Consider the following 57,671-nt stretch of genomic DNA (forward strand, 5'->3'; position numbering starts at 1 on the left):
CTCCTTGATGGATTGTTTGTATTTGCCCATCCCGTACAGCCGACAAGAAAAGGTATGCACAATCGCCAATAAATCCTCGACCATTTCCTGCTCGGGCGAGAGCGATTCCTGGTTGACCACCACGATCTTGCAGCCGTTTTCATCCGCCAGGTGCGCAAAGAGATCAAGGCCAAAGCGCATCAACCGATCTTTGTGCGCCACGAGCAGCAGGCGCACTTCACCACGCTGAATCCGATCAACCAAGCCAAGAAACCGCTGGCGCTTGAAGTTCATTCCGCCACCGATCTCTTGAATCCATTCATCCACCGCAATCCCCGCGCCCAGGCAGTAGGTTTCCATCGCTTGTACCTGCGAAGCGAGATCGTCTTTCTGTCCGGCACTAGAAACCCGGCAATAGACCACGACATCCCGCTCACGGGGCGCCCCACCAAGCATCAAGCGCACATCCGCTGCGTCAAAATAGCGATGTCCGGAAGGATGGCGCTTTGCGACGAGCTTCCCCTCGCGCTCCCAGCGCCGAATTGTCGAGGGTGCTTTTCCGATCCGTTTCGCAAACTCGTTAATGCGATATATCTTGCTCATATAAGCGATTATAGATATTTGCAGAAAAAAATCAAGCAACAGTTTTTAGCTCCTCTCATCATCAAGGGCGGGTATCTTTCAGATCCTGCCCTTGATCACTCAGGCCATCACCCAGTATGCAATAAGGCAAAAAGCCTTTATGCCGATCTTTATCGAGCAGTTCATAGGGGTGTTGCCAGTTGATTTGATGATGTATCTCCGGAAAAAACAAAAGAATAAAGTCGTGTAGCCCGTATTCAATGGCTTATTTCCAGGGGGTGTCAAAATCTGTGGTCGCGGGGGGTCATGAGGCTGAGATGAGCATGGGGCCAGGATGGGCTGGAACGGTGCCTATATCGGCGGGGGCGTGCTTGGGAGCGGTCCGCAAAGGTAAGACTCCCAAGCAATGAGGAATTTGGCGCAGTTGTCAGTAGTGGCGTTTCACGGAGAACTGAGCGAGTGCTGTGAGCGCGTCACGGGCTGGACTAGGGGGAAGGACATCCAGGCTGCTGATGGCCAGATGGGCTTCTCGGATGGCGATTTCGCGGCTGTATTCAAAAGAGCCGCAGCGGCGTAGTACCTCCAGTACGGCGTCTGCATGTTCGCGTCCGCCTTCTTCGATGGCCCGGCGTACAATCCCGGCACCTGTCGCATCGGCATGACGGATGGCATGAATCAGCGGCAGGGTGGGTTTGCCTTCGGCGAGGTCATCACCCATGTTTTTGCCCATTTCCTCCGGGGTGGCGTTGTAGTCCAGCACATCGTCAATGAGCTGGAAGGCCGTGCCCAGATGCAAACCATACAGCGCCATGGCTTGCTCAACCTCGCGGGGACGTTCCGCCAGCACCGCGCCCAGACGGCTGGAGGCCTCAAACAGTTTGGCGGTTTTGAACTGGATGACGTCCATGTAACGCGCCTCGGTGGTGTCGGCGTCATGGCAGTTAAGCAGCTGCATGACTTCGCCCTCGGCGATGGTGGTGGTGGCATTGGCAAGGATCTGCATGGCGCGGATGCTGCCAAGCTCCACCATCATTTCAAAGGCGCGGGTATAAAGGAAATCGCCCACCAGGACGCTGGCTTCATTGCCAAAAATGGCATTGGCGGTTTCGCGCCCTCGGCGCATTTCCGAGGCATCCACCACGTCATCGTGCAATAAGGTCGCGGTGTGAATGAATTCAATGATGGTGGCAAACTGGATATGCTCGCGTCCCGGATAACCGCAGGCTGCAGATGACAGGAGCAGTAACATGGGGCGCAGCCGCTTGCCGCCACTGTGAACAATGTAATGACCAAGTTGGTTGATCAGCACAACCGGGGATTGCAGACGCTGCAAAATACAGTCATTGACTGCCTGCATGTCATCGGCAATAAGATCACGTATCTGGGTTAGTTCCATGGGTCAATAAACAGGCACATAGGAAATCGGAATCCTAGAATGGCCCCCGAACGTGTCAAGGTCTGAGGGGCGCATGTATTCAGGGGCTGCGTAACAGTGTGCAACAACCGCTGCCCATCGAGGATCAGCGCTTGCCTTTAGGGTGCCATGCGTTGGCGTTTGCGACGCCAGCGAATGACAGACAGCACCGGTCCGGACAGGGCATACAGCAAAAATCCGGCAAACAAGATCTTGGGCGGGTCCAGGGCCGTCAACATAATAGCAGCTAACATGGCGAACACGACAAAAAAAGGCACACGATGGCGAAAATCCATATCCTTGAAGCTGAAGTAGGTGAGGTTGCTGACCATCAAGGCCCCTGCAAAAACGGTGATCACCAAGGCCGGGATCATCAGCTGCGTGCCGCTGACTTCCAGATCATGCCAGACCCACACCATCCCCATCATCAGGGCCGCCGCCGCCGGGCTGGGTAAGCCCTGGAAAAAACGCTTATCGGCACTGCCGAGCTTGGTATTAAACCGGGCCAGGCGCAAGGCGGTGGTGGCGGTATAAAAAAATGCGGCAATCCAGCCGATTTGCCCCAGTCCAGACAAGGCCCATTGATACATCACCAAGGCCGGGGCCAACCCAAACGACACCATATCAGACAGCGAGTCGTATTCGGCACCAAAGGCGCTTTGCGTGTTGGTCATGCGGGCGACACGCCCGTCAATGCCATCCAGCGCCATGGCGACATAGACCGCAATGGCGGCCTCGGTAAACTGCCCATTGCCGGCCGCAATAATCGCATAAAAACCCGCAAAAAGCGCGGCCGTCGTGAACAGATTGGGCAGTAGATAGATGCCACGATTTTTTTTGAGTTGCTCGACCTGCTCGTGTGTTACGGGTTTATCAGAATCAGTCATGCGGGCGGGCTATCCGTGTGGCAATGAGATCCAGCCCGGCTTTAACGGCGCGACCTGGGCGCACCTCGCTGCGGCAGTCGGGCGGCAGATAAAGTTCGACCTGACGACCGCCTAACCCCAAAAAACCGCAACGCCGCCCTTGCCCGACACGTTCCCCGGTTTGTACGGAGCTGCGCAGGAGATGGAATCCTGCCGTATCCAGGGCGCAGACGATATCTTCCTGCTCATCGGTATGTAGCCACAGGGCGAAGCGATCCGCCGGTGTGGGTCGGTCTTTGTGCTGGCTCCCTTTGATCCAGCGGGCCTTGACCTTGCCTTCAACCGGGTAGCGTAGATTAAACGGGCCAAGGCGCGCTTGCCTAATGATGATGCGAAGGCTGGGCCGCTGCAGGTAGGGGTCTTCGTGTTCAGTAATTTCTTGCACCACGCCATCAACCGGGCTGAGCACCCCTTGTAAGGGGCGTTGGCTTTCACTGCGCCGAGGTTCACGAAAGATAAATAAAACCGCTGCCATCAGCACCCAGCTTGGCCAGGCCAACGCAGGCGATAACAGGATGTGGCTGACCGCCAGAATCAGCGCGGCCAGGGTGACAAACACGCGGCCTTCAGGAGCAATCGGTAGCATAGCCTTGAGGGATGTTAACGCACTAACTCAGGCCCCCTTGATCGAACGCGGCCAAGGGGGTTGATCCAGACACGGCGCGAGAGATGTAACGCTACAGCGTTTAGCCCTCGCGCCGAAATGGTTTAGTTTTTGTCTTTATCGACAATTTTATTGGCTTTGATCCAGGGCATCATATCACGCAGCCCCTGACCGACGATCTCAATCGGATGCTCGCGACTGATGCGGCGGCTGGCTTTGAGCTTGGGCGCACCGGCCTGATTTTCCAGAATGAATTCACGGGCAAACTCGCCGGTCTGGATCTCTTTGAGGATTTTTTTCATCTCCGCCTTGGTCTGCTCATTGACCACCCGTGGCCCGCGTGAGATGTCGCCATATTCTGCGGTATTGGAGATCGAATAGCGCATGTCGGCAATACCACCTTCATACATCAGATCCACAATCAGCTTAAGCTCGTGCAGGCATTCAAAATAGGCCATTTCCGGCGGATAACCGGCCTCAACCAGGGTTTCAAACCCGGCCTGCACCAGCGCGGTAGCACCGCCACACAGCACCGCCTGCTCACCAAATAAATCGGTTTCCGTTTCGTCTTTAAAGGTGGTTTCAATGATGCCGGCGCGGCCACCGCCGTTGGCGCTGGCATAGGACAGGGCGATATCGCGGGCACGTCCGGAGGCGTTTTGATAAATCGCAATCAGACTGGGAACGCCACCGCCCTGGGTGTAGGTCGAACGCACCAGATGCCCCGGCCCTTTGGGCGCAATCATGATCACGTCCATATCCGGGCGTGGCTGAATCTGCTCAAAGTGGATATTGAAGCCATGCGCAAACGCCAGGGCAGCGCCTTGTTTCATGTTCGGTGCAATCTGCTCACGATACAGCGAGGCCTGATGCTCATCCGGGGCCAATACCATCACCACATCCGCACTTGCCACCGCAGCGGCAATGTCTTTGACCGGCAACCCTGCCTGCTCGGCCTTCTTGGCCGAGGCCGACCCCGGACGCAACGCCACGGTGACGTCAACGCCAGAGTCTTTCAGATTATTGGCATGGGCATGCCCTTGTGAACCATAGCCCACAATGGCGACCTTCATGCCACGAATGATAGAAAGATCGGCGTCTTTGTCGTAAAAAACCTGCATATTCAAAATCCCCAAATGAAAAAACGGCGCTCCAGGTCAGATCATTCGCCTGCAGCGCCAGACGGTTAAAGCCGCTAAGGCAGCACACACCCACCTGCCTGCGCCGCGTGCGTCGCGGCAGGCAGGCAGACTACATTTTTAAGGCAATATCGCCACGGGCAATGCCCATCACCCCGGAACGCACCACCTCCAGCACCTCAAACGGCGAGGCCATGCCCAAAAAGGCATCCAGCTTGGCACTATCGCCGGTAAGCTCAATGACATACGAATCAATGCTGACATCAATGATGCGCCCCCGGAAAATATCGGTCAGACGCATCACATCATCTTTGGCCGCACTGTTTGCCACCTTGATCTTCACCAGCATCATCTCACGCTCGATATGGGCATATTCGGTAAGATCCATCAGCTTGACCACATCAATGAGCTTGTTCAGCTGCTTGGTGATCTGCTCAATGATCTCATCAGACCCCCGTGTCACCAGCGTCATGCGCGATAGTGTGGGATCATCCGTCGGCGCGACGGTCAGTGATTCGATATTGTAACCGCGTGCGGAAAATAGTCCCGCCACACGCGACAGGGCACCGGATTCGTTTTCCATGAGAATGGATATGATATGTCGCATGCTTGCCTCGCCTTACAGCAGAATCATTTCGTTTTGGCCCGCACCCGCCGGAACCATCGGATAGACATTTTCGGTTTGATCGGTGAGGAAGTTCATAAACACCAGACGATCCTTCATCGCCAGGGCCTCCTTGATCGCCCCTTCCACGTCTGCGGGTTTTTCGATACGCATTCCGACATGCCCATAGGCCTCAGCCAGCATTTGGAAATCCGGCAAGGCGTCCATATACGACATCGAATAGCGCCCCTGATAGAAAAATTCCTGCCACTGACGCACCATCCCCATGAAGCGATTATTAAGGGTAATCACCTTGATCGGCAAGCCGTATTGCAAACAGGTGGATAACTCCTGAATGCACATCTGAATGCTGGATTCCCCGGTGACACAGACCACCGTCTCGCCAGGATGCGCCAGTTGTACCCCCATCGCGGCGGGCAAACCAAAGCCCATCGTGCCAAGCCCGCCGGAATTGATCCAGCGGTTTGGTTTGTCAAAGCGATAAAACTGCGCCGCCCACATCTGATGCTGTCCCACATCCGAGGTCACAAAGGCATCGCCCTGAGTTTCGCGCCACAGTGTTTCAAGCACATACTGGGGTTTGATCAGCTCGCTGTTGCGATCATATTTCAGGCAATCCATCGCCCGCCATTCGTTAATCTGCGCCCACCATGCCTTCAAGGCCTCCTGATCCGGCTTGGCCTTAGCATGTTCAAGCTCTTTGATCATCGCCTTGAGCACATGATCCACCCCGCCCACAATGGGAATATCGACCTTGACATTCTTGGAAATCGAAGCCGGATCGACATCCACATGGACAATGCGCGCCGTTGGACAAAATTTATCCACATTCCCGGTCACCCGGTCATCAAAGCGCGCCCCGATGGCGATCAACACATCGGCATGATGCATCGCCATATTGGCCTCATAGGTGCCATGCATCCCCAGCATCCCAACAAACTGCTGATCTGATGCCGGATACGCGCCCAAGCCCATCAAGGTATTGGTCACCGGCGCCCCCAGCAAACGGGCAAATTCCGTCAAAGACTTCGACGCATTGGCCAAAATGACCCCGCCACCGGAATAAATCACCGGTTGTCTGGCCTGCAAAATCAGCTCAACCGCCTTGCGGATTTGCCCGGTATGCCCCTTGACGGTGGGGTTGTATGAGCGAATCTTGATGCTTTTCGGGTAATCAAAGACGCAGCGGGCCGCCGTCACATCTTTGGGAATATCCACCACCACCGGCCCGGGCCGTCCGGTCGTTGCAATATAGAAGGCCTTTTTGATGGTCATCGCCAAATCCCGGACATCCTTGACCAGAAAATTGTGTTTAACACACGGGCGGGTAATCCCCACCGTATCGACTTCCTGAAACGCATCATTGCCGATCAGGCTGGTGGGCACCTGCCCGGTAAACACCACCAACGGCACCGAATCCATATACGCATCAGCAATCCCGGTAATGGCATTGGTGGCCCCCGGTCCGGAGGTCACCAGCGCAACCCCCGGTCGCTGCGTTGATTTAGCGTAACCCTCGGCGGCGTGTACAGCGGCTTGCTCATGACGTACCAGGATGTGATTAACCTTATCCTGTTTGTAAAGTGCATCATAGATATGCAAAACAGCGCCGCCAGGATACCCAAAGATGAGATCCACGCCCTCTTCTTGTAAACAGCGAACAAAGATCTCAGCACCGGTCATTTCCACGGTTTTGTCTCCTGCTGGCGAGAATAGCTAGGCAGCGGACATGCAATCATGCCCGCTGAATGAATGCGATTGCGCACAACGCTCAAACCTCAGGCCCAGGGCCAACACCGCACCCACAGTACCCAAAATTATCGTACACGGTACCCACCTGCCTGCGCCGCGTGCGTCGCGGCAGGCAGGCCGCGCACCCCAAGCGAAACGGCAACCCGGTAATTTTTATTAAAGACCACCGATTCTAATATGAATGTCAGTGAATTTCATCCCGTCAGACCTAACTTTCATCAGTTTCTCCGCGAGAAACCCCGGCCGCAAGGCCAAGGAGGGATAGCGCACGGCGCGGGAATCTCCCTTGTGGAGATTCGCATAGCGCCGCTATACTGGTCATGTTCTATGAACCTACGGTCGGGCGGACCGAAAGTGACGCCTGTCAGAGACGAGAATGTGAGTCCTGGGGAGCACCTGCCTGCGCCGCGCCTGCCTGCCGCGACGCGCGCGGCGCAGGCAGGTGGGTTGGTTCGCCACCGTAAAAGCTCCCGCGTGGAGCTTAGCGGCGATAACCAAGCCTTCTCCTTGGGCGGTCTCGGGGCAGGAACCCACCGAAGCGTGTGTTGTATGTGCATTGTGCAACCTCGCCGTAGGAATCCTCTTCCTTCAGGGAGAGGAGGACGTCAAGTATGAAGGACCCAAGCCCCACTGATTATGAAGGGGGTTACGCCTGTTTGGTGGTGAGTTGCTCCAATAGTTCATTTTGCGCGCAGCGTGGCGCGGCATCTTCTTGCGGCTGGATGCGCACATACGCGCCGTCGCTTTGCAGCACCCATGCCTGGGTGTTATCCGCACCATAGGCCAGCAAGGATTCCTGCACCACGCGCTCGCGCAATTCGGGTTGCTCGATGGGAAAGGCAACCTCCAGACGGCGAAAGAAGTTGCGCGGCATCCAGTCGGCGCTGGACAGGTAAACCTCTGGCTGATCGTGGTTCTGAAAATAAAAGACTCGCGAATGCTCCAGAAAGCGCCCCATCACTGAGCGCACTTCGATCGTTTCCGAAACCCCAGGGACTCCGGGGCGCAGCGAACAAATCCCGCGCACAATCAGCACAATCTTCACACCGGCCTGGGAGGCGCGATACAGTGCCTGTATCAAGACCGGCTCAATCAGCGAGTTCATGCGCGCCATGATCAGGCCCGGCAAGCCGTTGCGGGCATGTTCGCGCTCGCGCTCGATCTTTTCAAGCATACTGCTGTGCAGGGTAAACGGCGCCTGCAGCAGTTTTTTAAGCTTTGATACCTTGCCCAAGCCGGTGAGCTGCTGAAAGACTTTATGTACATCTTCGCCAATGGTGCGATCAGCGGTGAGCAGACCATAATCGGTGTAGGCGCGGGCGGTGCCGGCGTGATAATTGCCGGTGCCCAGATGCACATAGCGCAACAATTCGCCGCGCTCACGGCGCACGACCATCGCCAGCTTGGCATGGGTTTTATAGCCGACCACGCCATAGGTGACATGCGCCCCGGCATCTTGCAGACGATTGGCCAGCTGAATATTGGCTTCCTCATCAAAACGGGCACGCAGCTCGATCACCACCGTGACCTCCTTGCCTTTGCGCGCGGCCTCTATCAAAATTTCCACCAGTTGTGAGCGCAAGCCGGTACGATACAGGGTCTGCTTAATCGCCAGCACATCGGGGTCGCGGGCGGCCTGACGCAAAAATTCCACCACCGGAACAAAAGACTGATAGGGGTGGTGCAATAAAACATCGTGATGCCGGATGGTCTGAAACAGGTCGGCGGTATTGGATAAAGACGGCAACACCGTGGGCACAAAGGCCGGGAATTTCAGATCAATGCGATCCACCAGCTCATGCACCGCCACCAGACGATTGAGATTGACCAGACCATTGACCTGATACAAATCATCCGACCCCAGATCAAACTGATGCAGCAAGAAATCTGCCGCCTTGCGCGGGCAGTTATCCGCCACCTCCAGACGTACCGCCTCCCCATAATTGCGGGAAGGCAACTCCCCCTCCAGCGCCATCAATAAATCATCAATCTCCTCTTCACGCACAAACAAATCGCTGTTGCGGGTCAGGCGAAACTGATAACAGCCAGTGACCTTCATCCCCTGAAACAGCTCGCCCACATGCGCATGCAGCATGGAAGACAAAAAGATGAAATCATGATCGCCCTGCGCCAGTTCTCTGGGCAGTCGGATAAGACGCGGCAGCGAACGCGGCGCCTGCACGATGGCCATGCGGCTTTCCCGCCCAAAAGCATCCTTCCCCTCCAGCGTGACAATAAAATTCAAACTTTTATTGAGAATGCGCGGGAAGGGGTGCGCCGGGTCCAGGCCCAGGGGGCTGAGCACCGGCAATAATTCCCGATCAAAAAACTCCTTGACCCACGCGGCCTGCTCGGTATTCCAGTGCGTGCGGCGCAGAAAATGAATGCCCTGCATCGCCATCGCCGGAATCAGGATTTCATTGAGCGTATGGTATTGATCCTCCACCAAATCATGCGCCCGACGTGCGATCCGGCTTAATTGCTCCGGGGCACTCAAGCCATCCTGACCGGGTGAATTAACCCCCAGCTGAATCTGTTGTTTGAGCCCGGCAACCCGTACCTCAAAAAATTCATCCAGATTGGTACACGAAATACACAAAAAACGCAGCCGCTCCAGCAAAGGCATCGCATCATCTTTGGCCAGATCCAATACACGCTGATTAAAGGCTAAAAGACTCAATTCCCGGTTGAGGTATAACTCGGGATGGCTTAAATCAATCTCATTCATCGTCATCTATCAAAGGCAGGCCAATAATGGCAAGGTATCAGTATAACGCCACTTGATGGCAAACAGGTTTATCCCGCATAGAAGCCCAGCGCGAGCGTGTATAAATTTTTTCAAATATAAGCAGTTATCGTCATCGGTTTAGGAAATAGGCATTCATTGGCATCCCTTGCAGGGGGCTTGCTTGTTTTCAATTAGCAAGTATAATGATAATTATTATTATTTTCTTTTCTTGAGGGTGAATGATGATGAGCCAGTATGTTCATTTTGTCCCAGGCCGGGTACGCATTCGTTCCAGACAGCTTCGCGCTCACCGGCAAAGCGTGCCGCAGCTAAAACGCCAGTTAAGCGCCTCCATAGACGGCATACAGGATATACGCCTGAATCCACATGCCGGCAGTATGACCATTTATTACGACACCACCAAACACAGCCGTGAATCCATTTTTGCCCGCTTGCAGCATGCAGGCTATCTGTCAACAACGCCTGATCTGGAGCGCTCGCCGCCGCACTATCACGAACAGATCAAACCGCTCGGGATGTTGATCAGTCGGGTGCTGGTCAAGCAATTGATGCAGCGGGTGGGCGGTGAAAATGTGTCGCTGCTCAAAGACGTCATCCAGCATCTGGGCAAGTCCAGCCCGCTACCGAGCAGTCTGCGCTAGATGCCCATCGGGGAACCACCGTCAGGGCAAACATCCGCCCTGACGGTGATTTACTGCGAATTTAGCGGCCTTTTTGCAAGGCGCTGAGCAGGATGCCGACGGTGGTGCCGTTGTGCATGATCGCGCTGGCTACGGGCGATAGTCGTCCGCTCATGGCGGCCAGGAACAGGGCGGTATTAACGCCGATGGCAAGATTGAAGTTGCGTTTAATCAAACGCATGGTCTGGACAGATACCTCGCGTGCTTCATTGAGCGCGCTGAGTTGATCATCCAGCAACACAATATCAGCACTGGCACGGGCGATATCTGCGCCCTTGGGCAGGGCGATACCAACATCGGCCGCCGTCAAGGCCGGGCCATCATTGATGCCATCGCCCACGAAAGCCACCCGATGCCCAGCCTGTTGCAGGGCGTGAATCACCTCCGCTTTGGCGGTTGGCTCCATCTGTGCATACACCGCATCAAAGCCCAAAATATCCCCCAATGCTTGCGCTTTTTGCTGCTGATCCCCGCTGATCATCACTAAATGTTTAATGCCTTGAGTGCGTAAGCGGGTCAATACCTCGGCGGCCTCAGCGCGCAGGGTGTCACGCAGGGCAATCAGACCAATCGGTTCATGCGCATTGGCGACAAAGAGCAAACTTTTGCCCTCGGTGTGCAGCTGTGCAATCTCGGCCTCATACTCATGAAAGCTAAGGTGCATGTGCTCTTCCAGATAATGACGGCTCCCAATGAGGATGCGCCCGCCTTTGATTTCGGCAGACAGTCCGTGAGCCACCATATAGTCCACTTCGCCGTGTGAAATATGCTCCAGGGCACGCGCCTTGGCGGCTTCAACCACCGCATGGGCGACCGGATGATTGGCGTGTTCTTCAATGGAGGCAACCAGCGCCAATAAATCGCTTTCCGTGTATTGATGCGCGGTTGGCAATAACACCACATCGGTCACCATGAGCTCGCTGTGGGTCAGGGTGCCGGTTTTATCGAATACAAAGGTATCCACCTGACTCAGTTGCTCAATGGCATCCCCGCCTTTCATCAGGATGCCGTGACAGGCGGCTCGATGCATCGCCGATTTAAAAGCCACCGGCGGCCCCAGTTTTAAGGCGCAGGAATAATCCACCAAAAACACCGATTGCAGGCGGCGGAGATCGCGGGTCAGGGCATACACCAGCGCCCCTGTCGCCAGAGTGATATACACCCGTTGATCGGCAAGCTGTTGTGCCAGGCGCTGGGTGTGAGAGCGCTTGGTCAGGGCTTCTTGAATAAAGCGGGCAATGCGGGCGGTGGTGGTCTGCTCGCCCACCCAGATGGCTTCCACACGCAGACGCCCTTCCAAAATGACCGAGCCAGAAAGCACCCGCGAGGGCGATTCCTTACGCACCGCCACATCTTCGCCGGTCACCACGCCCTGATTCACCAGCGCGACCCCTTCGATCACCCAGCCATCAATCGGAATGGTTTCGCCCGGACCAATCTGGATGATTTCACCGGCTTTGATTTCGTGCTCTTTGACCTGCACCAGTTCGCCATCACGCTCGACCCAGGTGTTTTGCGGCGTGGGATGCAGGAGCTTGCGCAGCAGACGATCTGACTGACGCTGGGTGCGCTGTTCCAGAAACTCCCCCAGACGCAGAAAAAAATGCGTGATGTTCGCGGTATACAGCTTGCCGCTGGCGGTCGCCAGACCTAGGGCAATGGCATCCAGTACCTCGACTTTGACGCCTTCATGCACCAGGGTGTCCACCCCTTTGAGCAGCGGCGAGGACAGATTAAACAGTGTCAAACCCAGACGCAGCGGCGGCGGCAAAAAGGGCATGAGTGCCAGTGCGCCCACATGCGCAATCAGCGATGCCTGATCTGCCGGGCGAGACCGTCGTTCAAGATCGCTGGGCACATGTGAAGGCTGAAAGCGGATCAGATGCTCCTGCACCGCCGTTATATGCAGCTGCTGGGCATCATAATGCACCGTCAAACTGCGTGCCCCACGGTTACAGTGTGCCTCATGTACCCCGGCCAGGGTTTCCATCCAGGACTCAAGCAACCAGGGTGTATAGCCCACCCGCCCGATGGCGGCGACGCGAAAGCGGACCCGACCGGGCAGTGCGTGGATGCGTTCAATCTGCAATTCATCCAAGGCGGCAATCTCTCACACTGCCGTTGTATAGGGCTTATTTTTCTGCGGTTTCGACATGCAGCTCGGCCTCAGCATCACGAAAACGCTCTTTAATTTCCTCCATATTTCCTTGCACCGAACTCCACAGATTGACCGCGCCTTTGATGGCGCTGCGCTGCACCGCCTCGTTATGCAATAAATAGGCAGCGGCAGCGCCAATCATCAGCCCCTTCATAAAGCGGTCATTGCCAAAATTAAAAAAGGCATTAGAGGCCGCTTTGGCCGGTGGCGGTGCCGACATCGCCCCAGGATAGCCGGGTGTCGCCGGAGGAACGCCATAAGCGGGGTCCTGGGGTGGTGCGTAATACGCACCATAATGCGGATGATGATAAGGGTAATAGGGATAAGGAGGATAAGACATACTCACTGCTCCGCTGGGTTATGATCTTTGTTTGTTGTGGGCTTTTTTGCCGTGACGATGACGCTGACCCTGGCAGCCTTTCTTCTTGGTCGTCGTGGCGAGGTGCTTGCTATCACTGCTCTGCGGTTTTTCGCTACACATCAGTTTTTTGCTCCGTATTTAAACGTTTTTCAATGCCATACATCAGCGCCGTACCGGCGAGGAATAACACCCCTAAACGGGCCAAACCATGATGTCCCACCGCATTCGCCGCCGCTCCGGCAATCGCCGTGGTCGTGGCCGCCGTCAAGGCCGCCCGTGCAGTGTGGGCCAGGGCTTGCTGTGTGTCTATTTCGCCTTGTTGTATCTGGCCAATAGCCTTGGCCGCCGCCGTGGAGGCACCGACCACCGCGCCCAGCGTCGCCAATTGCACCAGATTGGCGCAGGTATCACCGCCGGGGACATGATATGAAACAGGGCGGGTACCGGAGGGATACACCACCGGATAATGATGAATGCTCATGAATGCGCCTCTCGTAGATATTCAGATTTACTCAGTAACCATCCGTCGGGGATTTAACCGCGTCTTTTGCCTTGGTTCCGTTTTTAAACATCATCTCCTGCACGGTTTCGTTGGTTAACAACAGCACCGCTCCCGCGCCGATCAGCGCCCCTTTCCAAAACTCCGAATCCTCCAGATTCAGCATTTTGCTTAAGCCCGATAGCTGCGTATTGCCTTGCGAAAGATCCTGAATCCACTGGCCAATGCCGGCCTGTGGCGGCGCAACGGCGGAATTGTTCTGTGGGTAGGCGGCTTGCGCAGCATAGGCCCCAGGATGGGGATGCGGTGCATACGGTGGATGCGGATAGCCCGGATGATACGGTGGCGGATAAGGTGCATATGCCGCCGTGTGCGGATGGTAGGCCGGATGTACATGCGGCGGCATATGAGGATGCCCTGGGTGGGCCGCATAATGCGGATAAGGTGGTGGCGGTGCGTAAGCTGGCCCTGCCGCCCCATAAGGCGCCGAGGCATACGCACGCGGATCATGCGCCTGATGCATCGCTTCCGCCTGCGCTTTTGTTTCTTGATCCGCCGAGTTCTCGCTGTATTTTTCGCTCATGGAAATCCTTGTTTATTTCGTTTGCTGAATAAGAAGCCAATAAGCCATAAAGAAACATTAAAAACGATGACATTATTACGAATAATTATCATTAAAGTCAACGCTTGCAAAAAGTCTCTAAATATCCGAAAGCTCTGGGGTGCCCGCAGGGTGCCTCAAAAAAACGCTCAGGGCGCCGAGGCGATGGGTAAGTCCCAAAAGCCGATTGAGCATCAAGATACATGCCCCTGTCGATGCCTTGGATAACCCTGTGCGGCTGGTGATCACCCCAGACCACGCCCTCTGTGTAGGGGACTGCCCCGGCATAGTAATTTGCCGTCATCTGTCACTACATCGGCTGCTGTCATTAAGCAGAAATAGATAGCAAATACAATTCAGCCTTTGTTTTATCTCGACAGGAGGGGTGTGATGCTTAAGAAGCTGTTTGGAAACTACCGCCTCAAGCCAAGCGGTTAGCCATCAGTCGACTCATTGCGAGATAAATCCAGGCTTCGCTGCTCGACATCAAGCGCTCGTAGTCCTTGCTCAGACGGCGTGAGTGGTTCAGCCAGCCAAAGGTCCGCTCAACAACCCAGCGTCGCGGCAACAAAACAAACCCTCGGCGCTCCTTGGGACGCAAGACCCCCGTCAAGACGAAACGAAAGCGCTGGGCAACCCAGTCAACCAGGCGTCCACTGTAGCCGCCGTCAACCCAGATTTTGCGCAGCTTTTTGCAATGACCGGGGAGATGGCGCAGGAGTTGGCGCGCCCCATCACGGTCTTGCACGCTGGCGGCAAAGTCCGTTGATCTCATCACGCAGCGCGCCCGCCAGGCCATGGCGTTGGAGCCGGTGACGGAACTTGCACATGGTACTGCTCCTAAAAACCTAAACAAAGTTGCTGATGCGATTTTTAGGCACTTCGCTCTCCGTTGATAACACCCTTGCGGGCGAGCAACTGGAGTCCTGGTTGAGCAGTCCCAACCGAATGGCCGGTCAACACCGGCAACCATGGGCGGTTTCAGCCGTCGAAACCCAGCTTGCGCCATAAAACGTGGACCTCGGCGTTCATCCCGAACAGAGAACAACTTTTGCGATCCGACTTCGAACCCCGAACATGGGAACGCGAAACCTTCCCGCCTTTGTAATAACCTATCTACAATAGAGAATTCTTATAAACAATGAAGAAAAAATCAAGAACTGTTTTTTGCTCTCCTCGGGGATGGCCTCCACCGGGGCGTCCCGGCCCGCGAACTCGCGCCGCAGCGGGATATCGTGCAGCGCTTCTTCCATGGCCGGGTCTGCGTAGGCGAACCACTGCGGCATGACGTGGATGCGCCGCATCCTCTCAAGCCCGATCGGGCGGCGTCCATTGCCTGCCTTGGGAGAGTCGGGATCGATCAAGGCCACCCGCCCGGACCGGGCACCACCTCGTTCATCTCGGCCAGAAACGGTGCCTTGCGGGTCTTCTTGGCGTGCTTTACAAAGCCCGAATCGTTCAAGCCCAACTGTTTCATCGTGTGCTCTGTTGCTCCGTGAGGTGGGTTCAGTGTTTATCCCAGGCGGCGGGACTTAATCAGAGGTTCCTTAGAGGATACAATCGGTTGCGCTCCACCCGTGGATCGCGAAGGCCGGCAAAGCACTCTGTCAAACTGGCAGCCATGAGAAACTCCTGAGGTTGTTTCTCGATAGATTGCCGCAACTGCATCTATTTGCAAATTTTTATACGCGCTCGCCCTGCTTCACCACCGAAGCCCAACGCGTCGGCTTCCTCTTCCAACGCTACCAAAGCCTTGCATAACCCACCGGCACCTTGGAGCGCCGAGTTGCACTCGGCAGGTCAGGCAGCCCAGATATGGATTTAAAACCAGCCGACTACAAGTCGGCGCTCCAGATAACCACCCCGGCGCTACGCGCCACCCCTCCTTGAAAAGGAAGGGAGTTTTTTAATGCACAGCCGGTGCTCCGCGCTCCCAGAGGTGGTGATCCAAAGTGTTTGGCTTTTGGGTATACTGCAGCGATAGAATTAACTCGGCTGGAGGTTTGCATGTTTCAGGGTAGTATGGTGGCGATGGTGACGCCGATGTATGAGGATGGCTCGCTGGCGTATGCTGAGCTGGATGCGCTGCTTGAGTGGCATATCGCGCAGGGCACGGATGCCATTGTCGCTGTGGGTACTACGGGTGAGTCGGCTACGCTGGATTTTGATGAGCATTGTGCGGTCATTGCGCATGTGGTCAGACAGGTCGCGGGTCGTATTCCGGTGATTGCCGGGACGGGGGCCAATTCAACGAGTGAGGCGATAGCCTTGACATGCTGTGCGCAGGAGGCCGGGGCGGATGCCTGTCTATTGGTGACACCTTATTATAACAAGCCCACGCAGGAGGGCTTGTATCGCCATTTTCGGGCAGTGGCGGAGGCGGTGGCGATCCCGCAGTTGTTGTATAACGTGCCAGGGCGCACGGCGGTGGATTTAAAGCCTGCAACCGTGGCCCGTTTGGCCGAGATCGATAATATTGTGGGCCTGAAAGAGGCGACTGGTGATCTGGAGCGCGCCAAAAGCCTGCTGGATCTTTGCGGGGAGCGCATCACCTTATTGAGCGGCGATGATGCCACGGCGATGGAATTCATCCTGTTGGGTGGCAAGGGGAATATCTCGGTGACGGCAAATATCGCCCCGCAGGCGATGCATGAACTCTGCGCAGCGGCGTTGCAAGGCGATCGGGAATGTGCCCAGCGTTTGAATCAGCCCTTGGCTCCTTTGCATCAGGCTCTGTTTGTTGAATCCAATCCTATTCCGGTGAAATGGGCCTTGCATGAGATGGGGCGCATTTCTGCGGGCATCCGTTTACCCCTGACCCCGCTGTCTGAGCCGCTGCGTGCAGGGCTGTGTGAGGCGATGCGTCAGGCGGGCATCCTTTGAGCCTTCGTATAGTAACCAAACGATCTAAGGCAATCGCCGGGTCGAGTGTGACTTGGCCATTCCGGGGTATTATTTTTCAATGAGAGTCAACGTGCTAAAGCCTGTGTTATTGGCCTGGTTACCCGCTGGCCGCATGGCCCATGCGGTGGTGTTGGGGTCTGCGCTGGGGTTATTGAGCGCCTGTAGTGTATTGCCGGATTTGTCGGATAACAGTTATCTGCAAAGCCGTGAAACCGCCGCGCTGGAGGTTCCGCCGGGTCTGATTGCCCCGGATCAGGACAGTCAGTATCAAATCCCTGAGCGGGCGGATGGGCGCGTTAGCGCCCGCGATACCGAACGCAGTTTGCAGACAGCGGCGCCGGTCATGGGGGTGGGCGGCGTGGGGGTGCAGACGGCGCTGACCGGCGATGTGCCGGGGGTGCGTTTGCGCCGTGAGGGGATGGTGCGCTGGCTTGAAGTTGAGGCTGAGCCTGCGGCGTTGTGGCCGCGTTTGCGCGAGTTTTTCCGGGTGCAGGAGCTGAGCCTGCGCCGTGATGAGCCGCAATTAGGCATTCTGGAGACGGAATGGTTTGAGCGTCCGGCGAATATTCCGCTGGGTACCGGTATCCGGGCAACATTGGCGCGGGTGTTGGGGAATGTCTACGATGCGGGTACGCGTGATCAATTCCGGGTGCGCCTTGAGCCGGAAGGCCAGGGTTTGACGGCGGTTTTTGTCAGTCATCGGGGTGCTGAAGAAGTGGCCGATGGCGACACCTTCCGCTGGCAGGTGCGACCTTCGGATCCGGAGCTGGAGGCTGAGTTGATGTTGCAACTGATGGTCCATCTGGGGCAGGATGCGCGCACCGGACGGGCCGGTTTCGAGGCAAGTCCGGCGGAGAGTTCGCTGGCACGCCTGCATACCTTAAACGGTGAAACCGCCCTGAGTGTAGATGGGCATTTCCTCTCACTGTGGCGTCACTTAGGCATCTCGCTGGATCGGGCGGGGTTGCTGGTGGATGATCAGAACCGCAGCGAGGCTGTGTATTATGTAACTTACCGCCCGGAGCAGGAAGGACGGCGCGGCTTTTTAGGGCGTTTTTTAGGGCGTGATACCCCTGAGCCTTCCCTGGGGGATCAATATCAGGTGCGTTTGCAGCCCGTGGCGGCAACCGAGGCCGAGCGTTTTGTCATCCTGATACGCGATCAGGCCGGAGAGGCCTTGAGCGAAAGCCGGGCGCGTACCTTATTGACCCGTCTGCAAGCGGCACTGGAGCGTTAATCTATACGCGACTGATCCGCAAACGTTGATCCCATGTGCTGATAGGTCGGAGGCGATGGTCCCATGCTTGAAATCAGAATCCACGGTCGCGGGGGGCAAGGCAATGTGGTTGCGGCCTACTTGCTGGCCACGGCGGCCATTGAGCAAGGCCGTTATGCACAGGCCTTTCCGGCATTTGGGGCCGAGCGGCGCGGGGCGCCTGTGGCGGCCTTTGTGCGCATGGACAGCCAGGTCATCCGGCGGCGTTGTCAGGTCAAAACGCCGGATTTTCTGATCATTCAGGACCCGGCCTTGTTGAGCGTGACAGGTACACTGGATGGACTGCGGCCAGATGGGGGGATTTTGGTGAATGCGCAAGATCATCCGCTGTTGGAGACGCTGGGGCATCAATCCCTGATGGCACTGCCCGCCACCGAGCTGGCCCTGGAGCACATCGGCAAGCCGCTGCCCAATACCGCCCTGCTGGCGGCTTTTTTATGCCTGACCGGAATTTTGCCGCTGTCCGCCCTGCAAACGGCCTTGGCAGAACGCTTCAAGGGGGCGGTGCTGAAACGCAATCTGGCGTTGCTTGAGGCGGCCGCCGACACGGTCCAGGCCGGTGCCTGGCAGGAAAAGGTGATACATGCAAGCACTTGAAGGCTCTCAGGCGATTGCCCGCACTGTGGCGCTATGCCGTCCACAGGTCGTGGCGGCCTATCCCATCACTCCGCAAACCCATATCGTTGAAGGCATCGCGTCCCTGGTGGCCGAGGGGCAGCTTGACTGCGAGATGGTCAGCGTGGAAAGTGAGCACTCGGCAGCCTCGGTAGCGCTGGGGGCTGCGGTGGCCGGGGCGCGGGCCTATACGGCCAGTGCCTCGCAAGGCATTTTGCTGATGTCTGAGGTGCTGTATACCATTGCCGGGATGCGGGTACCGCTGGTGATGACCTGCGCCAACCGGGCAGTGTCGGCCCCGCTGAATATCTGGAATGATCATCAAGACTCCATGGCGATGCGCGATGCCGGCTGGATACAGCTCTATTGCGCCAGTAATCAGGAGGCCATTGATACCACCGTACAGGCTTTTTATCTGGCGGAACGCTGTGAATTGCCGGTGATGGTCTGTGTGGATGGTTTTACCCTGACGCATACCCTTGAACCGCTGGCATTGCCCACCCAGGCACAGGTTGATGCCTTCCTGCCGCCCTATCAGTTCGCCCATGCCTTAAACCCGATGAACCCCTGGAGTCTGGGAACCCTGGTGGGACCAGAACATTTTACCGAGGCCCGGCTGGCGCATCATCAGGCCCTGCTGGATGCCCAGGCGCAGATCATCGCGGCGGATCAGGCGTGGGCCGCTGTGTCAGGGCGTCATTGCGGGGGGCTGCTGGAAGTCCGTGGCCGCAGGGATGCGCGCATCGGCATTCTCACCCTGGGGGCGGTACTGGGTACGCTGGAAGATGCGCTGCTGGCTGCCGCCCCTGAAGATCAGGTGCGCTTGCTCAAGCTGCGCAGCTACCGCCCTTTCCCGGCCCAGGCCCTGGCGCAAGCCTGCGCAGATCTGGATACCCTGGTGGTGCTGGAGCGCGCCCTGTCCCCTGGTGCTGGCGGCATTATCGGCCCCGAGGTGCAAGGCGCCCTGGCGGATCTGCCCACCCCGCCCCGCGTACTCAATGTGGCCGCCGGTCTGGGCGGACGCGATATGCCTTTGACGCTCTATGAGCGCCTGCTGCAATGGGCCCGGCAACCGGGACATCCGCCATTTTGCCTGCTGGATGCAGCGGACTGTTGATTCACTACCAACGCCACTCAGGATACGCTTATGCAAGCAACCATGCACACGCTGGCGACGCTGCGCCAACAACAGCCGCGTTTTCGGGGTCTGGAAGCCGGCCATCGCGCCTGTCAGGGCTGTGGCGAGGCGCTCGCCGCCCGCCTGGTCACAGAGGCTGCCGGACCGGATGTGATGATTGCCAATGCCACTGGCTGTCTGGAGGTGTTTACCACGCCCTATCCGCACTCGGCCTGGCGTCTGCCCTGGGTACATGCGGTTTTTGGCAATGCCGCCGCCGTGGCTGCCGGGATTGAGGCGGCGCTTAAACAGCAGCAGCGGGCGACCAAGGTATTGGCTTTTGCCGGTGATGGCGGCACCTTTGATATCGGCTTTCAGGCGCTGTCGGGCATGATGGAGCGCGGCCATGATGTGCTCTTTGTCTGCTATGATAATGAGGCTTATATGAACACCGGGGTGCAGCGTTCCGGCTCAACCCCGCATGCGGCGATGACCACCACCTCGCCCTCCGGCAAGGCTCGCATGGGCAAGCGCCACATGAAAAAAGACATCCTCTCGATCATCAGCGCCCATCACATCCCCTACGCCGCCACCGCTTCAGTCGCCTACCCTTCTGATCTGCGCAAAAAAGTGCGCAGGGGTCTGCTCACGGAAGGCCCCAGCTTTTTGCAGGTGCATGTGCCCTGCCCTCTGGGATGGGGGCATAGCGGCGCGCTGACGGTGGAAATCGCCCGTCTGGCAGTGCAAAGCGGCCTGTTTCCGCTGCTGGAAATGGAGCGCGGTGAGGTCGTCGGAACAATGCCGATTCGCACCCCGCGTCCGGTGGCGGATTATCTGCGCCTGCAGGGACGTTTTGGGCACCTGTTTGGCGAAGATCACCGTGCCCGCAAAGAGCTTGAACACCTACAAGCCTTGGCCAATCGCAATATCGAACGCTTTGCCCTGCGCGGCAGCACCCCTGAGCGTTATGACACCGAGGGTGCTGACACCGTACACCGTGGAGGGGATCGCTGGGCATGAGCCGGGTGTGGCCCAAGGTCACGCGCAGTGTCTTTGCCGGATTGGCGGCCAGCCTGCTGGCGCTTGGCCTGTGGGCCAGCGGCGTGCTGGAAAGCTGGGAGGCCCGCGCCTGGGATATGCGGGTAAGCTGGCTAGCCCAGCCCAGCGCCGCCACCGCAGAGATTGTGCTGGTCTTGCTGGATCAGGCCAGCCTCGACTGGGCCTCCCACAACAGCGGCCTGAGCTGGCCGTGGCCCCGCGAGGTCTATGCCGCGTTGCTGGATTTTTTCCAGGCCGCCGGGGCCAAAGCCATAGCCCTTGACGTATTGTTCCTAGAGCCTTCTGTCTATGGTGTGGCAGACGATCTGCGCCTTGCCCAGGCCCTGGCGCGCTCGCCTAATACGGTGCTGGCCGCCTTTGTGCGTCCGGCTGCAGAGCACACCGCAACGCCCCTCTGGCCAGATCCAGATCGCCCGCTGGCGCAGTCTTTGGCAGATGCCGCAAGCCTTACCCAGGCAACCCCTCAAAATGCCCGCCTGCATCTTCCCATTGCGGAGCTGTTACCCGCCGCCCGTCTGGGCAACGTACAGGTGCGCCCGGATGCCGATGGGATTTATCGGCGGATGCGTCCTTTTGAATCTCTGGAGGCTCACTGGATGCCGAATCTGGCGTTGGCGACCTTTCTGGCCGCCTCCCCGGATCACGCAGAACAGCTGCTGCATCGGCCCATTCCGCTGAGTGTAGAAGGTAGTGCCCTGCTAAATTTTCGCGGCCCTGCGGATACCCATATCGCCTACAGCGCAGCAGCCATTTTGCAAGCCGAACTAGAACGCCGCGCCGGTCAAACCCCAAGCATTGATCCCGCCGTACTGCGCGACAAATACATCCTGTTTGGCTTTTCTGCCCCCGGTCTGCTGGATCTGCGCCCTGTCCCGGTGGGCGGGATTTTCCCGGGTGTTGCGATTCAGGCCACCTTTCTGGATAACCTGCTGGCCAATGATTTCATGCAGCTTAGCCCGCCGGGCGTGAATTATCTGCTGGTGTTGCTGTTAAGCGTCGTGACCGCCGCCCTGGTGAGCCATTTTTCCCAGCCCATCCCCAGCATCCTGCTGGCCCTGTGCGCGCTGCTTAGTCCCGTGTTGTTGGCGTGGTGGTTTTACACACAGGGCTACTGGCTGCCGTGGTTATTATTGACGCTGGCCAGCGGGGGGGCGGTATTTTTTGCCCTGCTGGGCAATTACATTCACGAAGGACGGCAAAAACGCTTCATTCGTCGCGCCTTTCATCAATATCTAAGCCCGCAGGTGATCGAGCAACTCGTGCGCCACCCCGAACGCCTTAAACTCGGTGGCGAGCGGCGTATCCTCAGCATCTTCTTTGCCGACCTGCAAGGCTTTACCACCTTATCCGAGCGCATGGACCCGGAAGCGCTCACCGAGCTGCTCAACGACTACCTCAGCCGCATGACCGACATCATTCAAGGCTATGGCGGCACCGTGGACAAATACGAAGGCGATGCCATCATTGCCTTCTGGAATGCACCGCTGGCGGTGACCGATCACGCCCGCCGCGCCATTCAGGCGGCGCTGGACTGCCAGCGAGCCTTGCAACAGGAACGCCCGCGCTACCAGCAATGGACTGGTCTGGCGCTGCACATGCGCATCGGCATTCATACCGGCCCGGCGGTGGTCGGCAATCTGGGCTCACGCACCCGCTTTGATTACACCATGCTCGGCGATGCCGTCAATCTGGCCTCACGCCTTGAAGGCGTCAACAAGGTTTTTGGTACCGGCATCCTGATTTCACAAGAAAGCTTTGTCGCCGCTGGCGGCGAGATTACCGCCCGCGAGATCGGCAGAGTGCAGGTCATCGGCCGCAAACAGGCCGTGACCATCCTGGAACCCCTTAACGAGACCACCGCCGAACCCCTCCAAACCGCCTTTAGCGCCGCCCTGAAGGCATTCTATGCCGGGGCATTCAGCGAGGCATTAAGCCAGTTCAGCGCTCTGGCAGCCACCGACCCCGTGGCCCGCGCGTATGTGCAACATCTGCAAAGCGTGGTCGCTGCCCCGCCCGCGCACTGGGATGGCGTCTGGGTCATGGCAGGAAAATAGCGATGGCTCCGGGCTTGAGCGGCAATGGTATAAGTTGCCTGCGCCGCGCCTGCCTGCCGCGACGCACGCGGCGCAGGCAGGTGTGTCGCGGTAGCAGTATCGTAGTGCTGCTATGGGTATATCTGGGACTGAGCGGCTGCACCCCGGTGCGCATCCATCCGCCCACGGAGCTTACCCAGCCGCGCAGTGTATTTTTGCTGGATCATGGCCGCCACAGCTCACTGGTTTTGCCCAAACCCGACGGCGGTCTGGTGCGCTATGCCTATGGCGACCGCCATTACTACGCCTATGGTGAAACCACCTGGCGCACCGCCATCGCTGCATTATTCCAGGAAACCCCCGCCGTACTGGGTCGCCGCGACCTGCCCGGCCCGGCAGATGTCCAGCTGCTGGCCTCACAGGTCAAGGTACCGATTGCTGACATCTTCGAGATTTATGTCGAAAACGCCCGCATCGCCGCCCTGTATGCCGAACTGGAGCAACACTTTCAGCGCGCCGCGTCCACCCACTATCGCGCCGCTGTTGACCTGGAATTTGTCCCCCACCCCACCCCCTATCGCCTCACGCACAACTCCAACCAAGTCATCGCCGACTGGCTGACCTACCTGGGCTGTCGCATCGAAGGCCGCCCCATCACCGCCCACTGGCATGTACACCCTGCTCAATAAACACGCCAGATAACCACTGGCCGCTCTGGTCAATGGCGTTTCTGATGGATGCCATGCCCTGCGCTTGGCCGTTGTGCACATTTTTTGCTAAGATCAGCGACCTTTTGAGGTTTTGCAGGCGACATCCAGGGTATCGCATTCACTGAAATCGCGGTTTTCACGCCCTGATGGTCGCCACTTTGGTGCGTCCCTGCCCATTCAGCGGGCGGTATGCATCCCTTCCGTTGAGCAGATTTGCACGCCTGCGGGATCTGCTCATTCATCGCATTTTCCATCACTACAGTCTCTCCAGATAGCACAGCGGAGATTCGGAGGCCTTAATGAACTCAGTTCTTAAGTTTCAATATCCTGCGCATTCACACCGTGAAAGCGCGCCCCCTTTTAAGGTATATACCGAACGTACCTTGCACAAAATTCCGGCACTGGCACGCCTGCCGGAGGCCTTGCGTTTTGAGATTCAGGTGGTTGCCAGCGTGCTGCCCTTTCGGGTCAATGAGTATGTCCTCAATGAGCTGATTGATTGGGATGATCCATACCATGATCCGATGTTTCGCCTGGTATTTCCGCAACGGGAGATGTTAGAGCCCGCAGATTTTGCGCAGATGGCTGCGCTGCATCAGCAACAGGCCAGCCGTGAAGCGATCAATGCGCTGGCCAGCCGTTTGCGCCAGCATCTTAATCCGCACCCCGCCGGTCAGTTAGCACTTAATCGCCCGCAACTGGAAGGCGATACCCTGGAAGGGGTGCAACACAAATACCGCGAAACCGTGCTGTTTTTCCCCACGCAGGGGCAAACCTGCCATAGTTATTGCACCTTTTGCTTTCGCTGGGCGCAATTTATCGGCGATAAAACTCTAAGAATTGCCTCCAATCAGGTGGATAGCCTGCTCGCCTATCTGCGCCAGCATCCCGAGGTGAGCGATGTGCTGATCACCGGTGGCGATCCTTTGGTGATGAAGACCAAGACCCTGGCGCAATATCTGGAACCGTTGCTGCATCCTGAATTTGCGCATATTCAAAGCATTCGCATCGGCACCAAGGCGCTAACATTTTGGCCACAGCGCTTTGTCAGCGATGCCGATGGCCCGGCCTTGCGCGCCTTGCTGGAGCGTCTGGTGCGAGGCGGCAAGCATGTGGCGCTGATGGCGCATTATAATCACTGGCGCGAGATGGAAACGCCGATGGCCGAACAGGCGATTAAGGCGGTGCGCGAGACCGGCGTAGAGATTCGTACCCAAGGGCCATTGCTCGCGCATATCAATGATGATCCTGCGACCTGGGCCCGATTGTGGCGCCGTCAGGTGCATCTGGGTATGATTCCCTATTATTGCTTTGTGCAGCGCGACACCGGGGCACGGCGCTACTTTGAGGTACCGCTGGCGCGTGCTGCCGAGATCTATCGTGAAGCCATGCAACAGGTCTCCGGGCTGGCGCGCACCGCACGCGGTCCGTCGATGAGTGCTGAACCGGGTAAGGTGGAAGTGCAGGGTGTGGCGGAGATTCATGGCGAACGGGTGTTTGTGCTGCGCTTTTTACAGGCGCGCAACCCCGCATGGGTACAGCGTCCGTTTTTTGCCCGCTACGATCCACACGCCACCTGGCTGTCTGATCTCAAGCCTGCCTTTGGGGAAGCGCGCTTTTTCTTTGAGCAGGAATAGCCACGCATCTCGGTGTCTGAGAGGAAAACGCGGCGGCGGCTTCTGGCCGTCGCCACTTATTGCGATTCGCTAAGCAGGCGTTCCAGGACTGCTGGAATCAGTGCATCGCTGGCCTGGCGGGCTTTTAATTCTGCGACGTTGGCTTGCAGGGTGTCGAAGGTGCGCTGGGTTGAACGCGATGGGACCGGAACTGGGACTGCCATCAACTCTGGAGCTTTTAGCGTCTTGTTTCGGGCAGCCGTACCGGGCGCTGCGGCGTCAATCTTTGCAAACCCCTCCGCAGTGGTAAAGCAGTAATCGATGAAGCGGGCAACTGCTTTATCGGCGTTAATCTCACAGGTCAACATTCGATAATGACCAACGCAACCATCATCTTCAGGTTGTGCAATGATAATGGCTTGCCCCAAGCCATTAGTCCAGATAGCGATACATCAGGTCATGGTAGGCATCAATGCGCCGGTCGCGCAGATAAGGCCAGATGCGACGGACTTTTTCGGTCTGGGCGGGATCAATCTGCACCAATAGCACAGCCTCCTGATCGACTTCGGCCTGTACCAGCATTTCGCCTTGTGTGCCGCAGACAAAGCTTGAGCCCCAGAACTGGATGCCTGAGGTCACGCCACTGGGGTCTACCTCAAAGCCGGTGCGGTTACACGCAATCACCGGGACGCCATTGGCGATGGCGTGCGCCCGCTGGATGGTGATCCAGGCGTCGCGCTGACGGGCCTGCTCCTGCGGGTCATCGTCGGGGTTCCAGCCAATCGCCGTGGGATAGATCAAAATCTGTGCCCCGGCCAGGGCCATCAACCGCGCCGCCTCCGGGAACCACTGATCCCAGCAGACCAACACCCCCAGACGCCCCAGTGAGGTATCAATGGGACGAAAGCCCAGATCCCCCGGCGTGAAATAAAACTTTTCATAAAACCCCGGATCATCAGGGATGTGCATCTTGCGATAACAGCCGGCAATCGAGCCATCGCTATCCAGCACCACGGCAGTATTGTGATAAATCCCTGCGGCACGACGTTCAAACAAGGAGCTGACAATCACCAGCTCAAGCTCCTGGGCCAGCGCGCCGAGTTGTTCGGTGGTGGGGCCGGGAATCGGTTCTGCCAGATCAAAATAATCCGGGTTCTCGGTTTGGCAGAAATACAGGCCGGTATGCAATTCCTGCAGGATGACCAGCTGGGTGCCGGTGGTGGCGGCATTACGGATCGCCTCCATGCTGCGCTCAAGATTGACCTCGGGGTCGGCCTCATTGGCTTGTTGGATCAGAGCTATCTTCATCGATGTGCGTATGTGCTAGAAGTTAGAAGGGGCCCAGGCCGCCATTCACAGTGTGTATCAATCAAGCCGGTGGACCTGCGGCAAAATTGCAGTTTAAAACAGCAACGCGTTACAATGCCATGATTTATTTCCCTTCGAGACCTCCCCCATGCGTATTATCCAGGAAGCCCTGACCTTCGACGATGTGCTGTTACTCCCCGCCCATTCTCATGTGATGCCCAAGGATGTGGACCTGAAAACCCAGCTGACCCGCGCCATCAGCCTGAATCTGCCGCTAATGTCAGCGGCGATGGATACGGTCACTGAAGGTCGCCTCGCCATTGCCATTGCACAGGAGGGGGGGGTGGGCATTATTCATAAAAATATGTCGGCAGAGCAGCAGGCTGCGCAGGTGCGCCTGGTGAAAAAATATGAAAGCGGGGTGATCAGCGATCCGATTACCGTTTCACCGGATACGACCATTCGTGAGGTGCTGGCGATTACCCGCGCCCATAATATCTCCGGGGTGCCGGTGGTGCGCGCCAAAGAGCTGTTGGGGATTGTGACCAGCCGTGATCTGCGGTTTGAACCGCGCATGGATGTGCCGGTTTCTGCCATCATGACGCCCAAGGAACGCCTGGTGACGGTGCGTGAAGGCGCCAGCCGCGAGCAGGTACAGCAGCTCTTGCACAAACACCGTATCGAAAAGGTTCTGGTGATCAACGACCGCTTTGAGCTGCGCGGCATGATCACGGTGAAAGACATTCAAAAATCCACAGATTTTCCTAATGCCTGCAAAGACGAACACGGTCGGCTGCGAGTGGGTGCGGCGGTGGGCGTGGGGGCTGGCACGGATGAGCGGGTGGCCGCACTGGTCGCGGCCGGGGTTGATGTGGTGGTGGTGGATACGGCACACGGGCACTCGCAAGGGGTGCTCAATCGGGTGCAGTGGATCAAGCAACATTACCCGGATTTACAGGTCATCGGCGGCAATATCGCCACTGCCGATGCCGCCAGGGCATTGGTAGACGCCGGTGCTGATGGGGTCAAGGTCGGCATTGGACCGGGCTGTTTTGCTGCCGGGACGCGGGTGTTAATGGCCGATGGCTACTATAAAAATATTGAGGCGATCCGCCCCGGTGATCGGGTGATCAACCAGTACGGTGAGCCGGTTAACGTGCGCAAGGCGTGGTGTACTGGCCTGCGCGAGGTGATGCAAATCCGTCACAGTGCCTCGTTGTGGGGCACGCTGGCGACTCCGGATCACCGCTATCTGGTGGAAGAGGCGCGGATCATGGAAGCGACCGCGTTAAGCGAGGATAGCGCCCCTGACGCGCCTTCTGAGTGGCCCGCCCCCCCCGTGTTCTCTCCGCCGCAGTGGCGTGAAATTGGCGAGGTTTCAAAGGGACACGCGCTGTTTCCGGCACAGATCCATTTTGAACTGCCCGCGCAGGTACCGACAGCGCTTGCCGCCTTATGCGGACACCGCAGCGAAAAACATTACACGCTGGGCTATGTTCTGGGCGCATGTCTTAGCGTCGGCGAGGTATTGCCACCAGATACTGAAAACGCAGCGTCCGCCGTCGGCTTTGTACAGTGGACACTGGAACCCTTGCGCCAGCACAGTGCGCTTAAACTGGCCAGCTATGTTGAGCACCTGAGCGCCATTGCCCCCTGCCTGAGCCATCGCGATGATGGGCGCATTGATATTCGTCTTGATTCCAACCTGTGGGCGCAGTCCTTGCGCGACCTGGATCTCCGCGCCTGGGGTGATGCCCTTCCGCCCGGCCTGTTGTGCCATGACACGGCGTATCTGCATGGCCTGTGGGATGGGCTGTTGGAGAGTGCAGGGCGGGTGTATCACGATGGCCGTTGTCATCTGCAAAGCACCGGGCCGATGCTGCTGGAGCTGTTTAATGTCCTCAGCCTGCTGCGCAAACAAACCCTGATGCGCAGCGGCGTTACGAGTTCAGCGACAAGCCCCCACGCGGTGGATCATTATCATGCCATGATCCCGGCCCCACATGCACCGACTCCGCCCCACGCCTATCACGCCGTGCAGTTACTGGATCGGCAGCGGCTGAATCTGGTATTGCCGGTGTATGACATTGAGGTGGATTGCCCCAGCCACAGCTTCATCGCTGACAATGCCATTGTGCATAATTCCATCTGTACCACGCGCATTGTCGCCGGAGTGGGGGTGCCACAGATCACCGCCATTGCCAATGTACGCGCCGCGCTTGAAGGCACCGGCGTGCCCTTGATTGCCGATGGTGGGGTCCGCTATTCCGGCGATCTGGCCAAGGCCATTGCCGCCGGGGCGCATAGCGTTATGCTCGGCGGGCTGTTTGCCGGCACGGAAGAAGCGCCCGGTGAGGTGGAGCTGTATCAGGGGCGCTCCTACAAATCCTATCGCGGCATGGGCTCACTGAGCGCGATGCAGCAAGGTTCATCGGACCGCTATTTTCAGGAAAGCGAAAGCTCGGTGGAGAAATTTGTGCCGGAGGGCATCGAAGGCCGTGTGCCCTACAAAGGCACCATTGTCGCCATCATCCATCAGCTGATGGGCGGTCTGCGTTCCTCCATGGGCTATGTGGGCTGTCGCAATATCGAAGAAATGCGCACGCGCCCGGATTTTGTACGCGTCACCAATGCGGGCATGCGCGAAAGCCATGTGCATGATGTGGCGATTACCAAAGAAGCGCCGAACTATCGGATGGATTAGCGAACAGAGTGCTGAGCTTTACTCAGTCATAATGGATCGCCGAGTTGTACTCGGCTGGGTTTAAATCCGTGTCCCAGTGTCCCGACCAGCCGAGTGAAACTCGGCGATCCTGTGCAAATTAGAGATAGACAAAACCCATGTCAAGCTACTGGAAATTGCAGTCTCGCACACAGACCCGGCAAGCCCTATGGCAGGTGATCATCAGCCTGCTCATCAGCCTGCTGCCGGTTGCCGCGCTGGCACAGACGTTGATTTTACAACCGGGCGAACGCTGGCAAGATAACGGCTTGCAGATTTACTGTGCGCCGGAACGCACAACAGCGCCAGAACACAGTCCGCACAGCCCCCGCCCACCAGGCAAACCGTTACCGCATAGCGCTGTGGGTGCGCCGATTGTGCTGGAATCCTGCCAGTATTGGGATGATTTTAAGCGCAGCTGTCTGTTTGAGCAGCGCACCCATCATCTGGGCGCACTGCAATGCGTTGAGGAATGCCAGCACTGGGATGAATTTGCGCGGCGCTGCCTGTTTCAGACGCAATGCACCTATCATCCGGACTCGCGCCGCTTTGTGCGCACCCAATGCGAACGCTTTGATAGCTTCTCAGGCCGGTGCCTGCATACCCAAGACCAGCTCCTGCAGCCTGCGCGGTGAGTGATGCGCTCCCGCCGCTGGGGCTGTATGTGCACCTTCCTTTTTGCCTGCGCAAATGCCCCTATTGCGATTTTAACTCCTACCCCACACCGCCCACGTCGGCCCAGCAGGGCCGCTATATCCAGGCCCTGCTTGCCGATCTTGATGCCGATCTGCAGGCGTATCCACACATCCGCACGCGCCCGCTGCACAGCCTGTTCATCGGTGGTGGCACCCCCTCCTTATTCGCCCCGGCGGCACTGGGCCAGCTTTTAGACGGCGTAGGTGCGCGCTTGCACTGTCCGCTGGGCCTGGAGATCAGCCTGGAGGCCAACCCCGGCACCCTCAATCTTAAGGCCCTGCGTGCCTATCATGCCTTGGGAATCAACCGCCTCTCCCTGGGCATTCAAAGTTTTCATGCACCCCATCTGCGTGCCCTGGGACGGCTGCATGATGCGCACGCTGCCAGACAGGCCATCTGCGATGCGCACATCGCCGGATTTAGCCGCATCAATCTTGACCTGATGTTTGGCCTGCCTCAGCAAAACCCGCAACAGGCGCTTGCCGACCTCAACACCGCCCTGAGCTACGCGCCAAGCCACCTTTCCTGGTATCAACTCACCCTTGAAGAAGATACCCCCTTTGCCCATCACCCCCCGGCGCATTTACCCGATGAAGAAAGTCTCTGGGCCATCCAGCACGCCGGGCTTGCCCGTCTGGCCGAGGCGGGCTATCAGCACTATGAAATCTCTGCCCACGCCCCGCCGGGCATGGAATGCCAACATAACCTCAATTATTGGCAATTTGGCGATTATCTCGGCATCGGTGCCGGAGCACACGGTAAAATCTCTAGCCGCAGCGCCGCGGGTACGCTGGTGATCGAACGGCGCAGCAAACAGCGTGAGCCACAGGGCTATATCGAGCAGGCGCTGAACGGGGCGTCCTTGCTGGCCAGCGCCTATCAACTCAGTGCCAGTGATACCGTCTTTGAATGTATGCTCAACGCCCTGCGCCTGCAGGAGGGTATCCCGCTTTCATTGTTCACCCAACACACCGGACTCACCGCCTCATGCCTGCAATCGCCCTGGCAGCACGCCATCACTCAAGGACTCATGCAAAACCACCCCAAACAGCTAGCCCCCACGGCGCTGGGCCAGCGTTTTTTAAATGACCTGCAAACCCTGTTTTTGCCTACATAACGGCAGACGCATCTGGCGTTCATTAAAAAGCAGGGGCAAATTTTGCATTGCTCAACAAGAGGATATCGGCTGCGATAAAGACAAGGCGTAAATTCATTATGTCGTCATCAAGGACTGTTAGCCTGCTCAGGATTCTTGCCAGACCTTGTTTCAGTGTGACGGGCGTCTTACCTTGGGTCGTAGGACTGGTTGAGCACCAGGATTAGATAGATGGGCTGGTGGAAGATAAGCTGACGCGGCTGAAAAATTAACGCATTCATTTTATTGAAAAAATGCTCAATAAATGCTTTAAATTTCAACTGCGTCGATCCGATTCAAAGAATGGAAACCTTATTTACATTCATCGTATATTGGTTCTTTGGGGCTTTTAACATGATACCGGTTCATAAAATAGTAGCCGCTGTGGGCATAGCCGTTTTAGGTGCCACGTTGCTGTCAGGTTGCAACAGTTCATCCAATTCCAGTCACTCATCGAATCCCGGCGAGGAAACCTTCCGCTTGCAGCTTCTGCATTTTGCCGATGTTGATGGCGGCGGAACCGCCGCGATGTTTAACGTCGATGCGTTTTCCGCCTTGGTCAACCATTTCCGCAACCAGCATCCAGAGCGAACCCTGCTGATCAGTTCCGGGGACAACTACATTCCGGGCCCCATTTTTGAGGCCAGCACGAATTCGCGCATGGCCGCTGTCGTTGGCAAACCCGGACAGGGAAGGGGAGAAATCGTCATTCAAAACCATCTGGGTGTGCAAGCCACTGCGGTTGGCAACCATGACCTTGATACGGGTCCCTCGGGTTTTGCAGGCATCATTTCTCCCGACGGCGAATATCCGGGTGCCCTCTGGCCTTATTTGTCCGTGAATATCGACTTCACCGCAGATAGCGCAACCGCCCCTCGCCTGCAAGCACCCCGACAGGAGGCAAGTCACTTGCCTCCCGGTTCGCTGGCACGCAGCGTCGTCATAACGATCAGCGGTGAGCGGATCGGGGTTGTCGGCGCAGTGACCCCTACCCTGCCTTCCATTACCTCCGTTGGCAATCTGACCTTAACACCGAGTCCGTTCAGCGAAGATGCCGCCGGTTTTGATGCCCTTGCCGCAGTCATTCAGGAAGAAGTGGACGCGCTGAGTCAAGAGGGGGTCAACAAGATTATTTTGGCCGCACACATGCAGCGCATTAACGTAGAACGTCAGCTGGCACCTCGGCTACGCGATGTGGATATCATCATCGCCGGGGGCTCCAACAGCATTTTAGCGGATCAAAATGACCTGTTACGCGATGGAGATAGTGCCGTCGGCACGTATCCAGAAATCTATACCAGTGCCAGCGGTGAGCCGGTTTTGCTGGTTAATACCGATGCCGATTACAAATACCTGGGGCGTCTGATGGTCGAGTTTGACAGCCACGGCGTCATTATGACAAATCGTCTGGATTCAGGCTTGAATGGTGCCTGGGCGGCCACCCCGGCAGTCGTTGAGCAGCTGCGCGCTGAACCTATTCCGGAAGTGGTTGCGGTAGCCCGTGTGATTCGTGAAATCCTCGCCGAACAGGATGGTAGTGCCTACGGCATTACCCAGGTCTTCCTGGAAGGTCGCCGGACGCCGGTACGCAGTCGCGAAACCAATCTGGGCAATCTGTCCGCAGATGCCAATCTCTGGTATGCCTCCATCATGGATCCTGAAAACCCGCCGCTGGTTTCGGTCAAAAATGGCGGTGGCATTCGTGCCCCGATTGGCTCCATCATTGTTCCTCCCGGTGCCGAGGACCGTATTGATCTCTTGCCCCCCGCAGCCAACGATTTTGGCAAACCTGCCGGCGGAATCTCACAACTGGATATCCAGACCGCGTTTGCCTTTAACAATGGTTTGGCGCTGGTGGATATGACCGCAGCCGAACTCCGCGATTTGCTGGAAGAACTCGTCAGGGGTAGCTTTGGGCATACCGCTGGTTTGCGCGTTGAATTTGACCGCGCTTTCCCGGCCCGCCCCAGCGGGGATACCAATCAAGCTCTGGCCAGTGGCGGGCAGCGAGTGCGTAACATGCAGGTCTGCCTGGGTCAGTGGAATGGCGGCGCGTGTCTCGGTGGATGGGAGACCGTCGTCAGCCAGGGGACGACCCAGAGCACAGGTCGCTCATATCGAGTCGTTGCGCTGGATTTTCTCAATGCATGCGCGGCACCCGCAGGTAGTCAATTCGCCCGCCCAAATTGCGGCGACGGGTGGCCATTCAACGGGCTGGCGCACGCCAACTTTGCCTCACTATTGGAAGATCGTTTCCAATCCCGCGATCCCGGACAGGCGAACTTCTCAGTTACTGGTGGTGAGCAGGATGCCTTGGCAGAATATCTGCGCGTCTTTCATCCCGATGCAGCGCGTGCCTACACATTGCCACCCGATATCAACGAGCGCATGATCAACATTACGCCCTAAACGCAAACCCGACGGGGAAAGAACTTCTAACCTATAAATTAAAGACTACGCGCTGCTGGCGGGGCGGGCGTGCAAGGTGTTCATTGCCTTGTCAAACTGCCCGGTGATCATTTGAGGAATCAATGGGAGGGTGTGGGCGATGGCCTCGTCAATGGCTTTGGCCTCGACGTGGCTCGGGCGCTCTAATACGTAGGAAACGACTTTGGCACGTTCACCGGGGTGGCCGATGCCGATGCGCAGGCGGGCAAAGTGTTGTCCGAGATGATGGCTGATGTCACGCAGGCCATTGTGACCGCCATGGCCGCCGCCTCGCTTGAGGCGCACGGTGCCCGGCGGCAGGTCCAGTTCATCATGCACCACTAAAATAGCCTCGGTGGGGATGCGGTAAAAACTGGCCAGTAATTTCAGCGATTGGCCGCTGCGGTTCATGAAGGTCTGCGGTTTGAGCAGCCAGCAGGGCTGTCCCGCGATGTTAATGCGGCATGCCTCCCCGGCAAACTTATGCTCAGGGCGAAACATGCCGCCGTGTTGGTGCGCCAGCTGATCGACCAGCCAAAAACCGGCATTGTGCCGGGTGTCGTGGTATTGATTGCCGGGATTACCCAGCCCGGCAATCAGTAGGATCGGATCAGCACTCGCCATGACAACACATTAGGCGCTGGCGCTGCTTTCCTCAGCATCGTCATCACCGCCACTGGTACGGCTCTTGATGACGTTCATCACGGGAAGATCATGATCACTGCCTGCATCATGAGAAGCCAGGGCAACCAGGGTCACTCCTTGCGGCATTTGCAGTTGTGACAAGTGCAGGGATTCACCGGCCTGCATGTTGGCTACATCGACCTCGATAAATTCCGGCAGATGTTCGGGCAGACATTCGACCTCTACGTCGGTGAGCTGGTGGGTGATCATACCGCCACCCAGTTTGACGCCTACGCAGTTTTGCTCGTTGATGAAATGCAAGGGGACATGCATGCGGATCTTTTCCCCTTCGCTGACCCGTTGCAGGTCTAAATGCAAAATCACCGGCTTGAAGGGATGGCGTTGCAAATCACGCAAAATCACGCGCTCGGTTTTGCCATTGAGGGTCAAGGTGAGAATGTGCGAATAAAAAGCCTCATGTGCCAGATTCAGCAGGATGGTATTGTGATCCAGCGAGATGCTTTGCGGCTCTTTGCCGGCGCCGTATAAAATCGCGGGCAGTTTACCCGCACGGCGCAGGCGGCGGCTCGCACCTTTACCTTGATCCGTGCGTGATTCAGCTTGCAGTTCAAAACTCACACTCATTGCTTGTATCTCCAAAAAAAGAAAAAAGCCCGCTCCGCGACCAGAACAGGCATGATGAACAGCTCAATAGAAAACACTAACTCTTCGCCCTAAGGCGGGGGATATTGACTTGATCAGTCAATAAACAGGGAGCTGACAGATTCTTCCCGGTTGATGCGGCGGATGGTTTCAGCCATCATTCCGGCCACTGAAAGCTGACGAATACGCGGGCAGGCCTGGGCCTCGGGACGCAGAGGAATGGTATCGGTGACGACCAATTCATCAAGCTGTGAATTGGTGATATTCTGAATCGCTGCACCTGAAAGTACCGGATGGGTGGCATAGGCCATGACCCTGGCTGCACCATGATCTTTCAGTGCCGCTGCTGCCTGACAGAGGGTGCCTGCGGTATCCACCAGGTCATCGACAATCACGCAGTCCTTGCCTTCGACATCGCCGATGATGTGCATCACCTGGGATTCATTGGGTTTGGGGCGGCGCTTGTCAATAATCGCCAGCTCGGCATCATCCAGACGCTTGGCAATTGCCCGGGCGCGTACCACCCCGCCCACATCCGGTGAAACCACGATCAAATCCGGGTGTTTTTGTCGCCAGATATCTCCTAACAGAATCGGTGAGGCATAGACATTATCCACCGGCAGATTGAAAAAGCCCTGCACCTGATCAGCATGTACATCCACGGTCAGCAAGCGATCAATGCCCACCGCTTCCAGCATATTGGCAACCACTTTGGCGGAAATGGGCACCCGCGCAGAACGCACTCGGCGATCCTGACGCCCATAGCCAAAGTAGGGAATGACCGTGGTAATCCGCCCCGCCGAGGCCCGGCGCAGGGCATCCACCATGATCAGCAATTCCATCAGATTATCATTGGTGGGGGCACAGGTGGACTGCACGATGAACACATCGCGACCACGCACATTTTCCAGAATTTCGACCTGAACTTCGCCATCGCTAAAGCGACCAACAACGGCTTTACCCAAGGGGATATTGAGGTGGTTGACAATCTCGCGGGCCAGCTGGGGAACCGCATTTCCGGCAAAAACCATCATCTTGCTTCTGTCAACCACAAGTTGATTCCTAACAGACTGAATAAGGCGAAGGATAGAATTTGGCTGGGCCGGTAGGATTCGAACCTACGCATGCCGGGATCAAAACCCGGTGCCTTACCGCTTGGCGACGGCCCAGTAATCACTAAACAAAGGAGTTGACACTCAGTATGCAGACAACCTCGTATGCAGAGGAGAACAATTACATCCCTTGGCGACAAAGCCCTGCCACGCACTGGGCAATTGCTTGGCAATGTCGTGTGCCTGCGCTGCATCCGCAAAATGGGCAAACGCGCATCCGCCAGTTCCGGTAAGCCGCGCATTACCCGCTTTTTCCATAAGCCAATCAAGCGCTTGGGCTATTTCCGGATAGCGCATCCGAACCACTGGCTCGCATACATTAGTGACTGCCCCCGAGATGAAGTCGCATATTTTGACGGGTTTGCAATCACGTGTCAATTGCGGATCATTAAAAATAATCCCCGTAGCCACACTCACCCCCGGATTAACGACCAGATACACCGGCTCGGCAATGTCTACTACCTGTAAATGCTCGCCCACGCCCTCGGCCCAGGCGGCGATGCCATGCACAAACACGGGCACATCGGCGCCCAGGGAAAGCCCTAAGGCCGCGAGTTCATCGAGGGTTAAATCCAGACCCCAGAGGCGATTTAAAACCCGCAGCGTGGTGGCGGCATCCGAGCTACCCCCGCCCAGTCCGCCGCCCATCGGCAAGCGCTTATGCACGGAGATCTCAACGCCGCCGGGATAGGCGGTGGCGTGCTTAAGGGCGAGCGCGGCGCGCACGGTTAAATCCTGCTGCGGGGGCACATCGGCCAGGGCCTGAGCGCGCAGGACCTGGCCATCGTCACGCAGCGCAAAATCCAGCGTATCGCCATAATCGAGAAATTGAAACACCGACTGCAACAGATGATAACCATCCGCCCGGCGTCCGGTGATGTGCAAAAAAAGATTCAGTTTTGCTGGCGCGGGCCAGCCTTGCAAAGGAATGGATGACATGGCCTGGTGCTTGATCTGCTATGGATAAAATGTAAATTCTAACACGCGCCGCCCTTTTGCCTAACATTCGGGGGTAGGGTAAAAAACTGTGCTCAGTAGACACCGGCGGCGTCGGGCTTACCCAGCGAAGGAATGTGTTCATCAGACGGTGTGTAGCCGAGGCATTCTCCCAGGGCGCGGAAAGAACGCGAACGCAGGATGCGTCCGCCACGTGGCGGCACGAAAGCCACGCGCCCGCAGCACCGGGGGAGCGCCGAGTTTTACTCGGCCGGTTTTTAGCGCGGGCCCGATGATGGGCCGAGTGCAACTCGGCGTTCCAGATAACTCCCCCGCCCCTGCGCGCCCCCCTCCTTAAAAAAGAGGGGGCGTCTTTGTTTTTTTGAGGCGGCATCTGGAAGGTCAAGACCCCCTCCCCGCCTGCGGCGGGACTCCCCCTTGGCAGGGGGAGCCTTTTTATGGGTTAAAACACGGCATGGGTGAGGGCGAGTAACAGGCCGGGGAGCAGGCCCAGGGCGATGAGGAGCAGGCCGTTGAGGCTCAAGGCCAGGGTGAGGTCGCGGGCGGGGCGTGGGGTGGCGGCGTGGGTGGGGGTGTCGAAGTACATGCGTTTGATGACGCGCAGGTAATAAAACGCGCCGATGACGGAGAAGATCACCGCGTACAGGGCGAGGGCGAGGTGGCCTTGGTCGAGCAGGGCTTGCAAGACAATGAGCTTGGCATAAAAGCCGAGCAGGGGCGGCAGGCCGGCCATCGAGGCCATGAGAACCAGCATCAGGAAGGCGAGCCAGGGGTGGTGGTGGTTAAGGCCCTGCAGATCGTCGAGGGTTTGCGCTTCGTGTTCGCCGCTAAGGGCGAGCAGTACGCCAAAAGCGCCGGCGGCGGTGAGGGCGTAGACGAGGATATAAAACAGTGCGGCGTGGTACCCGGCGGGGGTGGCGGCGAACAGGGCGAGGGTGACAAAGCCGATGTGGGCGATGGTGGAGTAGGCCAACATGCGTTTGAGGTTGTGTTGGGCGATGGCGGCGAGGTTGCCCAGGGTTAAAGACAGTACCGCCAGGATCATCAGCATCCCTTGCCAGTCTACGGCCAGCGCGCCCAGCCCTTCGATGAGCAGGCGCAGGACCAGGGCCAGCGCGGCGAGTTTGCTGACGCTGCCGATAAACAGCGTGACCGGGGTCATGGCGCCTTCGTAGACATCGGGGACCCAGGCATGGAAGGGCACCGCGCCGAGTTTGAAGGCGAGCCCGACGAGCAGGAAGGTGAGCGCAAAGCCCCAGGCCAGATGGGTGAGGCTGCCGGGGTCGGGCAGGCTGGCCGGGTCGCTCAGATGGGCGGCGAGGGTGTGCAGTTCGAGGGTGCCGGTGAGGCCATAGACGATGGACATGCCGTACAGCAGCAGGCCGGAGGCCAGCGCGCCGAGGACGAAAAATTTCATCGCGGCTTCCAGTGCCGGGGGGTGTTCGCGGTTGAGCGCGACCAGGGCGTACAGACACAGCGCCAGCAGTTCCAGCCCCAGATACAGGGTCAGCAGGCTGTGGGCGGAGATCATGATGAACATCCCCAGCACGGCGAAGAGGATGAGCACATAGAACTCGGCGCGGGGCAGGTGGGGGCGGCGTTCGAGGTAGCTGCGGGTGTAGATCAGGCTGACGGCGGTGAGCAACAGCACCGCGCTTTTGAGCAGGGTGGCCAGGTCGTCGGCGACGTAGTGATGGTTGAAGGTCAGGCTGCGGCTCTCCGGCGCACTCCACCAGACCCACCCCAGCGCCCCGGCGAGGGTGAACTGGCTCAGGCCATACAGCAGGGTGTGGCGCTGGGCGCTGACAAACACCGCCAGCATGAGCAGGGCACAGCCCAGGGTTAAGAGCCACAGCTCCGCAGCGGCCAGGCTGAAATCAGGCAGTTCAAAGGTCATTAAGCAATCCTAATCAACAGATAAAACGTCACTGGCGGATCGCCGAGTTTTACTCGGCAGGTTTTTAGCCCGTGTTCCGATGAGCCGAGTGCAACTCGGCGCTCCAGATAACCACCCCGGCGCTACGCGCCACCCCTCCTTGAAAAGGAGGGGTGTCCGTTTCCGTTTGCGCGCCCAGGGCTTACAACAGCTTGGAAACGGCGACATGGGCCAGCAGGTGTTCCAGGGTGGTGTGCATCATGTGCAGCAGCGGCGCGGGCCATAGTCCCAGCAGCAGCACCAGGGCGGCGAGCAGGCCAAGCACCCAGGCCTCGCGGGCGCTCAGGTCGTGCAGTTCAGCCACACGCGGGGCGACGATGGGGCCAAACACCACCCGCTTGATCAGCCACAGGCTGTAGGCCGCGCCGAGGATTAAGGTGGTTGCGGCGAGTACGGCGATCAGCGGATGGGCTTTGAAGCTGGCCAGAATCACCAACAGTTCCCCGACAAAGCCGGAGGTGCCGGGCAGACCGGCGTTGGCCATGGCAAACAGCACAAACAGCGCGGCGAACCAGGGCATGGTTTGCACCACCCCGCCGTAGTCGTTGATCTGGCGGCTGTGCAGACGGCTGTACAGGGCGCCGACGCAGAAAAACAGCGCCGCCGAGATCAGCCCGTGGGAAATCATCTGCACCATCGCCCCGCTCAAGGCCAGCACTGCGCCTTGTGGCAGGGGGGCGCTGCTGTCCAGGGCGGTGGGCAGGGCGGCGCTGTGGCTGCCGTAATAGATCATGAAGATGATGAAGGTGCCCAGGGTGACAAAGCCCATGTGGGCAATGGAGGAATAGGCAATGAGCTTTTTCATGTCCTGCTGGGCCAGGGCGACAAAGCCGATATACACAATGGCCACCAGCGAGAAGGTGATCATCAGCCAGTCCAGCGCGGCGGCGGCATCCGGGGTGATGGGCAGGCTGAAGCGCAAAAAGCCATAGCCGCCGATTTTGAGCATGATCGCCGCCAGCACCACCGAGCCGCCGGTGGGGGCCTCGACGTGGGCATCGGGCAGCCAGGTATGCACTGGCCACATGGGGATTTTCACCGCAAAAGCCCCGAAGAAAGCCAGGAAGATGAGGATCTGCGCGGTCATGCCCAAGGGCACTGCGTGTAAGTCGGTGAGCGCAAAGCTGCCGGCCTGGGTATACAGATAAATCAGGGCAATCAGCATCAGCACCGAGCCCAGGAAGGTGTACAGAAAAAACTTCAGGGTGGCATAGATGCGGTTTGGCCCGCCCCAGATGCCGATGATCAAAAACATCGGGATCAGCATGGCCTCAAACAGCACATAAAAGAGGATCGCATCCTGCGCGGCAAAGACCCCGTTCATCAACCCCGCCAGCGCCAGAAAGGCCGCCAGATAATGCGCCACCTGCTGCTTGACCGCCTCCCAGGCGGCGATGATCACCAGCACGTTGATCAAGGAGGTCAGCACAATCAGCGGCAGGGAGATGCCATCGACCCCCAGGGCGTAGTGAATGCCCAGCGGGGCAATCCACACCACCTGCTCGACAAACTGCAAGGCGGCGCTGTGCGGGTCAAAATGCACCACCAGCGGGATGCACCAGGCCAGGGTCAGCACCGCACAGGCCAGCGCCAGACGCCGCGCCCCTTGCGGAAAGGCATCACCGACCAGGGCTACCAACACCGCGCCCACCAACGGCGTCCACATCACCAGGGTTAATAAAGGCCACTCAGCAAACATCAAAAAGTCCTGTTGGGTTGACTAAAAAAACACCTACCGGGAGCGCGGAGCACCAGCTCCGCACCGGGGGTGCCGAGCTCCAGCTCGGCAGAGATAATGAATGCGGAGCTGGTGCTCCGCGCTCCCAGGGCTACCACAGCATCAGCCCAAAGATCAGCAGGCCGAGGATCATGGCGAAGGCGTAGTGATACAGGTAGCCGCTTTGCAGGCGGCGGATGCGCTGTGCCAGGGCGCCGATGCTGCGGGCGCTGCCGTTGACCAGCCAGCCATCAATCACGGTGCGATCGCCCACGCGCCATAGCAGCCGCCCCAAGGCGACGCTGCCACCGGCTAAGACTTTGGCATTGAAGGCGTCAAAGCCGTATTGACGCAGCAACACCGCCTGCACCCAGCGCAACCGCGCCGCGATCACGCCCGGCCAGTGTGGGCGGTGCAGGTATAAAAGCCACGCCAGCGCCACGCCGCTCAACGCCAGCCATACCGGCGGCATCATCAGGCCGTGCAGGATAAAGCCGCCGATGCCGCTGTAGCTCTCGCCCAGCTGCGCCAGCACATCACGCGCCGGATCGACCGTGAGCACGCCGTCAAAGAAATCGCCAAACAGCAGCGGCCCGACCACCAGCCCGGCCAGTACCGAGGGAATCGCCAGCAGAATCAGCGGAATCGTGACCACGGGGGGCGATTCGTGGGGGGTGTGACTGGGAGCGCGGAGCACCCGCTCCGCATCAGGGGTGCGCAGCTCCGGCTGCGCATGATGATGATCATGAGTGTGATCATGTGACGCGAGCTGCGCATGATGATCATCTGCGGAGCTGGTGCTCCGCGTTCCCGGTGGCTGGTGAAACACCATAAAGATCATCCTGAAGGTGTACAGGGCGGTGACGAAGACCCCGGCGAGGATGAGTACATAGGCAAAGCCTGCGCCGGGGAGGGTGGACAGGGCGACGGCTTCGATGATGGCGTCTTTGGAGAAAAAGCCCGACATGCCCGGAAAGCCGATCAGCGCCAGGGCGCCGATCAGGGCGGTGACGTAGGTAATCGGCATCACCCGCCACAGCCCGCCCATGCGGCGCATGTCCTGCTCGTGGTGCATGGCGATGATCACCGAGCCGGCGGCGAGGAAGAGCAGCGCCTTGAAAAAGGCATGGGTCATCAGGTGAAACAGCCCGGCGGCGTAGGCCGATGCGCCCAGGGCGACGGTCATATAGCCCAGCTGTGACAGCGTGGAGAAGGCCACCACCCGCTTGATGTCGTGCTGCACCAGCCCCAGCAGGCCCATGAAAAAGGCACTCAGCGCGCCGATGATCAAAATCACGCTCAAGGTGGTCGGCGAGGCCTCAAACAACGGCGACAGCCGCGCCACCATGAAGATCCCGGCAGTGACCATGGTGGCCGCATGAATCAGCGCCGAGATCGGCGTCGGGCCTTCCATCGAATCGGGCAGCCACACATGCAGCGGCACCTGCGCCGATTTGCCCATCGCGCCGATGAATAACAGGATGCAGGCCAGGGTCAGCAGCGAGGTCTCATACCCGGCCCACAGCGGCACCTGCGCCTCGCGCAAGCCCTCCACCTGGGCAAAGGTGGCGGCATAGTCCAGGGTGCCGGTGTAGAGCACCAGCGCGGCAATGCCGAGAATAAAACCAAAGTCGCCAACGCGGTTGACAATGAAGGCTTTGAGGTTGGCATGAACCGCCGAGGGGCGTTGATGCCAAAAGCCGATGAGCAGATACGACACCAGCCCCACCGCCTCCCAGCCAAAAAACAGCTGCAGGAAGTTGTTCGCCATCACCAGCATCAGCATGGCGAAGGTAAACAGCGAGATATAGCTGAAAAAGCGTTGATAGCCGGGGTCATCACGCATATAGCCGATGGTGTAGATATGCACCATCAGCGAGACAAAGGTCACCACCAGCATCATCAAGGCGGTGAGATTGTCCACCAGAAAGCCGATCTCAAAGCGGATGCCGTCGCTGACCAGCCAGGTGTAGACGGTTTCGTTGTACACCGGCGCACCGCCAAACACATGCGCCCAGAACACCCACACGGATAGCCCAAAGGCGATACCGACCCCCAAAATGGTCACGCTTTGCGCCCCGCGCCGCCCGATCTGCCGCCCCCATAAACCGGCCACCAGCGCGCCCACAAGCGGCGCCAGCACAATGCTTAGATAGACCCCATCCACGGCTTAGCCCTTCATCTCGTTGAGTTCACCCACGCTGATGGTGCCGCGCACCTTAAACAGCATCACCAGAATCGCCAGCCCAATCGCCGCCTCGGCCGCCGCCACCGTGAGAATGAAAAACACAAACACCTGCCCGGCCAGATCCTGTAAAAAATAGGCAAAGGCGATGAAATTGATATTCACCGCCAACAGCATCAGCTCCAGACACATCAACACGATGATCAGGTTCTTGCGATTGATGAATAAACCGGCCACCCCAAGGCAAAACACCACTGCCCCAAGCACCAGATAATGCGATAAGGTGATCATCAGCTCCTCGTTTATATTTAAAAACACCAAGCCTGGGAGCGCGCAGCACCAGCTGCGCAAAGATGTTTAATGCGGAGCTTAAGCTCCGCGCTCCCAGGGGGCTGCGCGCCCCGATCCAGAAAAAACCCCATGATGGATTTATGCCTACACAATGTGTCGTGAAAAAACCCGTTTAGCCCGGACACCCGCGTCGTGATAAAACCCTCGTTTATCCCGGCGCTCCCGCCTACTTCTGGCGCAAATCCACCATCTTGATGCGATCTTTGGCACGCACCTTAACCGCCTCGGCGGGGTCGATGCTTTTGCTGGTGCGGCGGCGGCGCGGGTCCAGCGTCAGCGTAATCGCCGCAATCACCGCCACCAGCAAGATCACCGCTGCGATCTCAAAGGGGTAGACATATTCGGTATACAGCACCTGCCCGATGGCCAGCGTGTTGTTATAGTCCGCCCCGGCGCGCAAGGGGGTGGTGCGCTCAAACACCGTCTCGCGGGTGAGCACCCAGATCATCCCCGCGCCCATCACCAGCGCCACCAGCCCGCCGATCGGCAGATAACGCACAAAGCCCTCGCGCAACTGGCTTACATTGAGATCCAGGGTCATCACCACAAACAAAAACAGCACCATCACCGCGCCCACATACACCAGCACCAGCACAATGCCTAAAAACTCCGCCTCCAGCAGCACCCACAACACCGCCGCCGCAAAAAACGCCGCCACCAGCGAAAGCGCCGCGTGTACCGGGTTTCTCACCGTGATCATCAACAGACTCGCCAGCACCAACACCGCCGCAAAGCCATAAAACACTGCTAATTCAAGGGTCATTTAAATATCCTGTGGGATCGACGAGTTGCACTCGGCTGGTCGTGCAACCGGTTTATGGATTAAAAACCTGCCGAGTACAACTCGGCGCTCCCCGCTAACGATACGGCGCATCGAGGGTGCGGGCGTGCTGGATGGCGGTTTCGTGTTCATCGCCGTAGGCCAGCAGCATCGCCTTGGTCTGGATGGCGTCTTGGCGTTGTTTGAAGTCATAGGCAAACACCTGCGTCTCGACAATCGAGTCCACCGGGCAGGCTTCTTCACAAAAGCCGCAGTAGATGCACTTAAACAGGTCGATGTCATAGCGCGTGGTGCGCCGGGTGCCGTCGTCGCGGGTGGTCGATTCGATGGTAATCGCCAGCGCCGGACACACCGCCTCACACAGTTTGCAGGCAATACAGCGCTCCTCGCCATTGGGATAACGGCGCAGCGCATGACGCCCGCGAAAACGCGGCGACAGCGGCGTGCTTTCCTCGGGATATTGCACCGTGATCTTGCGCGCAAACAGATACCGCCCGGTCAGCCGCAAGCCCTGGAACAACTCCCACAGCAGAAAACTTTTGAAAAAATGACGTATGTGCATGGTTTTCTCTCGTGCAAACTGGGAGCGCGGAGCACCAGCTCCGCATAAAAAAACCACAAGGCCTGCGGCCTTGTTGCGGAGCTTAAGCTCCGCGCTCCCAGGCTTAACTAAACCACGGCCCGAGGTTGAAGCCGATGGCCAGGCCGATGACGACGATCCACACTAACGTCACCGGGATTAACACCTTCCACCCCAGGCGCATGAGCTGGTCGTAGCGGTAGCGCGGGAAGGTGGCGCGGAGCCAGAAAAACACGAACAGGAAAAACGCGGTTTTCAGCAGCAGCCAGTGAATCCCCGGCCCCAGGAGCCAGCCGATGACCGGCAGGGCAAAAGCCGCCTCGGGCAACAGGCCCTCAAAGGGCGACAGCCACCCGCCGAGAAACAAAAGCGCAGTGAGGGCGGCAATCAGGATCATGTTGGCGTATTCGGCCAGGAAGAACAGCGCAAAGGCCATGCCGGAGTATTCGACGTGAAAGCCGGCGACGATCTCTGACTCGCCCTCGGGCACGTCGAAGGGGGCGCGGTTGGTCTCGGCCACCCCGGCGATGAAATACACCACAAACAAGGGCAGCAAGGGCAGCCAGTACCAGTGCCAAATACCGCCTTGCTGGGCGCTGACGATCTGCCCCAGGTGCAGGCTCCCGGCGGCCATGAGTACGCCGACCAGGGCAAAGCCCATGGCGATTTCATAGGACACCATCTGCGCCGCCGAGCGCATCGCGCCGAGCAGGGCGTATTTGGAATTGGAGGCCCAGCCGGCGAGGATGATGCCGTACACCCCCAGCGAGCTGAGCGCCAGCACATACAGCAGCGCGGCGTTGATGTCGGCAATCACCCAGCCGTCGCTAAACGGGATCACCGCCCACACCGCCAGCGCCGGCACCAGCGCCAGCACCGGCGCGAGCAAAAACAGGTAGCGGTTGGCCTGACGCGGCAGGATGATTTCCTTGGTCAGCAGCTTGACCGCATCGGCAATGGGCTGTAGCCAGCCGCGTGGCCCCACGCGATTGGGGCCGATGCGCACCTGGATATAGCCGATCACCTTGCGCTCGGCATAGGTGGCATACGCCACCGCCAGCAGCAAGGGACTCACCACCATCCCAATCTTGAGCAAAATCTCCAGCAATAACGGCAATTCAGGCATATATTTCTCTCTACCGAGGGATCGCCGAGTTGTACTCAGCGGGTTTTTAATCCGTAGATCGGTTGCTCAATCTGCCGAGTACAACTCGGCGCTCCGACTCCGCGCTCCCGGTTAGCGCACGTCTACCAAGCCGTAGGCGGGGCCGAGGGCGGCAGTGGCTTTGACGCCCAGGGGCAGGACGATGGAGCCGAGCGGGACGCCGGGGTCGCGCTGTAATGTCAGATCCACCACCATGCCATCCTGGCGCACTTCGATGCGCGTCTGGCTGGCGGGGATGCCATGATGTTTGGCCTCGTCGGGGTGCAGGCGCGCCACGCTCACGCCCGCCTCGCCATAGGGCAGGGCTTGCAGGGGCGCGGCGCGGCGCACCATGCCATCGCTGCCCAAGGGCGCACGATAGCTTTGCCGCCACAGGCCCCGGCGGGTGTCGGCCGGGCAGGCATAGGGCGTGTCGGTGGCGTTTAACAGCAGATAGGGGTTAGGCCGGGGGCCGGGCGGCGGACACAGTGCCGCCAGTTCCTCGCGCAGTTGTTGCGGGCTGTGATAGTCAAAATTGGCCAGCCCCGCCAGGGTGCCCAGCACCCGCAATACCTTCCACGCCGGGCGCGCCTCACCCGGCGGCGGTATCGCCCCGGCCATGCTTTGCCAGCGCCCTTCGGCATTCACCCAGGTGCCGCTGCTTTCCGGCCCGACGGCAATGGGCAGGAGCACATCGGCGTGATCCCACAGCGCCTGACTGGGGTAGGCGCTCAAGGCGACCACACTGCGCGCCTCGCGCAACCGCTGACGGGCCAGGGCCGGATAGGCGGTGTCGCGCTCGGGTTCTACATCGAGAATGAAGTAACGCTTGGCCGGTGCCTCCCAGCCGGCGGTTTCGGAGGCACACGGGCGCGCCGCACCGCCCGCTTGACGGTGACGCACCGCCCCGGCCAGATAGGCCCCGGCACTGTTGGCGTGGCTGGGTACCTCGCCCCAGGCGCTGTGGCTATGCTCCGCCAGCACACTGGCCAACGCCCGCAGCAGACTGTAATCCGGGTGCAAGGTAAGCTGACTGCTGAGGAGGATCAGGAGCGCCGAGTTGTACTCGGCTGGTTTTGAATCCATAGACGGGTCGCCCGACGAGCCGAGTGCAACTCGGCGCTCCGGCGCTCCCAGGCACAACACCGCCAACACCGCTTCATCGTCTTTATGCAGCACGGCGCGCCCTAAGACCTCGGCCAGGGCGGCGGGGTAGGCCACGCCCTGGGCATCGAGCAGCGCCCGGGTCAGTCCGGCGAGGCGTTCGACCAGGCCGCTGGGGTGGACGATGTGATGCGCGGCCAGCGGGTGCAGCGGCTGGGTGTTGTAGGTTTCCAGCAGCCAGATCTGCGTGTCGTGATGCAGTGCCGCCTGTCGCAGGCGGTGATGCAGGAGCGGTTGATCCTGACGCGGCCCCGGCCCCAGCCACAGCAGCTGTTCCAGCCCGGCGATGTCATCGAGCGCCATGCCCAGACTGGGGTAGGGCGCTTCGTGTTCGGGGTGGCGCAGGTCGGTCTGTGACAGGCGATGTTCCAGGCGCTCGATGCCCATACCGCGCAGCAGCTTTTGCGCCAGATACAGGCTTTCCAGCGGTTGTTGCGGCGAGAGCCAGGCTTGGCTCTGCGCCGGTTCAGCGCGCAGAATCTCCAGCGTGGCCTCCAGCGCGGTGTCCCAATCGCAGCGCTGCCATTCGCCCTGGCGGCGGATCATCGGATGGTGCAGGCGTTCGGCGCTGTGCAGGCCGGTGTAGGCGAAGCGGTCGCGGTCACTGAGCCAGATCTCGTTGATGGCTTCACAGGCACGCGGCACCACGCGCATCACCTCGGCGCCCAGGGTGTGCCAGTACAGGTGCGAGCCGAGGCTGTCATGCAGCCCCAGCCCCGGCTGGGCGCGCAGCTCCCACGGCCGGTAGCGGTCTTTGGAGGGTTTGGCGGTGAGCGCACCGACCGGACACAGGTCAATGACATTGGCCGACAGCTCATGGGCGAGGGTGTGGGCGACAAAGGTGCCGATGCGCATAAACTCGCTGCGCCCGGTGGCCCCCAGCTCGCGCAGCCCGGCAATCTCGCTGCCAAAGCGCACACAGCGGGTGCAGTGAATGCAGCGGGTCATCTCGGTGGCAATCAGCGGCCCGAGGTCTTCATTACACACCGCCCGCTTGGCCTCGCGATAGTGTGACAGCCCCGCGCCATAGCCTTGCGCGACGTCTTGTAACTCGCACTCCCCGCCCTGGTCACACACCGGGCAATCCAGCGGGTGGTTGATCAGCAAAAACTCCATGGTCGCCTTTTGCGCGGCGCGGGCCTTGGGCGAGGCGGTATACACCTTCATCCCCGCCATCACCGGCGTGGCACAGGCGGGCAGCGGCTTTTGCGACTTCTCCACCTCCACCAGACACATCCGGCAATTCGCCGCAATGGCGAGCTTTTTGTGGTAGCAGAAACGCGGAATCGCAATCCCCTCACGATCCGCCACCTCAATCAGCAACTCGCCCTTGCGTGCCCGACACACCCGGTCGTTTATGCTTAACTCAATCACATCCTCAGTCATGCGTGTTCGGTCTCATCTGGGAGCGCGGAGCACCAGCTCCGCAACAAGGCCGCAGGCCTTGTGGGTTTTTTTAGGTGTCTGCGCCGCTGCGGCTGGGAGCGCGGAGCTTAAGCTCCGCAACAAGGCCGCAGGCCTTGTGGGTTTTTTTAGGTGTCTGCGCCGCTGCGGCGGCGCAGCGATGTTTAATGCGCAGCCGGTGCTGCGCGTTCCCAGCCCAGTCACGGCAAATACCTCTCAAACTCATGGCGGTAGTGTTTGAGGAAGCTGCGCACCGGCATGGCAGCGGCATCGCCCAGGGCGCAGATGGTATGCCCTTCGATGTTGGCGGCGATGCGGTCCAGGTGCTCCAGATCCTCAGGCCGCCCCTGGCCGTCGAGCAGGCGCCCTAACATCCGATACAGCCAGCCGGTGCCTTCGCGGCAGGGGGTACACTGGCCGCAGGATTCGGAGAAATAAAAGCGGCTGATGCGGTGCAGGACGCGCACCATGTCGGTGGTCTCGTCCATGACAATCACCGCGCCCGAGCCAAGCATCGAGCCAGCGGCAATCAGGCCGTCATAGCTCATGGTGGCGTTGAGCATCACTTCACCCGGCACCACCGGCACCGAGGAGCCGCCGGGGATCACCGCCTTGAGTTTGCGCCCTTTCCACACGCCGCCGGCCAAGTCCAGCAGCGCGCGAAAGGGGGTGCCGATGGGCACTTCATAATTGCCGGGACGCTCGACATGCCCGGAGACGGAGAAAATCTTCTCGCCGCCGCTTTTGTCATCACCGAGCGCCGCAAACCACGCCCCGCCCTGGCGGATAATCGCCGGGATGGAGGCGAGCGACTCGGTGTTATTGATGGTGGTGGGCCGCCCATACAGGCCATAGTTGGCGGGAAAGGGCGGTTTATAACGCGGCTGGCCCTTCTTGCCTTCCAGTGATTCGAGCAGCGCGGTTTCTTCGCCGCAGATATAGGCCCCGGCGCCCAGGGTGGGATACAGCTCAAAGTCAATCCCTGAGCCGTGGATGTTTTTGCCCAGCCAGCCGTGTGCATAGGCCTCGCGCACCGCCTGACTAAAGCGCGCATAGGGCTCGTCGAGAAACTCCCCGCGCATGTAGTTGTAGCCCACGGTGGCGCCCATCGCATAGCCGGCAATGATCATCCCCTCGACCAGCGCATGGGGATTGAAGCGCAATATATCGCGGTCTTTGCAGGTGCCCGGCTCGGATTCATCGGAGTTGCACACCAGGTATTTTTGCCCCGGTGCCTTGCGCGGCATGAAGCTCCATTTCAGCCCGGTGGGAAAGCCCGCTCCGCCGCGCCCGCGCAGATTGGCGCGCTTGACCTCCTCAATGATGTCATCGGGCTTAAGCCCGGCGTGAATGATGCGCTCCAGGGCCTGATAACCGCCCACCGCCAGATAGTTTTCATACAACCACGGCTGTTCAAAGTGGCGTGTGGTGAAGCAGACTTGATTGGCCATGCCTCACTCCAGGCTATCGAGGATTTGGTCCACCCGTTGCGGGGTGAGGTGTTCGTGATAAACGTGATCCACCTGCATCATCGGCGCGCCGCAACAGCCCGCCAGACACTCTTCCTCACGCTTGAGATAAAAGCGCCCGTCCGGGGTGCTCTCGCCCAATTTGATGCCCAGGCGCTGTTCCAGATGGGCCACAATCTCCGAAGCCCCGCGCAACATGCACGAGATATTGGTACACACCGCGAGGGTGTGCTTGCCCACCGGTTTTAGGGTGTACATGGAATAAAAACTCGCCACCTCATACACCGCCACCGCCGGAATGCCCAGATAGGCCGCAATCGCATCCATCTGCGCCACCTCCAGATGGCCATGTTCATGCTGGGCGGCGCGCAGGGCCGCCAGCAAGGCCGACTGGCGGCGATCCTCGGGATAGCGGCTCAGCCATGCATCAATCTCGGCGCGCAGGCCAGGCGACAGGCCCGGCGCGGTGTCGTCGTGTGCCTTCAACGGTCAATCTCTCCAAATACAATGTCTTGGGTGCCGATAATCGCCACCACGTCGGCCAGCAGGTGCCCCCGCGCCATCTCATCGAGCGCCGCCAGATGCGGAAAGCCCGGAGCGCGGATCTTCAGGCGATAAGGCTTGTTCGCCCCATCCGAGAGCAGATACACCCCAAACTCCCCCTTGGGATGCTCCACGGCGGTATACACCTCACCCTCGGGCAGGCAATACCCCTCAGAAAACAGCTTGAAATGGTTGATCATCGCTTCCATGTCGGTCTTCATCGTCTCCCGATCCGGCGGCGTCAGCCCGGGCGCTTGTGCCAGCACCGGCCCCGGATGAGCGCGCAGCCAGTCAACGCACTGGCGCATGATGCGGTTGGACTCGCGCATCTCCGCCACCCGCACCAGATAACGGTCATAACAATCGCCCTGCTGACCCACCGGAATCTCAAAATCCAGCGCCGCATAGGCTGCATAAGGCTGGGTACGGCGCAGATCCCACGCCACCCCCGAACCGCGCAGCATCGGCCCGCTAAACCCCAGGGCCACCGCCCGCTCTGGCGACACCACGCCAATGCCCACGGTGCGCTGCTTCCAGATGCGGTTATCGGTCAGCAGGGTCTCGTATTCATCCACACAGCCGGGGAAACGCTGGGTGAAGTCCTCGATGAAATCCAGAAGACTGCCCTCCCGCGCCGCGTTGCGCTGCTTGGCTTGCTTCTCGGAAGTCCAGCGCGAGGGCTGGTATTGCGGCATCTGATCGGGCAAATCCCGATACACCCCGCCGGGGCGATAATAGCTCGCATGCAGCCGCGCCCCGCTCACCGCCTCATAACAATCCATCAAATCCTCCCGCTCGCGGAAGGCATACAAAAACATGCTCATCGCGCCAATATCCAAGGCATGCGCGCCGATCCACAGCAGATGATTTAAAATCCGCGTGATCTCATCAAACAACACCCGGATATACTGCGCCCGCTCCGGCACCGCCAGCCCCGCCAAGGCCTCCAGCGCCCGCACATAGCCATGTTCATTACTCAGCATGGAGACATAATCCAGGCGATCCATATACCCGATACTCTGGTTATAGGGCTTACTCTCCGCCAGCTTCTCCGTGCCCCGGTGCAACAGCCCAATATGCGGATCCGCCCGCACCACCACCTCGCCCTCCATCTCCAACACCAACCGCAACACCCCATGCGCCGACGGATGCTGCGGACCAAAATTCATCGTATAACTACGGATCTCAGGCATGGTTAATCTCTACGCTGTGACAAAAACGCGCCCCCTGCCAAGGGGGTTAAAGACTCTCCCCCTGTCAAGGGGGAGTCCCGCCGCAGGCGGGGAGGGGGTCAAAACCACCCAGGGGTTTTGTGTTAAGTCTTTGAGAGCATCAAAAAACCTCACCGCACCACCCTCGGCACCAACACCCGAGGCGCCACCGTCACCGGCACATACACCACCCGCCGCGCCTGTGGGTCATAACGCACCTCCACATGCCCACTGAGCGGAAAATCCTTACGCAAGGGATGCCCTACAAAACCATAATCCGTCAAAATCCGCCGCAAATCCGGATGCCCGGTAAACACAATCCCGAACAAATCAAAAGCCTCCCGCTCATACCAATTCGCACACGGCCACACCCCCACCACCGACCCCACCGTCGGCAAACCATCCACCAACGCACACCCCACCCGCACCCGCAACCGCACATTCAACGCCAGCGACAACAAGTGATACACCACCGCAAAACGCCCTTCCAAATCCCCAGACGCGCCCCCTGACACGGGACCAAAACGCTCCCCCTGTGAAGGTGACAAAGACGCTCCCCCTGCCAAGGGGGAGTCCCCCCGCAAGGGGGGGAGGGGGTCTTGTATTAAGTCTTTTTCAACCACCCCCCGCCCAAACCCCACATCCGCGACATCCACCGGCCACTCCCCCGCCCCAAACGTCGCAAAATCCACCCCACACAAATCCACCAACTGCCCCAAGGCACACCCCGGCGCATCCCGCAACGCCACCGCCACCTCCGGCCACACCGAGGCCTCCAGCGACAGCGACAAACCATCCACCCCCGCCACCACTGACCCCCGCGCACCCACCACCGCCTGCACCGCCGTCGCAAACTCCGCCTGCATCACCCCACCCCCGCTCACCGCGCAATCGTCTCCGTGCTCACAATCTTGCGCTGCAACTGCAACACCCCAAACAACAACGCCTCCGCCGTCGGCGGACACCCAGGGACATAAATATCCACCGGCACCACCCGATCACAGCCGCGCACCACCGCATAGGAATAATGGTAATAGCCCCCCCCATTGGCACACGAACCCATCGAAATCACCCAGCGCGGCTCCGCCATCTGGTCATACACCCGCCGCAACGCCGGCGCCATCTTGTTCACCAAGGTCCCCGCCACAATCATCACATCCGACTGACGCGGACTCGGCCGAAACACCACCCCGAAACGATCCAGGTCATAACGCGCCGCCCCCGCGTGCATCATCTCCACCGCACAACACGCCAGACCAAAAGTCATCGGCCACAACGACCCCGTGCGCGCCCAATTGATCAAACGATCCGCCGTCGTCGTCACCACCCCCTCGCGCAACACCCCCTCTATGCCCATTCCAGCGCACCCCGCCGCCATTCATAGATAAAACCCACCACCAACACCGCCAAAAACACCCCCATCGACGCCAGACCAAACCACCCCAAATCCCCCAGCGCCACCGCCCAGGGGAAAAGAAAAGCAATCTCCAGATCAAACACGATGAACACAATCGCCACCAGGTAAAACCGCACATCAAAACGCATCCGCGCATCTTCAAAGGCTTCAAACCCGCACTCATACGGCGCCGACTTCGCCGCATCCGGCCGCTGCGGCCCCAGCACTCCGCCCAGCACCAACGGCAACACACCCACCACCAGCGCCACGCCCAGGAAGATCAGGATCGGGAGATATTGTTCAAGCATCAGGGAACGCTCCTCCTGCCGCAAACGAGGCTACGACAGTGTTTAATTTTTCAATAATTATTATTTTATTGCTGAATGATCAACGCCTTAGCGGGCGATCACAGCTGTGTATTTTATTATATGCTTATAATTATAAGGGTCAAATAACCCCTTGGGCAACCTAAAAAATCCTTTTGCACTGCACAAAACATGCCCTTTTTAAGCATAAATTTCTTTAAAACAAAGCATTAAGTTTACCCAAATGGCACAAATTGCTGGAAATTTATCCAAAGACCGGTCTTCTGAGAACTGCACCAAGGGCGCAGCCAGTCCAGCGGGTGTCTTTTTAACCCGTAACACCCCTTAAAAGCAAGGCTATTGCCATTGCATAAGCGGCGCGCACGGACATCCCTTCGCACAAGGGCCGCGAACAAATCAATAAAATGAATTGAAATTAAAGAGGATTCGGATGCAATGCAGGAAAGCCAAACCGCAGGCGAGAAATCAGAAAATTAAGGAAGCGAGTAAAGCGGCGCTGTCAGCGCGTATGAAATTTGTCAGCAAGGAGGGAAAATGATGCCAAAAGATGGCGTCCCCACGGGGATTCGAACCCCGGTTGCCGCCGTGAAAGGGCAGTGTCCTAGGCCTCTAGACGATGGGGACGCAGATTGAAACATTACTAATCTTGGTGGAGCCAGGCGGGATCGAACCGCCGACCTCTTGCATGCCATGCAAGCGCTCTCCCAGCTGAGCTATGGCCCCAAGACCAAATTAATCCGCATATTATACGGATGGCTTGAATAAGTCGTCAAGCACTTTTTGCAATTTTTTCCAAAGCACGTTGTATCCGGGCCAATACGCGGTTTTTGCCCAGCAGGGCCAGGGTCTGATCCATGGGCGGCGATACGGTGCTCCCCGTCATGGCAACGCGCAGAGGCTGGGCCACCTTGCCGAGTTTCAACTCAAAGCGCTCGGCAACCGCCATAATGATCTCATGCAAAGGCTCGGCGTGCCAGTTGCTTTCATCCAGTGCAGCAAAGTCCTCCTGCAAGGCGGTCAACACCGGCACGGCATCTGCCTGCAAATTTTTCTGGGCGGCTTTTTCGTCATACTCGGCAAATTCTTCATAAAAATAGCGGCTGTTTTGCGCCATCTCTGCCAGGGTTTTAGCGCGCTCTCGCTGGGCCAGCACGACATCCCGCAGCGGCGGTGCGGCTGAAGGATCAACGCCGATCTGCCCCATGTGCCAGGAGAGCTGGCGGGCAACATGATCGGCTTCCAAGGTCTTGATATAATGCTGATTCAGCCACAGCAATTTTTCCGGGTTGATGGCCGAGGCCGAGTGATTGACATCCTTGATATCAAACAGCTCAATCAGTTCATCCAGGCTGAAAATCTCCTGATCGCCATGCGACCAGCCCAGACGTACCAAATAATTGAGCAGCGCCTGGGGCAGATAGCCTTCGTCGCGAAACTGCATCACACTCACCGCGCCGTGGCGCTTGGAAAGCTTGGTTCCATCCGGCCCCAGAATCATCGGCAGATGGGCATAACGTGGCGGTTCCACGCCCAAGGCTTTGAGGATATTGATCTGACGCGGGGTATTGTTGAGGTGATCATCCCCGCGAATGACATGGGTGATGCCCATATCCCAGTCATCCACCACAACGCTGAGGTTATAGGTTGGCGAGCCATCAGAGCGGGCGATGATCAGGTCATCGAGCTGGGTGTTTTGAAATACCACCCGACCGCGCACCATATCATCCACCAGGACGGCGCCGTCTTGCGGGTTTTTAAAGCGCACCACCGGCTGCGCGTCGGTTTTAGCCTCAGCATGAGCACGACACCGCCCATCGTAGCGCGGGTTTTCCTTGCGAGCGAGTTGCTCCTCGCGCATGGTCTCCAGCGCCTCCTTGCTGCAATAGCAATAATAGGCTTTATCCTCATCAAGCAGCTGCTGAATCACCTCACGGTAGCGATCAAAGCGCTGGGTTTGATAAAACGGCCCGGCGTCATAATCCAGCCCCAGCCAGTTCATGCCCTCCAAAATGGCATTGACCGATTCAATATTGGAGCGCTCAAGGTCGGTGTCTTCAATACGCAGCACAAAATCACCGCCATGTTTACGTGCATATAGCCAGGAAAACAAGGCCGTGCGAGCGCCGCCAATATGCAAGTAACCCGTAGGACTTGGGGCAAAACGTGTGCGAACTTTCATTGCCAGGATATACCTTTTGAAAATGAACGGTGAACCGAGCGCGCCTGTGCACGCAAAGGCCAAGGTTGACTATGTTAAAATCGCAGCCCGGCTGTCCCCTGATTGTTGAGAAAAACATTAACCCTGCCCAGGGGCATGGATTTATGTCATATAGGGATGCAGTAGATGCGATCAGGTGGGCAAGGCAAACGACCCGCGTTTGCGGCGAGAAACTATAACAAATACGGCAAGATTACAAGCGCTGTAACACAGCCCCTGGCCCCGCCGGGGCGTTTGTACAGCCTCATAGAGCGGCGGCCTATACCCACGCCAAGCCATTTGGAATCAGCGGATTAGAGATCATGCAAGAACACTACGAGCCCCATATCATCGAAACCCAGGTACAAAGCCAATGGGAGGCCGCGCAAAGCTTCCAGGTCAAAGAAGACCCGCAGCGCGAAAAATTCTATTGCCTGGCGATGTTTCCCTATCCCAGTGGCCGCCTGCACATGGGGCATGTGCGCAATTACACCATTGCCGATGTGATTGCCCGCTATCAGCGGATGCAGGGCAAAAATGTCTTGCAGCCAATGGGCTGGGATGCCTTTGGCCTGCCCGCCGAAAACGCCGCCATCAAACAAGGGGTTCCACCGGCCAGCTGGACCTATGACAACATCAACCACATGCGCACCCAGCTCAAGCGTTTGGGCTTTGCCTATGACTGGTCACGCGAACTGGCGACCTGCCGCCCGGAGTACTACCGTTTTGAGCAGTGGTTCTTTACCCGCTTATTCGCCAAGGGCCTGGTGTATAAAAAACAGGCCATCGTCAACTGGGACCCGGTTGATCAGACCGTACTGGCCAATGAGCAAGTGATTGACGGGCGTGGTTGGCGCTCCGGGGCCTTGGTCGAGCGGCGCGAAATCGCCCAGTGGTTTCTCAAGATTACCGACTATGCCCAGGAACTGTTAGACGACTTAGAGCAGCTACAGGACTGGCCAGAGCAGGTGCGCACCATGCAGCGCAACTGGATCGGGCGCTCGGAGGGCGTGGAGGTGCATTTCAGCGTCGCAGCATCACCCACCCCTTTGACCGTTTACACCACCCGCCCCGATACCTTGATGGGCGTGACCTACCTCGCCTTGGCACCAGAGCATCCGCTGGCCCGCCAGGCCGCCGCGCAAAACCCGCAGGTGGCCGATTTTATCGAGCATTGCCGCCATCAGCGCATCAGCGAAGCCGAAATGGCCACCCTGGAAAAACAGGGGGTACCCACCGGCCTTGAGGCCATCCATCCGCTCAGCGGTGAACGCATTCCTGTATGGGTCGCTAATTTTGTGCTGATGGAATACGGCACCGGTGCGGTCATGTCAGTCCCGGCACATGACCAGCGTGATTTTGAGTTTGCCCGCGCCTATGGTTTGCCGATCAAACAGGTCATTGCCCCGGCCAGTCCTGAGCAGACCATAGATTTAAACCAGGAAGCCTTTACCGATAAGGGTATTTTGTGCGATTCCGGCGCGTTTTCCGGGATGGATTTTGCGCAGGCCTTTGCAGCCATTGCCAGCACCCTGGAACAACGCGACCAGGGCAAGCGCTGCGTTAATTTTCGCCTGCGTGACTGGGGGGTATCGCGGCAGCGCTACTGGGGGTGTCCAATCCCGATGATCCACTGCCCCAGCTGCGGCGATGTCCCGGTGCCAGAAGCACAGCTCCCGGTGGTACTGCCTGAAGACGTTGCCTTTGATGGCGTCGGCTCACCCATCAAAAAAATGCCGAGCTTTTATCAGACCTCCTGCCCGCAGTGTCAGGGACCGGCCCAGCGCGAAACCGACACCTTCGACACCTTCTTTGAATCCAGCTGGTACTACGCCCGCTACGCCTGCCCGGACAACACCACGCAGATGCTAGATGAGCGCGCCCGCTACTGGCTGCCGGTGGATCACTATGTCGGCGGCATCGAACATGCCGTGCTGCATCTGCTGTATGCGCGCTTTTTCCATAAACTGCTGCGCGATGAAGGTCTGGTGAGTAACGATGAACCCTTCAGCCGCCTGCTGACCCAGGGCATGGTCCTCAAAGACGGCGCCAAAATGTCCAAATCCAAGGGCAACACCGTCGATCCGCAGGCACTGGTGGATCAATACGGCGCCGATACTGCCCGCCTGTTTATGATGTTTGCCGCGCCGCCAGAATTATCGCTGGAATGGTCTGACTCGGGCGTCGAAGGGGCCAGCCGCTTTCTCAAACGCCTGTGGCGCGA

The 57,671-nt window shown here is 58.5% G+C and carries 48 protein-coding genes, 3 tRNA genes and 3 pseudogenes (1 of these 54 running past the window's edge); 15 read left to right on the forward strand and 39 right to left on the reverse strand.

The genetic code is table 11. The features are described from left to right. The 8 genes from THISIDRAFT_RS08880 to ppk1 form a co-directional block, all read right to left on the reverse strand. The coding region (locus THISIDRAFT_RS08880; protein ID WP_221913988.1) for an IS607 family transposase at positions 1-582 on the reverse strand (582 nt) is incomplete at its 3' end. A gap of 406 nt (positions 583-988) precedes the next feature. Then, positions 989-1,957, reverse strand: coding sequence for an octaprenyl diphosphate synthase (gene ispB, locus THISIDRAFT_RS08885; protein WP_006786212.1), 969 nt, complete (start codon positions 1,955-1,957; stop codon positions 989-991). A 137-nt stretch (positions 1,958-2,094) separates the two neighbouring features. Then, positions 2,095-2,862: a CDP-diacylglycerol--serine O-phosphatidyltransferase gene (gene pssA / locus THISIDRAFT_RS08890; RefSeq protein ID WP_006786211.1), complete on the reverse strand. Its 768-nt coding sequence runs from the start codon at positions 2,860-2,862 to the stop codon at positions 2,095-2,097. Further along, positions 2,855-3,487 (reverse strand): phosphatidylserine decarboxylase, encoded by a 633-nt coding sequence (locus THISIDRAFT_RS08895; protein ID WP_006786210.1) that lies wholly within the window; start codon positions 3,485-3,487, stop codon positions 2,855-2,857. Before THISIDRAFT_RS08895 ends, pssA begins: the two co-directional genes overlap by 8 nt. Before the next feature lie 122 nt (positions 3,488-3,609). After that, positions 3,610-4,626, reverse strand: coding sequence for a ketol-acid reductoisomerase (gene ilvC, locus THISIDRAFT_RS08900; protein ID WP_006786209.1), 1,017 nt, complete (start codon positions 4,624-4,626; stop codon positions 3,610-3,612). Between the two features lie 130 nt (positions 4,627-4,756). After that, positions 4,757-5,251: an acetolactate synthase small subunit gene (gene ilvN, locus THISIDRAFT_RS08905; protein WP_006786208.1), complete on the reverse strand. Its 495-nt coding sequence runs from the start codon at positions 5,249-5,251 to the stop codon at positions 4,757-4,759. Positions 5,252-5,263: 12 nt separating this feature from the next. Next, entirely contained in the window at positions 5,264-6,952 is a 1,689-nt protein-coding gene (locus THISIDRAFT_RS08910) for an acetolactate synthase 3 large subunit (protein WP_040851333.1), read from the reverse strand. A gap of 715 nt (positions 6,953-7,667) precedes the next feature. After that, positions 7,668-9,749: a polyphosphate kinase 1 gene (gene ppk1, locus THISIDRAFT_RS08915; protein WP_040853026.1), complete on the reverse strand. Its 2,082-nt coding sequence runs from the start codon at positions 9,747-9,749 to the stop codon at positions 7,668-7,670. 245 nt (positions 9,750-9,994) lie between these two features. On the opposite strand from ppk1, the gene THISIDRAFT_RS08920 reads away from it, so the two are divergent. Beyond that, positions 9,995-10,411, forward strand: a complete 417-nt coding sequence (locus THISIDRAFT_RS08920; protein ID WP_139064077.1) for an HMA2 domain-containing protein — start codon at positions 9,995-9,997, stop codon at positions 10,409-10,411. A 61-nt stretch (positions 10,412-10,472) separates the two neighbouring features. Here THISIDRAFT_RS08920 and THISIDRAFT_RS08925 read toward each other — a convergent pair whose 3' ends face one another. The 6 genes and pseudogenes from THISIDRAFT_RS08925 to THISIDRAFT_RS14805 all read right to left on the reverse strand — a co-directional run bounded on the left by THISIDRAFT_RS08925 (position 10,473) and on the right by THISIDRAFT_RS14805 (position 15,433). Beyond that, positions 10,473-12,548, reverse strand: a complete 2,076-nt coding sequence (locus THISIDRAFT_RS08925; RefSeq protein ID WP_006788394.1) for a heavy metal translocating P-type ATPase — start codon at positions 12,546-12,548, stop codon at positions 10,473-10,475. A gap of 34 nt (positions 12,549-12,582) precedes the next feature. Next, entirely contained in the window at positions 12,583-12,948 is a 366-nt protein-coding gene (locus THISIDRAFT_RS08930; RefSeq protein ID WP_006788395.1) for a hypothetical protein, read from the reverse strand. A 133-nt stretch (positions 12,949-13,081) separates the two neighbouring features. Next, positions 13,082-13,450 (reverse strand): magnetosome protein MamC family protein, encoded by a 369-nt coding sequence (locus THISIDRAFT_RS08935; RefSeq protein WP_006788397.1) that lies wholly within the window; start codon positions 13,448-13,450, stop codon positions 13,082-13,084. A gap of 31 nt (positions 13,451-13,481) precedes the next feature. After that, complete coding sequence (locus tag THISIDRAFT_RS08940; protein ID WP_006788398.1) at positions 13,482-14,051, reverse strand: hypothetical protein; 570 nt, start codon at positions 14,049-14,051, stop codon at positions 13,482-13,484. 439 nt (positions 14,052-14,490) lie between these two features. Beyond that, a pseudogene (locus THISIDRAFT_RS08945) lies at positions 14,491-14,826 on the reverse strand (transposase); the annotation flags it as partial. 355 nt (positions 14,827-15,181) lie between these two features. Beyond that, a complete protein-coding gene (locus THISIDRAFT_RS14805; RefSeq protein ID WP_246585366.1) occupies positions 15,182-15,433 on the reverse strand; it encodes a transposase in 252 nt (83 codons plus the stop codon). Between the two features lie 643 nt (positions 15,434-16,076). Here THISIDRAFT_RS14805 and dapA point away from each other — a divergent pair. From dapA to THISIDRAFT_RS08990, 8 genes are all read left to right on the forward strand, one after another. Next, a complete protein-coding gene (gene dapA / locus THISIDRAFT_RS08955) occupies positions 16,077-16,952 on the forward strand; it encodes a 4-hydroxy-tetrahydrodipicolinate synthase (RefSeq protein ID WP_006786693.1) in 876 nt (291 codons plus the stop codon). A 91-nt stretch (positions 16,953-17,043) separates the two neighbouring features. Next, complete coding sequence (bamC, locus tag THISIDRAFT_RS08960; RefSeq protein WP_159098503.1) at positions 17,044-18,210, forward strand: outer membrane protein assembly factor BamC; 1,167 nt, start codon at positions 17,044-17,046, stop codon at positions 18,208-18,210. A gap of 63 nt (positions 18,211-18,273) precedes the next feature. Then, on the forward strand, positions 18,274-18,846 hold the full coding sequence (locus tag THISIDRAFT_RS08965; protein ID WP_006786695.1) for a 2-oxoacid:acceptor oxidoreductase family protein: 573 nt from the start codon (positions 18,274-18,276) through the stop codon (positions 18,844-18,846). Continuing rightward, complete coding sequence (gene porA, locus THISIDRAFT_RS08970) at positions 18,833-19,981, forward strand: pyruvate synthase (RefSeq protein ID WP_006786696.1); 1,149 nt, start codon at positions 18,833-18,835, stop codon at positions 19,979-19,981. Before THISIDRAFT_RS08965 ends, porA begins: the two co-directional genes overlap by 14 nt. A gap of 30 nt (positions 19,982-20,011) precedes the next feature. Continuing rightward, positions 20,012-21,001 carry a thiamine pyrophosphate-dependent enzyme gene (locus tag THISIDRAFT_RS08975; protein WP_006786697.1) on the forward strand — a complete coding sequence of 330 codons (990 nt, stop codon included), beginning with the start codon at positions 20,012-20,014 and terminating at the stop codon, positions 20,999-21,001. Then, complete coding sequence (locus THISIDRAFT_RS08980) at positions 20,998-23,094, forward strand: CHASE2 domain-containing protein (RefSeq protein WP_006786698.1); 2,097 nt, start codon at positions 20,998-21,000, stop codon at positions 23,092-23,094. Before THISIDRAFT_RS08975 ends, THISIDRAFT_RS08980 begins: the two co-directional genes overlap by 4 nt. A 2-nt stretch (positions 23,095-23,096) precedes the next feature. Beyond that, on the forward strand, positions 23,097-23,762 hold the full coding sequence (locus THISIDRAFT_RS08985) for a DUF2459 domain-containing protein (protein WP_006786699.1): 666 nt from the start codon (positions 23,097-23,099) through the stop codon (positions 23,760-23,762). Between the two features lie 320 nt (positions 23,763-24,082). Next, positions 24,083-25,420 (forward strand): KamA family radical SAM protein, encoded by a 1,338-nt coding sequence (locus THISIDRAFT_RS08990; RefSeq protein WP_006786701.1) that lies wholly within the window; start codon positions 24,083-24,085, stop codon positions 25,418-25,420. Positions 25,421-25,476: 56 nt separating this feature from the next. Here THISIDRAFT_RS08990 and THISIDRAFT_RS08995 read toward each other — a convergent pair whose 3' ends face one another. After that, positions 25,477-25,827 (reverse strand): restriction endonuclease subunit S, encoded by a 351-nt coding sequence (locus THISIDRAFT_RS08995; protein WP_006786702.1) that lies wholly within the window; start codon positions 25,825-25,827, stop codon positions 25,477-25,479. Between the two features lie 4 nt (positions 25,828-25,831). Beyond that, positions 25,832-26,707 carry a carbon-nitrogen hydrolase gene (locus THISIDRAFT_RS09000; protein WP_006786703.1) on the reverse strand — a complete coding sequence of 292 codons (876 nt, stop codon included), beginning with the start codon at positions 26,705-26,707 and terminating at the stop codon, positions 25,832-25,834. Between the two features lie 148 nt (positions 26,708-26,855). On the opposite strand from THISIDRAFT_RS09000, the pseudogene guaB reads away from it, so the two are divergent. The 5 genes and pseudogenes from guaB to THISIDRAFT_RS09025 all read left to right on the forward strand — a co-directional run. Next, positions 26,856-27,800: pseudogene (gene guaB / locus THISIDRAFT_RS09005) on the forward strand (IMP dehydrogenase); the annotation flags it as partial. Positions 27,801-28,850: 1,050 nt separating this feature from the next. Continuing rightward, positions 28,851-29,411, forward strand: a pseudogene (locus tag THISIDRAFT_RS09010) (guanosine monophosphate reductase); the annotation flags it as partial. Positions 29,412-29,548: 137 nt separating this feature from the next. Further along, the gene (locus THISIDRAFT_RS09015; protein WP_006786705.1) at positions 29,549-30,064 is read left to right on the forward strand and encodes a hypothetical protein; all 516 of its coding nucleotides are present in this window, start codon (positions 29,549-29,551) and stop codon (positions 30,062-30,064) included. Next, positions 30,061-31,242, forward strand: coding sequence for a radical SAM family heme chaperone HemW (gene hemW / locus THISIDRAFT_RS09020; RefSeq protein ID WP_006786706.1), 1,182 nt, complete (start codon positions 30,061-30,063; stop codon positions 31,240-31,242). Before THISIDRAFT_RS09015 ends, hemW begins: the two co-directional genes overlap by 4 nt. 498 nt (positions 31,243-31,740) lie before the next feature. After that, positions 31,741-33,669 carry a bifunctional metallophosphatase/5'-nucleotidase gene (locus THISIDRAFT_RS09025; protein WP_159098504.1) on the forward strand — a complete coding sequence of 643 codons (1,929 nt, stop codon included), beginning with the start codon at positions 31,741-31,743 and terminating at the stop codon, positions 33,667-33,669. A gap of 45 nt (positions 33,670-33,714) precedes the next feature. Here the strand turns inward: THISIDRAFT_RS09025 and pth are convergent, their stop codons facing one another. From pth to gltX, 23 genes are all read right to left on the reverse strand, one after another. Then, positions 33,715-34,311 (reverse strand): aminoacyl-tRNA hydrolase, encoded by a 597-nt coding sequence (gene pth, locus THISIDRAFT_RS09030; RefSeq protein ID WP_006786708.1) that lies wholly within the window; start codon positions 34,309-34,311, stop codon positions 33,715-33,717. Positions 34,312-34,320: 9 nt separating this feature from the next. After that, positions 34,321-34,956: a 50S ribosomal protein L25/general stress protein Ctc gene (locus tag THISIDRAFT_RS09035; protein ID WP_006786709.1), complete on the reverse strand. Its 636-nt coding sequence runs from the start codon at positions 34,954-34,956 to the stop codon at positions 34,321-34,323. A 113-nt stretch (positions 34,957-35,069) separates the two neighbouring features. Then, positions 35,070-36,008, reverse strand: coding sequence for a ribose-phosphate diphosphokinase (locus THISIDRAFT_RS09040; protein ID WP_174269466.1), 939 nt, complete (start codon positions 36,006-36,008; stop codon positions 35,070-35,072). A gap of 60 nt (positions 36,009-36,068) precedes the next feature. After that, a tRNA-Gln gene (locus tag THISIDRAFT_RS09045) sits at positions 36,069-36,143 on the reverse strand. A 27-nt stretch (positions 36,144-36,170) separates the two neighbouring features. Beyond that, a complete protein-coding gene (gene ispE, locus THISIDRAFT_RS09050) occupies positions 36,171-37,025 on the reverse strand; it encodes a 4-(cytidine 5'-diphospho)-2-C-methyl-D-erythritol kinase (protein ID WP_006786711.1) in 855 nt (284 codons plus the stop codon). Between the two features lie 92 nt (positions 37,026-37,117). Continuing rightward, positions 37,118-37,246: a hypothetical protein gene (locus THISIDRAFT_RS15040; protein ID WP_256439198.1), complete on the reverse strand. Its 129-nt coding sequence runs from the start codon at positions 37,244-37,246 to the stop codon at positions 37,118-37,120. Positions 37,247-37,485: 239 nt separating this feature from the next. Further along, positions 37,486-38,940 carry an NADH-quinone oxidoreductase subunit NuoN gene (nuoN, locus tag THISIDRAFT_RS09055; protein ID WP_006786712.1) on the reverse strand — a complete coding sequence of 485 codons (1,455 nt, stop codon included), beginning with the start codon at positions 38,938-38,940 and terminating at the stop codon, positions 37,486-37,488. Between the two features lie 181 nt (positions 38,941-39,121). Further along, positions 39,122-40,678 carry a complex I subunit 4 family protein gene (locus THISIDRAFT_RS09060; RefSeq protein WP_006786713.1) on the reverse strand — a complete coding sequence of 519 codons (1,557 nt, stop codon included), beginning with the start codon at positions 40,676-40,678 and terminating at the stop codon, positions 39,122-39,124. 130 nt (positions 40,679-40,808) lie between these two features. Next, a complete protein-coding gene (nuoL, locus tag THISIDRAFT_RS09065) occupies positions 40,809-42,863 on the reverse strand; it encodes an NADH-quinone oxidoreductase subunit L (protein WP_006786714.1) in 2,055 nt (684 codons plus the stop codon). Positions 42,864-42,866: 3 nt separating this feature from the next. After that, positions 42,867-43,172: an NADH-quinone oxidoreductase subunit NuoK gene (gene nuoK / locus THISIDRAFT_RS09070; protein WP_006786715.1), complete on the reverse strand. Its 306-nt coding sequence runs from the start codon at positions 43,170-43,172 to the stop codon at positions 42,867-42,869. 226 nt (positions 43,173-43,398) lie between these two features. After that, a complete protein-coding gene (locus tag THISIDRAFT_RS09075; RefSeq protein WP_006786716.1) occupies positions 43,399-43,995 on the reverse strand; it encodes an NADH-quinone oxidoreductase subunit J in 597 nt (198 codons plus the stop codon). 94 nt (positions 43,996-44,089) lie between these two features. Continuing rightward, positions 44,090-44,575, reverse strand: a complete 486-nt coding sequence (gene nuoI, locus THISIDRAFT_RS09080) for an NADH-quinone oxidoreductase subunit NuoI (RefSeq protein WP_006786717.1) — start codon at positions 44,573-44,575, stop codon at positions 44,090-44,092. Positions 44,576-44,678: 103 nt separating this feature from the next. Continuing rightward, positions 44,679-45,719: an NADH-quinone oxidoreductase subunit NuoH gene (gene nuoH, locus THISIDRAFT_RS09085; RefSeq protein WP_006786718.1), complete on the reverse strand. Its 1,041-nt coding sequence runs from the start codon at positions 45,717-45,719 to the stop codon at positions 44,679-44,681. A 111-nt stretch (positions 45,720-45,830) separates the two neighbouring features. Then, complete coding sequence (nuoG, locus tag THISIDRAFT_RS09090; protein WP_006786719.1) at positions 45,831-48,287, reverse strand: NADH-quinone oxidoreductase subunit NuoG; 2,457 nt, start codon at positions 48,285-48,287, stop codon at positions 45,831-45,833. A gap of 218 nt (positions 48,288-48,505) precedes the next feature. Continuing rightward, positions 48,506-49,756, reverse strand: coding sequence for an NADH-quinone oxidoreductase subunit NuoF (nuoF, locus tag THISIDRAFT_RS09095; protein ID WP_006786720.1), 1,251 nt, complete (start codon positions 49,754-49,756; stop codon positions 48,506-48,508). 3 nt (positions 49,757-49,759) lie between these two features. Next, on the reverse strand, positions 49,760-50,260 hold the full coding sequence (locus THISIDRAFT_RS09100; RefSeq protein WP_006786721.1) for an NADH-quinone oxidoreductase subunit NuoE family protein: 501 nt from the start codon (positions 50,258-50,260) through the stop codon (positions 49,760-49,762). Beyond that, a complete protein-coding gene (locus THISIDRAFT_RS09105; RefSeq protein WP_006786722.1) occupies positions 50,257-51,510 on the reverse strand; it encodes an NADH-quinone oxidoreductase subunit D in 1,254 nt (417 codons plus the stop codon). The genes THISIDRAFT_RS09100 and THISIDRAFT_RS09105 overlap by 4 nt, the downstream gene beginning before the upstream one ends. Positions 51,511-51,659: 149 nt before the next feature. Continuing rightward, positions 51,660-52,394, reverse strand: coding sequence for an NADH-quinone oxidoreductase subunit C (locus THISIDRAFT_RS09110; protein WP_006786723.1), 735 nt, complete (start codon positions 52,392-52,394; stop codon positions 51,660-51,662). 14 nt (positions 52,395-52,408) lie between these two features. After that, the gene (locus THISIDRAFT_RS09115; protein ID WP_006786724.1) at positions 52,409-52,885 is read right to left on the reverse strand and encodes a NuoB/complex I 20 kDa subunit family protein; all 477 of its coding nucleotides are present in this window, start codon (positions 52,883-52,885) and stop codon (positions 52,409-52,411) included. After that, positions 52,876-53,232, reverse strand: coding sequence for an NADH-quinone oxidoreductase subunit A (gene ndhC / locus THISIDRAFT_RS09120; RefSeq protein ID WP_006786725.1), 357 nt, complete (start codon positions 53,230-53,232; stop codon positions 52,876-52,878). Before ndhC ends, THISIDRAFT_RS09115 begins: the two co-directional genes overlap by 10 nt. 566 nt (positions 53,233-53,798) lie before the next feature. Next, positions 53,799-53,874 (reverse strand) — tRNA-Glu (locus THISIDRAFT_RS09125). Positions 53,875-53,897: 23 nt separating this feature from the next. Beyond that, a tRNA-Ala gene (locus THISIDRAFT_RS09130) sits at positions 53,898-53,973 on the reverse strand. 46 nt (positions 53,974-54,019) lie between these two features. Continuing rightward, entirely contained in the window at positions 54,020-55,429 is a 1,410-nt protein-coding gene (gltX, locus tag THISIDRAFT_RS09135) for a glutamate--tRNA ligase (RefSeq protein ID WP_006786727.1), read from the reverse strand. A gap of 341 nt (positions 55,430-55,770) precedes the next feature. On the opposite strand from gltX, the gene leuS reads away from it, so the two are divergent. Continuing rightward, positions 55,771-57,671 carry the 5' portion of a leucine--tRNA ligase gene (leuS, locus tag THISIDRAFT_RS09140; protein WP_006786728.1) on the forward strand. It continues 562 nt past the right edge of the window, so the window shows 1,901 of its 2,463 coding nt (coding positions 1-1,901); its start codon is at positions 55,771-55,773; its stop codon lies off the right edge, out of view.

The sequence above is a fragment of the Thiorhodospira sibirica ATCC 700588 genome (assembly GCF_000227725.2).
GTDB lineage: Bacteria > Pseudomonadota > Gammaproteobacteria > Ectothiorhodospirales > Ectothiorhodospiraceae > Thiorhodospira > Thiorhodospira sibirica.

Excerpts from the sequence above, each read along its gene's own strand:
- ispB (WP_006786212.1), bottom strand. The coding sequence starts at position 1,957 with ATGGAACTAACCCAGATACGTGATCTTATTGCCGATGACATGCAGGCA.
- pssA (WP_006786211.1), bottom strand. The coding sequence starts at position 2,862 with ATGACTGATTCTGATAAACCCGTAACACACGAGCAGGTCGAGCAACTC.
- THISIDRAFT_RS08895 (WP_006786210.1), bottom strand. The coding sequence starts at position 3,487 with ATGCTACCGATTGCTCCTGAAGGCCGCGTGTTTGTCACCCTGGCCGCG.
- ilvC (WP_006786209.1), bottom strand. The coding sequence starts at position 4,626 with ATGCAGGTTTTTTACGACAAAGACGCCGATCTTTCTATCATTCGTGGC.
- ilvN (WP_006786208.1), bottom strand. The coding sequence starts at position 5,251 with ATGCGACATATCATATCCATTCTCATGGAAAACGAATCCGGTGCCCTG.
- THISIDRAFT_RS08910 (WP_040851333.1), bottom strand. The coding sequence starts at position 6,952 with ATGACCGGTGCTGAGATCTTTGTTCGCTGTTTACAAGAAGAGGGCGTG.
- ppk1 (WP_040853026.1), bottom strand. The coding sequence starts at position 9,749 with ATGAATGAGATTGATTTAAGCCATCCCGAGTTATACCTCAACCGGGAA.
- THISIDRAFT_RS08920 (WP_139064077.1), top strand. The coding sequence starts at position 9,995 with ATGAGCCAGTATGTTCATTTTGTCCCAGGCCGGGTACGCATTCGTTCC.
- THISIDRAFT_RS08930 (WP_006788395.1), bottom strand. The coding sequence starts at position 12,948 with ATGTCTTATCCTCCTTATCCCTATTACCCTTATCATCATCCGCATTAT.
- THISIDRAFT_RS08935 (WP_006788397.1), bottom strand. The coding sequence starts at position 13,450 with ATGAGCATTCATCATTATCCGGTGGTGTATCCCTCCGGTACCCGCCCT.
- THISIDRAFT_RS08940 (WP_006788398.1), bottom strand. The coding sequence starts at position 14,051 with ATGAGCGAAAAATACAGCGAGAACTCGGCGGATCAAGAAACAAAAGCG.
- dapA (WP_006786693.1), top strand. The coding sequence starts at position 16,077 with ATGTTTCAGGGTAGTATGGTGGCGATGGTGACGCCGATGTATGAGGAT.
- THISIDRAFT_RS08965 (WP_006786695.1), top strand. The coding sequence starts at position 18,274 with ATGCTTGAAATCAGAATCCACGGTCGCGGGGGGCAAGGCAATGTGGTT.
- porA (WP_006786696.1), top strand. The coding sequence starts at position 18,833 with ATGCAAGCACTTGAAGGCTCTCAGGCGATTGCCCGCACTGTGGCGCTA.
- THISIDRAFT_RS08975 (WP_006786697.1), top strand. The coding sequence starts at position 20,012 with ATGCAAGCAACCATGCACACGCTGGCGACGCTGCGCCAACAACAGCCG.
- THISIDRAFT_RS08980 (WP_006786698.1), top strand. The coding sequence starts at position 20,998 with ATGAGCCGGGTGTGGCCCAAGGTCACGCGCAGTGTCTTTGCCGGATTG.
- THISIDRAFT_RS08985 (WP_006786699.1), top strand. The coding sequence starts at position 23,097 with ATGGCTCCGGGCTTGAGCGGCAATGGTATAAGTTGCCTGCGCCGCGCC.
- THISIDRAFT_RS08990 (WP_006786701.1), top strand. The coding sequence starts at position 24,083 with ATGAACTCAGTTCTTAAGTTTCAATATCCTGCGCATTCACACCGTGAA.
- THISIDRAFT_RS09000 (WP_006786703.1), bottom strand. The coding sequence starts at position 26,707 with ATGAAGATAGCTCTGATCCAACAAGCCAATGAGGCCGACCCCGAGGTC.
- THISIDRAFT_RS09015 (WP_006786705.1), top strand. The coding sequence starts at position 29,549 with ATGTCAAGCTACTGGAAATTGCAGTCTCGCACACAGACCCGGCAAGCC.
- pth (WP_006786708.1), bottom strand. The coding sequence starts at position 34,311 with ATGGCGAGTGCTGATCCGATCCTACTGATTGCCGGGCTGGGTAATCCC.
- THISIDRAFT_RS09035 (WP_006786709.1), bottom strand. The coding sequence starts at position 34,956 with ATGAGTGTGAGTTTTGAACTGCAAGCTGAATCACGCACGGATCAAGGT.
- THISIDRAFT_RS09040 (WP_174269466.1), bottom strand. The coding sequence starts at position 36,008 with ATGATGGTTTTTGCCGGAAATGCGGTTCCCCAGCTGGCCCGCGAGATT.
- ispE (WP_006786711.1), bottom strand. The coding sequence starts at position 37,025 with ATGTCATCCATTCCTTTGCAAGGCTGGCCCGCGCCAGCAAAACTGAAT.
- nuoN (WP_006786712.1), bottom strand. The coding sequence starts at position 38,940 with ATGACCTTTGAACTGCCTGATTTCAGCCTGGCCGCTGCGGAGCTGTGG.
- THISIDRAFT_RS09060 (WP_006786713.1), bottom strand. The coding sequence starts at position 40,678 with ATGTTTGCTGAGTGGCCTTTATTAACCCTGGTGATGTGGACGCCGTTG.
- nuoK (WP_006786715.1), bottom strand. The coding sequence starts at position 43,172 with ATGATCACCTTATCGCATTATCTGGTGCTTGGGGCAGTGGTGTTTTGC.
- THISIDRAFT_RS09075 (WP_006786716.1), bottom strand. The coding sequence starts at position 43,995 with ATGACCCTTGAATTAGCAGTGTTTTATGGCTTTGCGGCGGTGTTGGTG.
- nuoI (WP_006786717.1), bottom strand. The coding sequence starts at position 44,575 with ATGCACATACGTCATTTTTTCAAAAGTTTTCTGCTGTGGGAGTTGTTC.
- nuoH (WP_006786718.1), bottom strand. The coding sequence starts at position 45,719 with ATGCCTGAATTGCCGTTATTGCTGGAGATTTTGCTCAAGATTGGGATG.
- nuoG (WP_006786719.1), bottom strand. The coding sequence starts at position 48,287 with ATGACTGAGGATGTGATTGAGTTAAGCATAAACGACCGGGTGTGTCGG.
- nuoF (WP_006786720.1), bottom strand. The coding sequence starts at position 49,756 with ATGGCCAATCAAGTCTGCTTCACCACACGCCACTTTGAACAGCCGTGG.
- THISIDRAFT_RS09105 (WP_006786722.1), bottom strand. The coding sequence starts at position 51,510 with ATGCCTGAGATCCGTAGTTATACGATGAATTTTGGTCCGCAGCATCCG.
- THISIDRAFT_RS09110 (WP_006786723.1), bottom strand. The coding sequence starts at position 52,394 with ATGCAGGCGGAGTTTGCGACGGCGGTGCAGGCGGTGGTGGGTGCGCGG.
- THISIDRAFT_RS09115 (WP_006786724.1), bottom strand. The coding sequence starts at position 52,885 with ATGGGCATAGAGGGGGTGTTGCGCGAGGGGGTGGTGACGACGACGGCG.
- ndhC (WP_006786725.1), bottom strand. The coding sequence starts at position 53,232 with ATGCTTGAACAATATCTCCCGATCCTGATCTTCCTGGGCGTGGCGCTG.
- gltX (WP_006786727.1), bottom strand. The coding sequence starts at position 55,429 with ATGAAAGTTCGCACACGTTTTGCCCCAAGTCCTACGGGTTACTTGCAT.